The 57,671-nt window shown below is 73.2% G+C and carries 46 protein-coding genes and 2 pseudogenes (1 of these 48 running past the window's edge); 15 read left to right on the plus strand and 33 right to left on the minus strand.

Annotated features, from left to right (window positions below):
• Together ACIQMJ_RS12000 and ACIQMJ_RS12005 are read right to left on the minus strand one after the other, a co-directional pair.
• The coding region (locus ACIQMJ_RS12000; RefSeq protein WP_499760960.1) for a HAMP domain-containing protein at positions 1 to 716 on the minus strand (716 nt) is incomplete at its 3' end.
• 252 nt (positions 717 to 968) lie between these two features.
• Complete coding sequence (locus ACIQMJ_RS12005; protein ID WP_499760961.1) at positions 969 to 1,484, minus strand: DUF4396 domain-containing protein; 516 nt, start codon at positions 1,482 to 1,484, stop codon at positions 969 to 971.
• Between the two features lie 114 nt (positions 1,485 to 1,598).
• On the opposite strand from ACIQMJ_RS12005, the pseudogene ACIQMJ_RS12010 reads away from it, so the two are divergent.
• Positions 1,599 to 1,712, plus strand: a pseudogene (locus ACIQMJ_RS12010) (BlaI/MecI/CopY family transcriptional regulator); the annotation flags it as partial.
• A 90-nt stretch (positions 1,713 to 1,802) separates the two neighbouring features.
• Here ACIQMJ_RS12010 and ACIQMJ_RS12015 read toward each other — a convergent pair.
• The 6 genes from ACIQMJ_RS12015 to ACIQMJ_RS12040 all read right to left on the minus strand — a co-directional run bounded on the left by ACIQMJ_RS12015 (position 1,803) and on the right by ACIQMJ_RS12040 (position 7,218).
• Entirely contained in the window at positions 1,803 to 2,459 is a 657-nt protein-coding gene (locus ACIQMJ_RS12015) for an ABC transporter ATP-binding protein (RefSeq protein ID WP_499760962.1), read from the minus strand.
• The gene (locus tag ACIQMJ_RS12020) at positions 2,456 to 3,265 is read right to left on the minus strand and encodes an ATP-binding cassette domain-containing protein (protein WP_499760963.1); all 810 of its coding nucleotides are present in this window, start codon (positions 3,263 to 3,265) and stop codon (positions 2,456 to 2,458) included. The genes ACIQMJ_RS12015 and ACIQMJ_RS12020 overlap by 4 nt, the downstream gene beginning before the upstream one ends.
• On the minus strand, positions 3,262 to 4,110 hold the full coding sequence (locus ACIQMJ_RS12025) for an ABC transporter permease (RefSeq protein WP_499760964.1): 849 nt from the start codon (positions 4,108 to 4,110) through the stop codon (positions 3,262 to 3,264). Before ACIQMJ_RS12025 ends, ACIQMJ_RS12020 begins: the two co-directional genes overlap by 4 nt.
• Entirely contained in the window at positions 4,107 to 5,135 is a 1,029-nt protein-coding gene (locus ACIQMJ_RS12030) for an ABC transporter permease (protein ID WP_499760965.1), read from the minus strand. Before ACIQMJ_RS12030 ends, ACIQMJ_RS12025 begins: the two co-directional genes overlap by 4 nt.
• Positions 5,117 to 6,703 carry an ABC transporter substrate-binding protein gene (locus ACIQMJ_RS12035; protein ID WP_499760966.1) on the minus strand — a complete coding sequence of 529 codons (1,587 nt, stop codon included), beginning with the start codon at positions 6,701 to 6,703 and terminating at the stop codon, positions 5,117 to 5,119. Before ACIQMJ_RS12035 ends, ACIQMJ_RS12030 begins: the two co-directional genes overlap by 19 nt.
• Before the next feature lie 269 nt (positions 6,704 to 6,972).
• The gene (locus tag ACIQMJ_RS12040) at positions 6,973 to 7,218 is read right to left on the minus strand and encodes a hypothetical protein (protein WP_499760967.1); all 246 of its coding nucleotides are present in this window, start codon (positions 7,216 to 7,218) and stop codon (positions 6,973 to 6,975) included.
• A 180-nt stretch (positions 7,219 to 7,398) separates the two neighbouring features.
• On the opposite strand from ACIQMJ_RS12040, the gene ACIQMJ_RS12045 reads away from it, so the two are divergent.
• Together ACIQMJ_RS12045 and ACIQMJ_RS12050 are read left to right on the plus strand one after the other, a co-directional pair.
• Positions 7,399 to 8,529 (plus strand): hypothetical protein, encoded by a 1,131-nt coding sequence (locus ACIQMJ_RS12045; RefSeq protein WP_499760968.1) that lies wholly within the window; start codon positions 7,399 to 7,401, stop codon positions 8,527 to 8,529.
• Between the two features lie 53 nt (positions 8,530 to 8,582).
• A complete protein-coding gene (locus ACIQMJ_RS12050; RefSeq protein ID WP_499760969.1) occupies positions 8,583 to 9,869 on the plus strand; it encodes an APC family permease in 1,287 nt (428 codons plus the stop codon).
• A gap of 46 nt (positions 9,870 to 9,915) precedes the next feature.
• Here ACIQMJ_RS12050 and ACIQMJ_RS12055 read toward each other — a convergent pair whose 3' ends face one another.
• From ACIQMJ_RS12055 to ACIQMJ_RS12070, 4 genes are all read right to left on the minus strand, one after another.
• A complete protein-coding gene (locus tag ACIQMJ_RS12055; protein WP_499760970.1) occupies positions 9,916 to 10,779 on the minus strand; it encodes a GDSL-type esterase/lipase family protein in 864 nt (287 codons plus the stop codon).
• Positions 10,780 to 10,804: 25 nt separating this feature from the next.
• On the minus strand, positions 10,805 to 11,851 hold the full coding sequence (locus ACIQMJ_RS12060; RefSeq protein WP_499760971.1) for a rhamnogalacturonan acetylesterase: 1,047 nt from the start codon (positions 11,849 to 11,851) through the stop codon (positions 10,805 to 10,807).
• 106 nt (positions 11,852 to 11,957) lie between these two features.
• Positions 11,958 to 13,409, minus strand: a complete 1,452-nt coding sequence (locus ACIQMJ_RS12065; protein WP_499760972.1) for an RICIN domain-containing protein — start codon at positions 13,407 to 13,409, stop codon at positions 11,958 to 11,960.
• Between the two features lie 254 nt (positions 13,410 to 13,663).
• Positions 13,664 to 14,131: a lipase family protein gene (locus ACIQMJ_RS12070; RefSeq protein ID WP_499760973.1), complete on the minus strand. Its 468-nt coding sequence runs from the start codon at positions 14,129 to 14,131 to the stop codon at positions 13,664 to 13,666.
• Between the two features lie 72 nt (positions 14,132 to 14,203).
• On the opposite strand from ACIQMJ_RS12070, the gene ACIQMJ_RS12075 reads away from it, so the two are divergent.
• Positions 14,204 to 14,398, plus strand: coding sequence for a hypothetical protein (locus ACIQMJ_RS12075; RefSeq protein ID WP_499760974.1), 195 nt, complete (start codon positions 14,204 to 14,206; stop codon positions 14,396 to 14,398).
• Between the two features lie 231 nt (positions 14,399 to 14,629).
• Here the strand turns inward: ACIQMJ_RS12075 and ACIQMJ_RS12080 are convergent, their stop codons facing one another.
• Positions 14,630 to 14,776 carry a hypothetical protein gene (locus tag ACIQMJ_RS12080; RefSeq protein WP_499760975.1) on the minus strand — a complete coding sequence of 49 codons (147 nt, stop codon included), beginning with the start codon at positions 14,774 to 14,776 and terminating at the stop codon, positions 14,630 to 14,632.
• 45 nt (positions 14,777 to 14,821) lie between these two features.
• Positions 14,822 to 15,709: an amidohydrolase family protein gene (locus ACIQMJ_RS12085; RefSeq protein ID WP_499761069.1), complete on the minus strand. Its 888-nt coding sequence runs from the start codon at positions 15,707 to 15,709 to the stop codon at positions 14,822 to 14,824.
• A 189-nt stretch (positions 15,710 to 15,898) separates the two neighbouring features.
• Here ACIQMJ_RS12085 and ACIQMJ_RS12090 point away from each other — a divergent pair, with 189 nt between their 5' ends.
• Entirely contained in the window at positions 15,899 to 16,477 is a 579-nt protein-coding gene (locus tag ACIQMJ_RS12090) for a ricin-type beta-trefoil lectin domain protein (protein WP_499760976.1), read from the plus strand.
• A gap of 172 nt (positions 16,478 to 16,649) precedes the next feature.
• On the opposite strand, the gene ACIQMJ_RS12095 is transcribed toward ACIQMJ_RS12090, so the two are convergent.
• The gene (locus ACIQMJ_RS12095) at positions 16,650 to 19,469 is read right to left on the minus strand and encodes a TIR domain-containing protein (RefSeq protein ID WP_499760977.1); all 2,820 of its coding nucleotides are present in this window, start codon (positions 19,467 to 19,469) and stop codon (positions 16,650 to 16,652) included.
• 155 nt (positions 19,470 to 19,624) lie between these two features.
• On the minus strand, positions 19,625 to 22,807 hold the full coding sequence (locus ACIQMJ_RS12100; RefSeq protein WP_499760978.1) for a LamG-like jellyroll fold domain-containing protein: 3,183 nt from the start codon (positions 22,805 to 22,807) through the stop codon (positions 19,625 to 19,627).
• 362 nt (positions 22,808 to 23,169) lie between these two features.
• Between ACIQMJ_RS12100 and ACIQMJ_RS12105 the strand changes: the two genes are divergently transcribed.
• Positions 23,170 to 23,862 (plus strand): PIG-L deacetylase family protein, encoded by a 693-nt coding sequence (locus tag ACIQMJ_RS12105; protein ID WP_499760979.1) that lies wholly within the window; start codon positions 23,170 to 23,172, stop codon positions 23,860 to 23,862.
• Positions 23,863 to 24,003: 141 nt separating this feature from the next.
• Positions 24,004 to 24,228, plus strand: coding sequence for a hypothetical protein (locus ACIQMJ_RS12110; RefSeq protein ID WP_499760980.1), 225 nt, complete (start codon positions 24,004 to 24,006; stop codon positions 24,226 to 24,228).
• A 13-nt stretch (positions 24,229 to 24,241) separates the two neighbouring features.
• On the opposite strand, the gene ACIQMJ_RS12115 is transcribed toward ACIQMJ_RS12110, so the two are convergent.
• Positions 24,242 to 24,952: a methyltransferase domain-containing protein gene (locus tag ACIQMJ_RS12115; RefSeq protein WP_499760981.1), complete on the minus strand. Its 711-nt coding sequence runs from the start codon at positions 24,950 to 24,952 to the stop codon at positions 24,242 to 24,244.
• A 165-nt stretch (positions 24,953 to 25,117) separates the two neighbouring features.
• On the opposite strand from ACIQMJ_RS12115, the gene ACIQMJ_RS12120 reads away from it, so the two are divergent.
• On the plus strand, positions 25,118 to 25,333 hold the full coding sequence (locus ACIQMJ_RS12120; protein ID WP_499760982.1) for a hypothetical protein: 216 nt from the start codon (positions 25,118 to 25,120) through the stop codon (positions 25,331 to 25,333).
• A gap of 9 nt (positions 25,334 to 25,342) precedes the next feature.
• Here ACIQMJ_RS12120 and ACIQMJ_RS12125 read toward each other — a convergent pair whose 3' ends face one another.
• The 4 genes and pseudogenes from ACIQMJ_RS12125 to ACIQMJ_RS12140 form a co-directional block, all read right to left on the minus strand.
• Positions 25,343 to 26,017 carry a DUF8832 domain-containing protein gene (locus ACIQMJ_RS12125; protein ID WP_499760983.1) on the minus strand — a complete coding sequence of 225 codons (675 nt, stop codon included), beginning with the start codon at positions 26,015 to 26,017 and terminating at the stop codon, positions 25,343 to 25,345.
• Positions 26,018 to 26,295: 278 nt separating this feature from the next.
• Positions 26,296 to 26,712 carry a proprotein convertase P-domain-containing protein gene (locus ACIQMJ_RS12130; RefSeq protein ID WP_499761070.1) on the minus strand — a complete coding sequence of 139 codons (417 nt, stop codon included), beginning with the start codon at positions 26,710 to 26,712 and terminating at the stop codon, positions 26,296 to 26,298.
• Positions 26,713 to 26,730: 18 nt separating this feature from the next.
• Positions 26,731 to 27,821, minus strand: a pseudogene (locus ACIQMJ_RS12135) (choice-of-anchor B family protein); the annotation flags it as partial.
• Positions 27,822 to 27,938: 117 nt separating this feature from the next.
• Entirely contained in the window at positions 27,939 to 28,457 is a 519-nt protein-coding gene (locus ACIQMJ_RS12140; RefSeq protein ID WP_499760984.1) for an NAD(P)H-dependent flavin oxidoreductase, read from the minus strand.
• Positions 28,458 to 28,573: 116 nt separating this feature from the next.
• Between ACIQMJ_RS12140 and ACIQMJ_RS12145 the strand changes: the two genes are divergently transcribed.
• Complete coding sequence (locus ACIQMJ_RS12145) at positions 28,574 to 29,248, plus strand: TetR/AcrR family transcriptional regulator (RefSeq protein WP_499760985.1); 675 nt, start codon at positions 28,574 to 28,576, stop codon at positions 29,246 to 29,248.
• A gap of 323 nt (positions 29,249 to 29,571) precedes the next feature.
• Here ACIQMJ_RS12145 and ACIQMJ_RS12150 read toward each other — a convergent pair whose 3' ends face one another.
• The 10 genes from ACIQMJ_RS12150 to ACIQMJ_RS12195 form a co-directional block, all read right to left on the minus strand.
• Positions 29,572 to 30,507, minus strand: coding sequence for a hypothetical protein (locus tag ACIQMJ_RS12150; RefSeq protein ID WP_499760986.1), 936 nt, complete (start codon positions 30,505 to 30,507; stop codon positions 29,572 to 29,574).
• Positions 30,508 to 30,660: 153 nt separating this feature from the next.
• On the minus strand, positions 30,661 to 32,358 hold the full coding sequence (locus ACIQMJ_RS12155) for a ThuA domain-containing protein (RefSeq protein WP_499760987.1): 1,698 nt from the start codon (positions 32,356 to 32,358) through the stop codon (positions 30,661 to 30,663).
• Between the two features lie 28 nt (positions 32,359 to 32,386).
• Entirely contained in the window at positions 32,387 to 35,200 is a 2,814-nt protein-coding gene (locus ACIQMJ_RS12160) for a carbohydrate-binding protein (RefSeq protein ID WP_499760988.1), read from the minus strand.
• A 107-nt stretch (positions 35,201 to 35,307) separates the two neighbouring features.
• Entirely contained in the window at positions 35,308 to 37,692 is a 2,385-nt protein-coding gene (locus tag ACIQMJ_RS12165) for a ricin-type beta-trefoil lectin domain protein (protein WP_499760989.1), read from the minus strand.
• 285 nt (positions 37,693 to 37,977) lie between these two features.
• A complete protein-coding gene (locus ACIQMJ_RS12170; protein WP_499760990.1) occupies positions 37,978 to 39,387 on the minus strand; it encodes an alkaline phosphatase family protein in 1,410 nt (469 codons plus the stop codon).
• Positions 39,384 to 40,499, minus strand: a complete 1,116-nt coding sequence (gene eboE, locus ACIQMJ_RS12175) for a metabolite traffic protein EboE (RefSeq protein ID WP_499760991.1) — start codon at positions 40,497 to 40,499, stop codon at positions 39,384 to 39,386. Before eboE ends, ACIQMJ_RS12170 begins: the two co-directional genes overlap by 4 nt.
• Entirely contained in the window at positions 40,496 to 41,347 is an 852-nt protein-coding gene (locus tag ACIQMJ_RS12180; protein WP_499760992.1) for a TatD family hydrolase, read from the minus strand. Before ACIQMJ_RS12180 ends, eboE begins: the two co-directional genes overlap by 4 nt.
• Complete coding sequence (locus ACIQMJ_RS12185) at positions 41,347 to 42,759, minus strand: EboA domain-containing protein (protein WP_499760993.1); 1,413 nt, start codon at positions 42,757 to 42,759, stop codon at positions 41,347 to 41,349. Before ACIQMJ_RS12185 ends, ACIQMJ_RS12180 begins: the two co-directional genes overlap by 1 nt.
• Complete coding sequence (locus tag ACIQMJ_RS12190; protein ID WP_499760994.1) at positions 42,756 to 43,610, minus strand: SCO3242 family prenyltransferase; 855 nt, start codon at positions 43,608 to 43,610, stop codon at positions 42,756 to 42,758. Before ACIQMJ_RS12190 ends, ACIQMJ_RS12185 begins: the two co-directional genes overlap by 4 nt.
• The gene (locus ACIQMJ_RS12195) at positions 43,607 to 44,764 is read right to left on the minus strand and encodes an inositol-3-phosphate synthase (protein WP_499760995.1); all 1,158 of its coding nucleotides are present in this window, start codon (positions 44,762 to 44,764) and stop codon (positions 43,607 to 43,609) included. Before ACIQMJ_RS12195 ends, ACIQMJ_RS12190 begins: the two co-directional genes overlap by 4 nt.
• A gap of 234 nt (positions 44,765 to 44,998) precedes the next feature.
• Here ACIQMJ_RS12195 and ACIQMJ_RS12200 point away from each other — a divergent pair, with 234 nt between their 5' ends.
• A complete protein-coding gene (locus ACIQMJ_RS12200; RefSeq protein ID WP_499760996.1) occupies positions 44,999 to 46,177 on the plus strand; it encodes an ROK family transcriptional regulator in 1,179 nt (392 codons plus the stop codon).
• 52 nt (positions 46,178 to 46,229) lie between these two features.
• A complete protein-coding gene (locus ACIQMJ_RS12205) occupies positions 46,230 to 47,420 on the plus strand; it encodes a polyprenyl synthetase family protein (RefSeq protein WP_499760997.1) in 1,191 nt (396 codons plus the stop codon).
• 7 nt (positions 47,421 to 47,427) lie between these two features.
• Here ACIQMJ_RS12205 and ACIQMJ_RS12210 read toward each other — a convergent pair whose 3' ends face one another.
• Both ACIQMJ_RS12210 and ACIQMJ_RS12215 read right to left on the minus strand, forming a co-directional pair.
• Positions 47,428 to 48,345, minus strand: coding sequence for a helix-turn-helix domain-containing protein (locus ACIQMJ_RS12210; RefSeq protein WP_499760998.1), 918 nt, complete (start codon positions 48,343 to 48,345; stop codon positions 47,428 to 47,430).
• 123 nt (positions 48,346 to 48,468) lie between these two features.
• Positions 48,469 to 49,563: a chymotrypsin family serine protease gene (locus ACIQMJ_RS12215; protein WP_499760999.1), complete on the minus strand. Its 1,095-nt coding sequence runs from the start codon at positions 49,561 to 49,563 to the stop codon at positions 48,469 to 48,471.
• A gap of 731 nt (positions 49,564 to 50,294) precedes the next feature.
• On the opposite strand from ACIQMJ_RS12215, the gene ACIQMJ_RS12220 reads away from it, so the two are divergent.
• The 4 genes in view from ACIQMJ_RS12220 to ACIQMJ_RS12235 are tightly spaced (at most 37 nt apart) and all read left to right on the plus strand, a layout consistent with a single transcriptional unit that may run on beyond the window.
• Complete coding sequence (locus ACIQMJ_RS12220; RefSeq protein WP_499761000.1) at positions 50,295 to 51,341, plus strand: multicopper oxidase domain-containing protein; 1,047 nt, start codon at positions 50,295 to 50,297, stop codon at positions 51,339 to 51,341.
• 32 nt (positions 51,342 to 51,373) lie between these two features.
• Positions 51,374 to 55,354 carry a ThuA domain-containing protein gene (locus tag ACIQMJ_RS12225; protein ID WP_499761001.1) on the plus strand — a complete coding sequence of 1,327 codons (3,981 nt, stop codon included), beginning with the start codon at positions 51,374 to 51,376 and terminating at the stop codon, positions 55,352 to 55,354.
• A gap of 37 nt (positions 55,355 to 55,391) precedes the next feature.
• A complete protein-coding gene (locus ACIQMJ_RS12230; protein ID WP_499761002.1) occupies positions 55,392 to 56,918 on the plus strand; it encodes an OmpL47-type beta-barrel domain-containing protein in 1,527 nt (508 codons plus the stop codon).
• 28 nt (positions 56,919 to 56,946) lie between these two features.
• Positions 56,947 to 57,671, plus strand: the 5' portion of a protein-coding gene (locus ACIQMJ_RS12235) for a hypothetical protein (protein ID WP_499761003.1). It continues 247 nt past the right edge of the window; 725 of the gene's 972 nt are visible here — the first part of the coding sequence; the start codon lies at positions 56,947 to 56,949; its stop codon lies beyond the right edge, outside the window.

Consider the following 57,671-nt stretch of genomic DNA (forward strand, 5'->3'; position numbering starts at 1 on the left):
AGGATCTCACCGCGCGCGGTGACCGTGATCTTCTGGCTCAGGTCGCCCTGGGCGACCGCCGTGGTGACCTGCGCGATGTTGCGCACCTGATCGGTGAGGTTGCCCGCCATGAAGTTCACCGAATCGGTGAGGTCGCGCCACACGCCGCCGACCCCGGGCACCTCGGCCTGGCCGCCCAGCCGGCCCTCGCTGCCCACCTCGCGGGCCACCCGCGTCACCTCGTCGGCGAACGAGGACAGCTGGTCGACCATCGTGTTGACGGTCTCCTTCAGCTCCAGGATCTCGCCGCGCGCGTCCACGTCGATCTTCTGCGACAGGTCGCCGCGCGCCACCGCGGTCGCCACCTGGGCGATGTCGCGGACCTGGCTGGTCAGGTTGCCGGCCATGGCGTTCACCGAGTCGGTGAGGTCCGCCCACGTGCCCGACACGCCGGGGACCTGGGCCTGGCCGCCCAGCCGGCCCTCGGTGCCGACCTCGCGCGCGACCCGGGTCACCTCGGAGGTGAACAGCGACAACTGGTCGACCATGCCGTTGAAGACCGTCGCGATCTCACCCAGCAGGCCGTCGGCGTCGTCGGGCAGCCGCGTGCCGAAGTCGCCGTCGCGGACCGCCGTGAGGCCCGCCAGCAACTGCCGCAGCTCCGGTCTGTCCGCCGTGGCCACCGCCGACGACGCGGTGTCCGTGGCGTGCGAAGCCCCGGCCGCCGTTTCACCCATGTCCGCCCCGCCCCTGTTCCCGTGCCCGATGACCTGGCAGAAGGCCAACTGACGCGTGGATCGCGAACGGCAGCCGGCAGCCTCGCGACACGTTACACAAGGTCGGTTCGACCCGGTTGACGAGCGCGGGCGACGGCGCGACCGCGGAGATCGGCGCGCGGAGTGGCGACATCATCCGCCGCCGCGGTGCTCAGCGGGTGATCGGAGGCCGGGACCACCGCGAGGCGGTCCCGGCCTCCGGGCCTTCAGGGCTCAGTGGTGGTAGGCGTGCACCACGGCGTGCCCGCGACCGCGGCCGATGAGCCACCTGTTCACCGGCACGGTGACCACGAACGCGACCGCGAAGGCGAACGCCAGCGCGCCCCAGAACAACCCGCTCGACAGCCCCGCCTCCATGGCGCCCGGCACCACGAGCATCACGCCGTTGTCCACGATCTCCATGACGATGATCGACACGGTGTCCGCCGCCAGCGCCACCTTCACCGCCTGCCGGAACCCGACACCCGCCTTGAGCACACCGCGCATCGTCAACGCGTAGCCGAAGACGAACGCCAGCGCCACGGCCAGCACGATCGTCGCCACCGTGCCCCAGCCGAGCGCCGTGCCGATCACCATGCCCAGCACCTCGCCGATGGCGCAGCCGGTCAGGCAGTGCAGGGTCGCGGACGCCGCCATGCCCCAGCTGACCGTCCCGCGGCCCGCGTGGTGGTCGTGCCCCTCATGGTCGTGGTGGCCGTGGTGCTCGTGCTCGTCGTGCTCGTGCTGCATGATCGACTCCCCGTCGTGGCTTATACCCCCAGGGGGTAAGCAACCAGAGGTTAGCACGGCCCTGCGGGATGTCCACCCGCCTGTGCGGTCGACCACAAGGGACGGAACCCGCGCGCCACGGAACCGCTCAGGGTGCGTGACGTCCTCGCCGGGTCGCTCGCCTGCACCACCGTGATGGCCGTGCTCGACAACCTGCACCGCGAAGGATGGGTGGCGCGGGAGTTGCAGGGCGGAGTTGGCATGCGTGACCCAGGATCGCGCCCTGGGTCAGACGGCCGCTCACGGCTTTCGCCGGTCGCGACACCGCGCCCGAACGCGTCAGCCGGGCGTGCGCCGGGCGTGCCCGGGCCCGGTCGGGACCAGCTCCCCGAAGTCGAGGACCCGGTCCGCCACCACGTCCAGGAGCGGGCGGTCGTGCGAGACGGCCAGCACGCCGATGCCCCGGGCGTCGACGGCGGCGCCCAGCAGCCGCCAGACCTCCGCCTGGCTGATCGGGTCGAGGCTCGCGGTGATCTCGTCGGCCACGAGGAAGCGCGGGTCCGCCAGGAGCGCTCGCCCGAGGTTGACGCGCTGCGCCTCGCCGCCGCTGATCTCGTGGGGGAAGCGGTCCAGGAGCTCCGGCGGGGCCAGCGCCGGGTCCATCCCGTCGAGGACGCTGTCCGCCGCACCCGTCTCGGCCAGGCTCCTCCGGATCTTCCAGAGCGGGTCGAACGCCGGCAGGGCGTGCTGGGAGACCAGTTGCACGGGATTGGCCGTCCCCCGACCGGGACGCGGTGGCCGCCCGTCGACGGACACCTCGCCGCGGTGCGGGCGCAGCGAGCCGGACAGCAGCCGGCCGAGGGTGCTCTTGCCGGCGCCGCTGGGACCGTGCAGGCCGACCACCTCGCCCGGTTCGACCGAGAGCGACACCCCCTCCACCACCCAGGGCGACTTGCGGGAGTAGCGGAACCACACGTCATCGGCCCGCAGGGTCATGCGTCCTCCTGGCTGCGGAACCCGTTGGCGGGCAGGGCGTGCCACAGCGCCCGGGTGTACGGGTGGGTCAGGTCGTCGGCGTGGAAGTCGGCGGGGCGCGCCTCGTCGACGGTGCGGCCGTGGCGGCAGATGACGACCCGGTCGGCGACCTCCAGCGCGGCGGCCAGGTCGTGGGTGATGAGGACGACGGCGCGGTCCTGGTCGGCGATGCGCCGCAGGTCCGCGAGAGCGGCGCGAACCGCCTCGGCGGGCAGGCCGGGGGTCGGCTCGTCGGCGACGACCAGCGCGGGGTCGCCCATCAGCGCCATGGCCGTCAGGACGCGCCGGACCTGACCGCCGGACAACTGGTGCGGGTACCGCCGGTGGACCTCCGGTCCCAGCCCGCGGGCGTCGAGCGCCGTGCGGGCGACGACGTCCGGTGACGACCGCCCGGCCAGCTCGGCGGAGCGGCGGACCTGGCGGAGGACGGGCGTGACCGGGTCGAGGAAGGTCACCGACTGCGGCAGCAGCGCGATGTCGCGGCCCGCCCGGTCGCGGCGCGCCGCCGGGTCGAGGGGCACGCCGTCGAACCGCACCGTCCCGCTCTCGGTCGCGTTGGGCGGCAGCATGCCGAGCACGGCGTGGGCGAGCAGGCTCTTGCCCGCGCCGCTGGCGCCGACCAGGGCGACGAGCTCGCCCCGGTCGGCCGTGAGGTCCATGCCCGTCAGCGCGGTGACGGTGCGGCGGCGCAGGCCGCGGTCGTACTGGGTGAACGAGACGGTCAGGGAGCGGATGTCCAGCAGCGGGCGCTCCGGTGCGGTGGTCACAGGTGGTGGCTCCTCGGGTCGATCAGCGACCGCAGGTTCTCGCCGATGCCGTCCACGGCCTTGACCAGCAGCAGCAGGCACAGGCCGGGCAGCACGGCCAACCACCACGCGCCCGCCGACAGGAACCGCATGGACTCGGCCAGCAGGATGCCGGTCGACGGCTCGGCGGGGTCGACGCCCAGCCCGAGGAACGACAGCGCGGCCTCGTGCAGGATGGCGTGCGGGAACAGCAGGACCAGGCCGACCAGGAAGTGCCCGGCCAGGTGCCCGGCGACGTGCCGGCGGGCGACCCACCACCGGCCGCGCCCCAGCTGGACCGCGACGGTCGCGTAGTCCGAGTTGACCACCTGCTTGGCCTGTCCCCGCAGCACCCGGGTGAGGTGCGGCCAGTGCGTCACCGCCACCGCGATGATCACCGCGTCCGTGCCGCCGCCCAGCGCGAACGCCAGCATGAGCAGCAGCACCAGGTGCGGCAACGCCATGAACAGGTCCACCAGCCAGCCCACCACCGCGTCGACCCTCGGCCCGCCGACCGTGGCGGCGCAGGCCAGCACGAGCGCGACCGCGGCGGAGATCGCGGCGGCGGTCGTGCCGACGACCAGGCTCATGCGCAGGCCGGACAGCACGCGGGCGAGCACGTCGCGGCCCAGCCAGTCGGTGCCGAACCAGTGCCCGGCCGACGGTGCGCGGTTGCGCTCCCCCAGCGAAGTGGTCTGCGCGGCGTCCTGAGCCACCGAACCGGCCACGAGCACACCGAGCACGGCCACCGCAGACACGCCCAGCAGGATCAGGGTGCGCGTGCGGCGGTCCACCCGTCCCACCGCGGTGGGCACGACCGTCGTCATCGCTTCCCCCGCAGGTCGGTCAGCCTCGACCTCGGGTCGAGGACGGCGTGCACGCGGTCGCCGACGAGGTTGCCCGCGAACACCAGCACCGTGGTGAACAGCGCGATGCCCAGCAGCAGCGGCACGTCCTGCCCCAGGGCCGCCGTCGTGGTCGCCGCGCCGAGGCCGGGGTAGGAGAACACCTGCTCGGCCAGCACGGAGCCGCCGAACAGCTCCCCGATCGAGCCGAACTGGAGCAGCAGCGCGGGCGCGGCGGCATTGCGCACCACCCGGTGCAGCACGAGCCCGAGGCCGCGCTCGCCCTGCGCCCGCGCGAACGCCACGTGGTCCGAGCCCAGCGCGTCCACCACGGCCTGCCGCGTGTGCAGCACCACGGGCGCGATCCCGACGACGCTCAACGTGATCGCGGGCAGCGCGAGGTGCGCCAGCCGGTCGCCCAGGCCCACCTCGTCCGCCGGCACGCCGATCGGCACCGCGCAGCACACCGGCGCCCAGTTCAACGACACCGCGAACACGTAGAGCAGCAGCAGGCCGACCCAGAACGTCGGCGCGGACGCCAAGGCGTACGAGAACCAGGTGATCGCCCGGTCGGCGGCCCTACCCCGACGCGCACCGGCGACGAGCCCCAGCGCGAAGCCGAGCAGCCCGGACAGCAGCCAGGCCAGCGCCATCAGCGCCAGGCTGGCCAGGAACTTGTCGCCGATCACCTCCAGCACCGGCCGGTTGAACGTCAGCGAGAAGCCGAAGTCCCCGCCGAGCAGGTTGCCCGCCCAGCTCAGGAACCGCTCGTGCGCCGGGTCGTCCAGCCCCCACCGCGCGGCGATCAGGGCCCGTTGCTCCGGGCCCAGCGAGGCGACGTCCGCGCCCACGTAGGCCGCCACCGGGTCCACCGGCGAATTCACCATCAGGGCGAACGAAGCGACCGCGACGGCCGTCAGCAGCAGCACCAGGCGCGAGGCGCGTGCCGCGACCGCGGTCAGCGCCGGACGTGCCCGTGACCCGGAGGTCAGCACGTCCACCGCCACGTGGCGATGCCCTGCGTGATCGGCCAGCCGTGCCCGTGCGGCTCGACCTGCGGCTGCCCGAGGTCCAGGCACGCGTCGGCGTAGTAGGTGTGGTCGAGGTTGACCAACCACGCCCACGCGGCGTCGGCCCCCGGCCCGAACTGCCTCTGCGCCGCCTTCCAGTGCGCGGTGGCCTGGTGCGGGTCCGTCGCCGCCATGGCCGCGTCCAGTTCGCCGTCCACCGCGGGGTTCCGGTACAGCCCGGGGTTCCACAGCTCAACGCCCGCCCGCGCCGACGAGTACAGGTTCGCCATCTCCGTCGCGTCGTGGCTGCCCCAGCCGAACAGCACCGGGTCGGAGTGCATGCGGGTGCGGATGACGTCCCAGCTCTCGCCCTTCGGGGTCACCGCTATGCCCACCGGCTCCAGCATGTCCGCCACGGCCAGCGCCAAGCCCTGCCGCAGGGAGTCCCCGGCGGGGTACAGCAACGGGAACTCCGCCTTGGTGCCGCCGCGCTCGCGGACGCCGTCACCGTCGGAGTCGACCCAGCCGGCCGCTTCCAGCGCCCGCTTCGCCCCTTCGGGGTCGTTGTCCGGGACCGCCGCGGCCGGCTCGTGCCAGGGCAGCTCGTCGACCGGGCCGGTGGCCGGGCGGCCGAAGCCGTTGAGCACGCCGTCGACCAGCGCCTGCCGGTCCAGCGCCACGTTGACCGCCCGCCGCACGGCCTGGTCCGACGTCACGTCGTCCCCGATCGGCCGTCCCTCGGCGGTCGTGCGCCCCTCGTCGGGCAGGAAGGGGAACGCGATCCCCCGGTTGTCCACGGACTTCACCCTGGCCAACCTCATGCCGGGGATCTCGCCGGTGGCCGGCGACGGCGGCAGCGCCGCCACGTCGACCTGCCCCGACCGCGCGGCGGCCAGGCTGGCGTCCTCGCCCGTGAAGACGAACACCACCCGCTCGAACGCGGGCTTCGCGCCGTAGTAGGCGTCGTTGCGCCGCACGATGAGCTGCTGGCCCTCGTCCCACTGCTCCAGGACGAACGGACCGGAGCCCACCGGCTTGCGCGCGTAGTCCGGCCCGTGCGCGTGCTCCGGCACGATCCCGAGCGACACCAACCGATTCACGAACGTGCTCTGCGGCTCGGTCAGGCGCAGCTCCACGGTGTCCTCGTCGACCGCGACCGCCTCCCGCAGCACGGTCACGTCGGTCGCCCCGCCGCTCTTGGCCGCCGCGGTGAACGTGTACGCCACGTCCCGCGCGGTCACCGGCTCGCCGTCGCTGAACCTCGCGTCGGTGCGGATGTCGACCGTCCACACCAGACCGTCCGCGCTCACCTCGTGCCGGGTGGCCAGGTCGTTGACGACGTCGAGGTCCGCGTCCCGGGCCAGCAGCGTCGACTGGAACAACGGCGACCCGTACCGGCCCCAGCCCAACGTCGGGTCGTAGCCCTCCTCGGACTCGCCCCCGATCGCCAAACGCAGCTCGGTGGGCGTGCCGCCGGACGCGCGACGCCCTTCGCCCGAACACGACGCCAGGACGACCCCGACCGCGGCCACAGCCGTCGCGCGCAACCAAGCAGACCCGGGCACCCGCACTCCCCCTCACCGTTGTTGCCAATTACTGGTAACAACCATTTGGGGGCATTAGGTCACACCACGGTGGCGGTCACAACCGAATGTGATCTCCACATCACCCGTCGCCGCACGGCGGGGCGCACTGCGCGGCGAAGACCGGCCCCGCCCCCGCGTTCGGCTGTCGGACCTGCGCGGCGACAGCGGCGACGGCCACCTCGGCGCACCCGGTCGCCACCTCGACACGTCGGTTCCGATCACCACGCCAGGGCGGGGTCCGAACGGGCTCAGCCGAGGGTGTTGCAGCGCGCCTGGCCGAACACCAGGTAGCCGCGGTGCACGCCGGAGCTGTCGGCGCTGCCGTCGCAGTCGATGGACAGGTAGCCGTTGAACACCGTGTGCTCGGGGTCGGCGTACCACTGGTACAGGCACGCGTAGCCGCTCTTGCACACGGGGATGGCCTGGGCCGAGGCCGGCACTAGGGCGACGACACCGAGTGCCGCCGCGACGACGACCAGCAGACGACGGATCACGGTAAACCTCCTGGTTTCCGAGAGCGCGGTGCGGGACTGCGTCGAGGATGGCACCGCAACCGGAAACCACAGCACCACCGATCGGCAGAACGCTTCGGCCCGCCCGAAGCCGCGCCGCCGGCCGCGTCGCGCGGTGACGTGAACGGCCGGTGGGCGTGCGGCTGGGGCATGATCTGCCCCATGACAGCCGCACGGCTGCTGGCGCGCCGCACCGAACGGTGGTTCGTCCAGCAGGGAGCCCCGACGATGATCGAGGGCTACGGGTTCTTCACGCACGTGCTGCCGCGGATGCTGCCCGCACTCGCCACCATCGCGATCGCCGGCCTCGTCTGGCTCGTGCCGCTGGGCGCGGCCGGGTACGGGCGGTGGGTGCTGTTGGCGTTGATCCTCGCCAGCGCGCTCACGGCCTGGGTGCTGCTGTCGTCGTTCGTGCGCCGGCTGCCGCACATCACCCGCAACCGCACGATCGCGATCCTCGTCGGCTACGCGGCGGTGCCCGTGGTCGTGCCCGTCCTCCAGGACACCATCGACGACACGCCGGACAGCGACCCCGTGCAGCTGGTCGTGTTCTTCGCGGCGATCTTCGTCGCCTCCTGGCTGGCGGTCACCTACGGGTTGGTGGCGCTGCTCAAGGGCGCGATCCGGCACACCGTGCACGACCTGCGCAACAGCGTGCACCTGCTCGGGCGGGCACTGCCGCCGCTGTTGTTCGTGACGCTGTTCCTGTTCTTCACCGGTGAGCTGTGGCAGGCGATGAACCAGCTCCCCTGGCAGCGGGTGAGCCTGGTCGTGGCCCTGTTCGCGGCGATCACCGTGCTCGCCGCGGCCGCGCGCCTCAAGGACGAGATCGGCCGGGTCGAGCAGGACCTGCGCCCGGAAGTGCTCGCCGAAGCGTGCCGGGGCACACCCCTGGGCGACGAGGAGTTCGACGAGCCGCTGCGCCCGCGCAAGCTGACCGGGCGGCAGTCGCGGAACCTCCTGGTCATGCTCGCGACCCGCCAGCTCGTGCAGGCGGCGGTGGTGGGGCTCGCGCTGTTCGCGTTCTTCGTGGCCCTCGGCCTGATCGTGGTCACGCCCGCGGTCGCCGAGCAGTGGATCGGGGGGCCGCCCGAGCCCGCGAAGTGGCTGCCGGGCGTGCCGGCGGCGATGCTGCGCAACGCCACGCTGTTCGCCGCGTTCGGCAGCATGTACTTCGCGGTGGTGTCGATGAGCGACGCCGAGCAGCGCAGGCAGTTCTTCGCGCCCGTGGTCGAGCGGATCGAGCGCACGCTGGCGGTGCGCGCCGTCTACCTGGCCGTCCGCGAACGGTGACGACGGTGTCGCCGTAGGCTTCTCGGCGCTTCGACCTCGTGGAAGGACCACCGATGTCCCCTGATCCCGACCGCCCGAACGCGCCGCGGCTGGCCCGGCGGTTGGGCACCGGCAGCGCTGTGGTGATCGGGCTCGGTTCGATGATCGGCGCGGGGGTGTTCGCGGCGTTCGGGCCGGCGGCGCGGGCGGCCGGGGCGGGGCTGCTGGTCGGGTTGGCCATCGCGGCGGTGGTGGCTTACTGCAACGCGACGTCCTCCGCCCGGTTGGCGGCGCGGTACCCGGCGTCCGGTGGGACGTACGTGTACGGGCGGGAGCGGTTGGGGCCGTTCTGGGGGTACCTGGCCGGCTGGGGGTTCGTGGTCGGGAAGACGGCCTCCTGCGCGGCGATGGCCCTCACGGTCGCCGCCTACGCCCTGCCGGACGCCGGACGGGCGGCTCGGAGCGCGGTGGCGGTCGTGGCGGTGCTCGCGTTGACCGCCTTGAACTACCGGGGTGTGCAGAAGTCGGCGTGGGTCACGCGGGTCATCGTGGCGGTCGTGCTGCTCGTGCTCGGTTCGGCGGTGGTGGCGGCCTTCGCCGGGGGGACGGCCGCCGGTGCGAACTTCCAGCCGTTCCCCGGTGGCGGCGTGGGCGGCATCCTCCAGTCGGCCGGGCTGCTGTTCTTCGCCTTCGCCGGTTACGCCCGGATCGCCACGCTCGGCGAGGAGGTCCGGGACCCGCAGCGGACGATCCCCAGGGCCGTCCCGATCGCCCTGGGCCTCGCCTTGGCCGTGTACGCGCTGGTGGCGGTGGCCGTGCTCGCCGCGTTGGGGCCCGATCGGCTGGCGGCGGCGAGCGACCCGGTGGCCGCCGCGGTCGCCGCCGGTTCCTGGTCGTGGCTGACGCCGGTGGTGCGGGTCGGCGCGGCCCTCGCGGCGCTGGGCTCGCTGCTGGCGCTGGTGCTCGGGGTCTCCCGGACGACGCTGGCCATGGCCCGGGACGGCCACCTGCCGCGCGCGCTGGCCGCGGTCCACCCCCGCCACCGGGTGCCCCACCACGCCGAGGTCGCCGTCGGCCTCGCCGTCGCTGTGCTGGTCTGCGTGGTCGACCTGCGCGGGGCGATCGGCTTCTCCTCGTTCGCGGTGCTCGTCTACTACGCCGTCGCCAACGCCTCCGCCTGGACCCTGCGCCCGGACGAGGGCCGCCCGCCGCGCGCGGTGCCGGTCGTCGGTCTGGTGGGGTGCCTGGTGCTGGCCGCCACCCTGCCGACACCGTCCGTGCCGGCGGGCGTGGCGGTGTTGGGGGTCGGGGTGGCGATCTGGTTCGTCCGACGCCTCACCGGGAGGTTCACCCACCCGTGACCGGCCCGGCACGTGCGCGCCGGGCCGGTCGTCGGGGGAACGGGTGTCAGCGCAGGGACGAGGCGAGGCCGATGCCCTGCTCGCGCAACGCCCGCGCGACCACCTCGGCGATGCGGGCCGCGCCGGCCGCTTCGAAGTGGGTGTGGTCGTTGCAGAAGAACGCGCCGACCGCGCCCTGCGTGTAGTCGCCGTTGTTCGGGCACAGGCCCAGCGAGTTGTAGAGGGCGACGCTGCGCTGGTGCAGGTCGATGACCGGCACCTGGTCGGCCTGCGCCTGCGCGATGGTCTCCGACACGAACCCGCGGTTGCCCACGGCGGTGGAGCCGGAGCAGCGGATCGCCGCGACCGGCGTCACGAACACCGGCTTCACGCCGCGCGCCTTCGCTTCGCGCGCCATGGTGGACAGCAGTTGGCGGTAGCGCGTGGTGCCCACGTGGCGGGGGCAGTTGCGGTCGCCGTCGTTGATGCCGAACTGGATGATGAGCCAGTCCCCCGCCTTCATGCCGTTGGTGGACAGCATGGTCGCCCAGCGCGAGGCGTAGGTGCGGGGGCTGACCACGCACTCGCCGGTGGAGTCCATGGTGCTCTTGACGTTGGACTCGTAGAGCCAGGTCTGGATGCTGCGCCCGCCCACGGCGTTGTTGACCACCGTGACGTCGTCGTTGAACAGCCGGTCGAACTGGCTGCCCCAGCCCGCCGGGCAGCTCACGCCCGAGTTGGGGTTGGCCACGGTCGAGTCACCGGCCAGCCACACCTTGAACGGCGTGGCGGCGACCCCGGGACCGGTCCGGTCGGTGGCGGCGCAGGGCGCGGGTGCGGGCGCGGCCTGCGCCGGCGCGGTCACGACCGCCGCGGCGGCGCACACCACCGCCGCGACCGCCAGGTTCCTGGTGAGCGAAGAAGTCCTCATCGATCCTCCATGTCGTACCGGCGGGTCAGCGGACCCGGGTCGGGCTGATGACGCCGAGCCGCACGGCCTCGTCGAGCACCAGGCCCGACATCGCGGCCGCGCCGTACTCGGAGAAGTGGGTGTTGTCGCCCTTCTCCCGCGTCAGGAACAACCGCTCCGACCCGGTGACGCCGAGCTGCTGGACGAGGTTCGCGGACGACGTGGTCAGGTCGACCAGCGGTGCGCCCTGGGCGCGGGCGACGGCCTTCATCTCGGCGGGCAGGTTCACGCCCAGCTCGTTGACGTGCCAGGCGGTGCCGGTGAGCCGTCCGGCCGAGTCGAACAACCGGCGGACCGGCGGCGTCACCAGCACCGGCGCGCCGCCCGCCGCGCGCACCTCGCGGACCATGCGGGTGAGGTTGTCGCGGAACGCGGTGGCGGTGGTGCGCTTGTCGTTGTGGCCGACCTGGATCACCACGGTGTCGCCCGCGCGGGTCTGCGACCGGACGGCCGGGAACAGCGCGGCGTTGGCCAGCACCGAGCCGGAGCTCTCGCCGGAGTCGGCGTAGTTGGCCACCGACAGGCCCTCGCGCAGCCGCGCGGGCAGCAGCTGGCCCCAGCCGGTGTAGGGGGCGGTGGGCTGGTCGCACACCGTCGAGTCGCCGACCAGGAACAACGCGGGCGGCCGGACCGGGCGGACGGTGATCGCCTCGACCGCCGGGGAACGCCCGTCGAACACCAGGGTCAACCCGGGCGTGCCGGTGCCGCCCTGGCCCGTCGGCTGCCCTTCCGGCTGCCGCACGTTGACCGTGACGACCCGGTCGAGCAGTTGGCCCGCGGCGGTGTCGACGGCGGTGAGCACGCGGCGGCGGGCCTCGGCCGTGATGCCGGTGGTGGCGGTGCGGGACGGGCTGCCCAGCCGCACGGTCACGTCGTAGTGGCCGGGCGCCACGTCGTAGTGGCAGATGATCGGCGCGGTCCCGGTGCACGCGGCCGGTGCGGCGTGCGAGGGCGTGGTGCCGAGGGCGGTGAGCGCGCCGGCCGTGAGCGCCACGGCCAGCGCCGGGCGCAGGACGATGGTCCGGGAGGACATGGGTGTGCTCCTTGCTGCGGTTCGCCCGCGTGGGAGGAGGGGTGCGCGCAGACCGCTCCACGTCCGGGACAGGAGGCGAGCCCCGGACGTGGAGCGGGGCGGCGGCTCAGCCGGTGGTGAGCGCCGCGGACAGGATCGGCGCGAGCCGGTCGGCGATCTTGCGGTGCCCCTGGTCGTTCGGGTGCACGTTGTCGGTCGTGTCGGTGGACTCGACGATCCAGCCCGTGGTGTCGACGAACCGCACCTTCGGGTCGTTGACGGCCCGCACGGCCGCCTGCGTCTCCGGGATGTAGCGCTTGCGGAAGGTCTGCATCGCCAGGATGGTGGCGTTCGGGTACTTCTGCCGGGCCCGCTGGATGAGGGTGACGTAGGCGGACTGGAACTGCGCCCCGGTGACGCTGTGGCCGACGTCGTTGGTGCCGAGGTTGATCACCACGGCGTCGGCGCGGTAGCGGGAGAAGTCCCAGTTCGCGGCGTCGGCCTGCAAACCGGTGCGCAGGAACCGGTCGCTCATGCCGATGCAGCCGTCCGCCGCCGAGACCAGGCACGCACCGCCGACCGCGATCTGGGTGTGGCCCGCGCCCAGGCGCTCGCCGACCAGCCAGCCGTAGGCGGTCAGGGCCTGCTTGGACGACTGCTGGCCCACCGTGATCGAGTCGCCGACGAACTCGACGATCTTCGACGGCACGCCCGGCGCGAACGTCGTCGCGCCCGCCTCCAGCTCGACGCCGCGGAACACCGCGTCACCCCGGTAGGACCCGGCGATCGGCCGGTAGGACACCCGCAGGGTGTGGTTGCCGCTCGCCAGCGGCGTCGGGGTGAGGTCCACCGTGCCGCTGCGGTTGACGTACGAGACGTCGGGCCCGCCGTCGATGCTGACGAAGAAGTCGATCGCGTTGCGCTGCTTCAGCTTCACCGTGCGGCCGGTGAACCCGACCAGCACGTAGGCGCCCGCCCACTCCGAGACGTACGCGGTCGGGTCGGCGGTGTTCCACCGGCCGAAGTACTTCACGTTCGGGTCGGTCGGCGAGCCGTTGCCGCCGGGCGTGCCGCCGCCGAGCCGGACGAGCAGCCACTGCTGGTTGGTGCCGCCGTTGACGTCGTACTGGGACACCCGCGCGCCGTCGGCGGTCGAGCGCTCCCACACGTCCAAAGCCTTGCCGCTGTTGCGGTTGACGATCCGCACGTGCCCGGCGTCCGTGTCGACCAGGCCGAACTGCTGGTTGGCGGCGTTGGTGTCGGTCCACTGCACCACGTTCGCGCCGTTGGCCGTGGACGAGCCGGAGATGTCCACGACCTTGCCGCTGTAGCGGGACTTGAGCCGGTAGAACCCGCCGCCGGAGTCGACGAACTGGAACTGCTGCGCGGCCGAGTCCGTCCTGGTCGCCTGCACGACGGCGGCGCCGTCGGCCGTGGACTGGACCTGCATGGCCTTGCCGCTGTGCCGGGCCACGACCGCGTAGCTCGCCGAGGTGTCGACCGCGGCCGCCTGGGCGGGCGGTGCGACCGGTGCGAGCGCGACGACCGCGCCCACGGCCACCACGAGCGCCGAGCGCATGACCGCACCGCATGACGACAGTGTCATGTTCGTGCCTTTCGCCTGAGTCGGCACGGCGGCCGGGCCGCCGGACGAGAGGACGTCATCGGCGAAAGACTTGCGCCGTCTCCCCTTCGTGGTCAATGGCCGCATCTCGTATGGGCCGGTCCGTCGAACACGTTCGACGATGGCGACGTATCGCCCTTTTCGGTCGTTCGGGGACGGAAGCGGAAAGCGCTATCCGGAGTGCCGCTCCCGAGGCGCGGGCGCGCGGGTCAGGGCAGGTTCTTCTCCGGGGCGGCGACGTAGGCTTTCATGGAGTGGTCGCGGATGCCGTCACCGGCGGGGGCGAACGGGTCGGCGGTCAGGCCCTTGCCGCGGTCGAGCAGCTCGGAGACCGCGGGCACGGACTCGTGGACCTTGCCGCCGGAGTCGATGTAGCGCAACGACTTGACGTGGCGGAACACCGGCTCGGGCGGCACTTGGGCGACGACGTCGTTGTTGTTGACGACCCGGAACGTGCGGCCCCGCAAGGCTTCGTCGTAGGCCCTGGCGAGGGCGTCGTCGCACGTGCGGGGTTGGCCGAAGGTGTAGACGCCCTGCGCGGAGAGCTCGGGGTCCTCGAAGTGCAGCCAGGCGGCGGCCGGCATCGCCGGCGCGCCACCGAGGCTGTGCCCGGTGAACCAGATCGTCTGCTCCCCGTCGTGCAGTTCCTCGATGGCCGAGAGCACGGACGGGAACACCGCGCGCAGGGCCTCGGCGAAGCCGTAGTGGACCAGGCCGGTGCGCGCCGGGCCCGGCCACGGCGGGTGGTCGTGTCCGACAGCCAGTCGCGCAGCTGGACCGGCTCGGTGCCGCGGAACGCGGTGACCACCATGGTCGGGCTGCCCATGGTGTACGCCTGGGTGTCGCTGAGCGCGAACGGCGGGCTGACCGTCGAGTGGTGGTGGCGCACCCGGTCGAAGCCCCACTCGGCGGCGATCGCCTCGATCCGCTCGCGGTCCTGGTAGGCCGGCTCGGCCGCCTTGGCCATGCGGTAAGCCTGGCGGGCGTCGTACCCGGTGGCGCGGTGGTTCAGCGTCGGCGCAGACATCGGCTCGTCCTCACGGAGGCGGTCACGGCACGGGACGACCACGCCCTCCCGTGCTGTGCCTACCTGCACCGACCGGGGCCACGCCACCGCTCGCGCCCGCTGTTCACCCCACGCACCCGCCCGAACGGCTCGCCGGCGGCGGGCCGGATCAGCCGCCGCCACCACCGCCCGAGCTCTCGGGTCCGGGCTCGTCGTCGGGGTGACCGGGCGAGAAGCGGTCCCGGACGGCGAGGACGACGAGCGTCAGCAGAACCAGGGCGGTGGCGATCGCGGCCACCCACAGACCGGCATCCATACCGCCAGTGTGCCGCGCCCGCGCGCGTGGCGGTCGCGTTCCGGTTCAGCGGGTGTCGCCGAGGCGGTAGGTGCGGGTGGCGGTGCCGCCGAAAACGTGGGCGCGGTCGTCGGCGGTCAGACCGGCGGTCAGCTCCTCGGCTGCCGCCACGACCCGGTCGTAGGGGGCGGCGAGCAGGCACACCGGCCAGTCCGAGCCGAACATCAGCCGTCGCGGGCCGAAGGCGTCGAGCACCACGTCGGTGTACGGCCGCAGGTCGGCGACGGTCCAGGAGCGGTGGTCGGCTTCGGTGACCATGCCGGAGAGCTTGCACACGACGTTCGGCTCGGCGGCCAGCCCGCGGACCAGCGACGCCCAGGGTTCGCGCGCACCCGAGGCGATCGGCGGCTTGGACAGGTGGTCCAGCACGAACGCCAGCTCCGGCAGGGCCCGGACGGTGTCGATCGCGGCGGGCAACTGGCGCGGCACCGTGAGCAGGTCGTAGACCAGCCCGGCCGACGCGACCGCGCGCAGCCCCCGGCGCACGTCGGGCCGGGTGAGCCAGGCGTCGTCCGCCTCGCCCTGCACGAGGTGGCGCACGCCGACGAGCAGCTCGCCACCGGGGCCGGCGCGCAGGGCGGCCAGCGTGTCGCCCACCCGCTCGTCGGTGAGGTCCACCCACCCGACGACACCGGCGACCAGGCCGTGCGGGTCGGTCCCGGCCAGCGCCAGGAACTCCGCGGTCTCCTCGACGTCCGGCAGCACCTGGACCAGGACCGTGCGCCCGACGTCGGCGCTCGCGGCCGCGGCGGCCAGGTCGTCGAGGGTGAAGTCCCGCCGGATGGCCGTGAGCCCGGGGCCGTCCAGCCAGCCGTGCGGGCGACGCGTCGGGCCGGACGTGACGGGCGGTCCCGGCTGCGGCCGCCAGAGGTGGTGGTGCGCGTCGATCCTGATCACGCTATTCAGGATGGCACCACCAGCGAAATTTGTCACCAACAATCGAGGAAACCGAAGGCGATAAAAACGGGCGGGTGAACGACGGCTCCCGAAAGGGCGGTAAAGCCCCGTACGCCTTTTCGACGACCGGATGTCCGGACAATGCTGCAAATGTCCGATCCACCCCGACGACGAAAGGGTCGAACAATGGCGACCACCGCCGAGATCGCGCCGCAGCGCATCAGCCCCCAGGAGGCGTTGCGCGGAACCCCCGTCCACATCGACCACGCCTACACCGGCCAGCACCTGAACACCCAGGGCTTCGCCGGGGCTCCGGGAGTGTGCTTCCTCTTCGACGACCACGACGACAACAACTGGCCGGGTGAGGTCTGGATCATCGAGCAGCAGAGCGACGGGACGGTCCAGATCAAGAACGACAAGACGGGCCGGCTCCTCGCCGCGAAGTCCGTCCCGACCTACGAGCTCTTCCGGACCCCCGTGGTCCTGTCGCCCGACGACACCACCCTGCCCGCCGGGTACAAGTGGGAGACGAGGTGGGTCCTGCACCGGACCGGGATCGAGGACGCGTTCATCATCCGTCCGGCCGGTGACCAGACGCTCGCGATCTCCCCCGAGGCGGGCCAGCCGCTCGGCGTGGTCGGCAACGTCCTGCACGTCCTCAACGAAGGCCCGTACCTGAACCAGCTCTTCACGCTCACCCGCGTGTGGCCGGACCAGAAGGGCCGCGCCCACGGCGGCGGCCACCGGCCGGCCGCCCGGGACTGACCCGCACCCGCCATCCCCTCCGCTCGAGAGCCGTCCCGTCCACCGGACGTTGAATCCGAGCCGGAGGATGGGAACTCCTGGTGGAGCAGGCCCCCGACCACCGCTCCACCAGGAGTTCCGCTCTTTTTCACGCCACGAGCGGAAACGCCTCGGAATTCCGGGCGCGAATTTCTCAGCACACCGGTCCGCGACCGCCTTCCGGTTGGTGGAGCCGGCGCTGGTCCTCGTCGAGGTCGCCGAACGTGCCGCACAGGCTCCGGGCCCACGCGTCCGGGTGGACGTGCCAGGCGGCGATCGAGCCGTCCGGTCGCACGGTCAGCGCGGTGTGGTCGCCCGCGACCGCCACGTGGTAGGGCTGCTGCCCCGGCACGCGCAGCCGGATCGGCTCGGGCCACTCGCCGAGCAGGGTGCCCGTGCCGGTGTGCCACACCAGCAGCCGGTTGCGGAAGTCGTTGGCGTCGCGGTGCGGCGTCGTGTGCTGGACCAGCAGGTCGGTGCCGCCGAGGAAGCCGTACTCGGTCAGCAGCCAGGCGGCCGGACCGCTGCCGCCGCCGAGCCGGGTCCGAGCGGCGGTCGCGAGGTCGACCACCTCCGCTTCCGGCCCGGAGCCGCTGATCACCACGCGGTCGGCGGCCGGGCTCGCGGCGACGACCGCGGGTTCGGCGCGGTAGTCGAAGCCGGCCCGCTCGCGGGCGGAGCCGTCCCGGAGGTCCCACACGCGCACGCGCTGGTCGCCGTCGTGGTCCGCGACGACCGTGACGTGGCCGCGCGGTCCCTGCGTGACGGCGGCGGCGGTGACCAGCGAGCGCTCACCGCGCGGACCGACGACGACGACTTCGTTGCCCCGGTCCGCGAGGGTGCGCACGACCACGCGCTCCTCCCCCAGCACGCGGGCGAACGCCGCGGCCTGCTCCACGGGGTCCGGCGAACCGGGCTCCGAGGCGACCTCCCGCAGGGTGTCGACGTCGCGGGCCACCACCCGTCCCCCGCTCGCCACGGCGAACGTGCGGCTGTCCGCGGTGAAGGGCATCGGCGCGCCGAGCGGGCTGCGGTCGTCGTCGGCGGGGTACTCGGCGACGAGCCGGCGGTCGTCGAGCCGCCACAGCTCGGTGGCGCGGGTCCGGTGGACGAGCAACCACCGCCCGTCCGGGCTCGGCACCAGCCACTGGTCCTCGGCGCGCCCCTCCGGTCCGGTGCGGCCACCCGTGCCGGGCAGCACGTCGAACCGGCGGTCCTCGTGCGGCCGGAGCAGCAGGACGTTGCCCGCGATGTCGGAGACCGCGGCCAGCGCCCCGTCGCGGCTGACGTCGACGTAGCTGCTCGTGTTCGGCAGCCGGCCCAGCGGCCACTCGCGGGTCAGGTCGCCGTCCAGCACCACGAGCTGCCCCCGGTCGTCACCGACCACGACCGTGGTGCCGTCGTCGGACGTGTCCAACGCCGACCACCGGCCCGTGGTGCCGGAGAGCTGCCGCGAGGCGACCTCCCGGCGACCGGCCACGTCCCAGGTCTCCACGCGCGACTCGGCCGACAGCACGGTGACGCGGTGCGCGCCCGCCGCGACACCGGTCTCCACCGCGTCCGGCATGACCGCGTCGGCCGCGACCGCCTCCGGTCCCCCGACGACCTCCAGGAGCGCCCGCTCGGCGGCCGGTCCGTCCGCGATCTTCTCGAACGGCGCGTCGGCGCGGTCGGTGGCGGTGACGTGGGCGCTGACGACCACGCCGGTCAGCGCCAGTTCGAGGAAGCCGACCGCGCCGCCGTCCGCGCGGGTCAGCGTCGCCTGGTGGCCGTCCGGGGACCGGCGCGCCAGCAGCCGCCGCCGCTCGGCCACGTGCCAGACCTCGAAGCCCTCGCCCGCCGTGACGACCACCCGCTCGCCGTCCGGGCTGAACGTCGACCGCACCGACTGCCGGCTGCCGGTGCGCAGGTCCGTGCGCAGCGTCGCCGCGAGGTCGCCCGTCGCGACGTCCCACAGCCGCACCTCGCCGGTCGAGTGGCTGCCGACGGCGACGAGCCGGCCGTCGGGGCTGATCTCGACGTCGCCCGCGCGCCCGTCCGGGAAGGCGCGGCCGGCGCTGCCCGTGGTGGCCGGTTCCCGTTCGAGGAACCGCACCTCGTGGCGGTGCCGGTCGACGGCGCGCATCAGCGAGGCGAGCACCTGGGGCGAGGCGTCGAGCCGGTAGGCGGTCACGGCCAGGCGCGCGGCGAGGACCGGGTCCCGCGCCGCCAGCCCGTCCGCCTCGGCGGCGAGCGCCCGCGCCGACGCGATCCGCAGCTGGCGCTCGGCGCGGTCGCGCTCCCCGATGGCGACGGCACGCTGCCGCACCGCCACCAGGCCCAGCACGACGGCCGCCACCAGCAGCAGGCTCAACGCCGCCACCGCCGCCCGCCGCAACCGGCTCGCCACCCGGAACCGGCGCACGTCCTCGCCGTCCAGCTCGTCGGGCGGGCGGCCGTGCACGGGGGCGGCGAGCCGGCACACCGCCGCGCGGAACCCCGCGTTGCGCAGGGAGAGCCGGGTGTCGTCGGCGGACCGGTCCTGGTCGAGCGTGATCCACAGCGGTTCCTCCCGGAACCAGCCGCTGAGCTGAGGGGGCAGCGCGGTGGTGCGCTCCCAGTCGAAGTCGTCGCCCGACCACGCCACCTCGCCCGAGGTGACCACGACCAGGAACGTCGTCTGGTCGCGGTGCTCCTGCCAGTAGCGGACCTCCCGCCGCACCCAGGGTGACGCGGCGGCCTCCGGCGAGGCCATCAGCAGGAAGAACCGGGAGCCCGCCAACGCCTGCTCGATCGACGTCCACAGGTGCGGTGACGCGGACAGGCTGGTCTCGTCCCGGAACACCCGCAGGGCCCGGGGCCGGTACCACGGCCGCGCCAGCCGGTGCAGCCCCCGCTGCACCGCGACCGCGATGGCGCGGTCGCGCGCGTGGCTGTAGGAGATGAACGCGTCGTACGCCTTGCGCCCGGCGGCGCCACGCTCGGACAGGGCCACGCCCGGAGCATGCCGAAACCGGGCCGCACCGCTCCGGACTTCGCCCTGGGATCACTCGTTCGGATGAGGAATCCGCACCGCAGCTCGGACGTCCCCCGGGCAGAACGCGCGCGGGGCCGCGGGACGGTCGTCCCGCGGCCCCGCGTGCACCCGGTCTAGCGGGCGGCGTACTGCTGGGCCACCTCCGCGTCGGACAGGGCGCGGTCGACGGCGCGGACCTCGTCGACCGAGCCGTGCCAGAAGTCGCCGCGCACACCGGCGTACTTGGCGCGGCCGATGGCCAACGGCCCGGTGCTCACCTCGTCCGGCCCGATCGGGATCGCGGCCACCCGCACGCCGTCGACGTACAGGCGCGTCTCGCCCGCCGCCTCGTCGCGCACGCCGACCAGGTGGTACCAGCGGCCGAGCTCGGGGGTGGCGGCCACCGCGGCCCGCCTGCCGCCCGGCACGCTGAACGCCCACCTGCCCTGCCCGTACTGGAGGTAGAACGGGTTCTCCACGCGCCGGCCGTCCTGGCTCACCGCGGTGGCGTAGTTGCCGGGCAGCGAGTCCATCGCCACCCACGCCGACACCGAGTAGGAGCCGGTGGTGTCGAGCACCGGTCCGGCGGTCTCGGCGTGGTCGCCGTCGCCGTCGAACCTTAACGCCTGCCCGCGCACGCCGGTCGCCCACGCCGCGTCGCCCTTGAGCGACACCGGGTTCGCCGCGCCGCTCGTGTCGTCGCCGTTGCCGTCCAGCGACCACGACCCCTGGCCGTCGTAGGTGCGCTCGGCCGCCGCCGCGCCGGCCGCGATCACCCTCCGGTTGATCTCGCGCACCGGACCGGGGTCGACCTTGATCTCCCGCCGGTCGTAGGTCCACAGGCCGTTCAGCTCGGTCTCCACGTCGGTGATCTGCGTGTAGACCGAGCCGGACAGCTCCGCGCCGGCCGCGTCGAGGTAGAAGGTCTCCGTGTTCGACACGTACTTCGCGGTCAGCGCCGCCTTGTCGGCCACGCCGCTGTAGATCACGGCCGGCGCGCCGGGCCACTGGTGGCCGGGCGTGCGCAGGGTGAACCCGCCGTGCTCGCCGTCCATCGCGACGCGGGTGGCGTCCGGCCACGCCGGGTCGGTGTTGTTGTAGTCGTGGTGGTCGATCACGTCACCCTTGCCCGAGTCGCCCTTCGACGCGCAGCAGTTGACGCCGCTGTGCGCGTTGACGACCCGGGACGGGTCCGCGGCCTTGACCGACTCGGTGATCCGGCCGGTCTCCTCCCGGTTCCACTCGCCCCAGCCCTCGTTGAACACGATCCAGCCGATGACGGCGGGCGAGTCGTGCAGCTGCTCCATGGCGCGGCGGCCCTCGGTCAGGAACGCCTGCTGCCCGGTCTCGTTCGTGACGTTGACGTTCACGAAGTCCTGCCACACCAGCATGCCGAGCTTGTCGGCGTGGTAGTACCAGCGGGCGGGCTCGACCTTGATGTGCTTGCGCAGCGCGTTGAAGCCGAGGTCCTTCTGCGCCTCGATGTCCCACGCCAGCGCCTCGTCGCTGGGCGCGGTGTTCAGGCCGTCGGGCCAGAAGCCCTGGTCCAGCATGGCCAGCGAGAACACCGGCTCGCCGTTGAGGACGAGCTTCGGGAAGCCCGCGACGGTCTCCACGCCGATCGAGCGCATGCCGAAGTAGCTCTCCACCTCGTCCCGGCTGCGACCGTCCACGAGGGACACTTCCAGGTCGTACAGGTACGGGTCGTCCGGGCTCCACAGGTGCGGGTTCGGCACCGGCAGGGTGAGGTCGGCGTTGGGCTTGCCGGTGACCGTGCCGACCTTCTTGCCCCGGTGGTCCCGGGCGGTGGCGGTGACCTCGGCGTTCGGCGACGCCGTCGAGGACGACACGCGCACGGCGAGCGTGCCGCCGGTGATGTCCGGCGTGGTCTTCACGTCGTCGATCGCCTTGTCCGGCACGGGTTCCAGCCACACGGTCTGCCAGATGCCCGAGGACGGCGTGTAGACGATGCCGCCGGGGTTGCGGGACTGCTTGCCGATCGGCTGGTTGTCGCCGGTGGTGTCGGTGACGGCGACGATCAGCTCGTGGCGACCGCCGCCGCGCAGCGCGTCGGTGACGTCGGCGGTGAAGGCGGTGTAGCCGCCGGTGTGCTCGGCGACGAGCGTGCCGTCCACCCACACCCGGGCGTGGTGGTCGACCGCGCCGAAGTTGAGCTTGAGCCGCTGACCCCGGCCGACGCGCCAGTCGCGCGGCACCTCGAAGTGGCGGCGGTAGAACATGTGGTCCTCGTGGCGCTCCAGGCCGGACAGCTGGGACTCCACCGGGAACGGCACGGTGATCCGCTCGGGCAGGGCGCGGCCGAACGCGGGCTGCTGCCCCTCGGTGGCGGCCGAGAACTCCCACTGGCCGTTGAGGTTCAGCCACCGGTCGCGTTCCTGCTGCGGGCGCGGGTACTCGGGCAGCGGGTTGTTCCGGTCCAGGGCCTCGCCCCACTCGGTCTTCAGCCGCCGGGTGGAGGTGTTGGTCGCGGTGCGGATGACCTGCGGCACGGTCTCCGCGCCCACGACGAGGCCGCCGTTGCCGTCGTAGGTGACGCGGACGCGTTGCGGCTTCTGGACCGTCGCGCCGAGCTCGACGACCACCTTGGTGCGGTCGCGGCGGTCGACGGCGGCGGACCCGATCGGGAACGGCACGGTGTCGACCTCGACCTTGAGGTGCGACTTCAGGTCACCGAGCGCGGTCACCGGCTGGTCGAAGGCGGCTTCCAGGGCGCGCCCGTCCGGTGACACGGTCAGGCCGACCGGGTAGACCGGGAAGTCGGCGGGCGGGAGGAACGCGGTCTCCGGCACCGGCTGCCTGGCCAGCGTCGGGGTGGACCAGCGCAGGCGCAGGTTCGCGCCGCCCACGTCCTGGAACAGCTCCATCCGGAAGTCGTGCCGCTCGCCCGCGACCAGGTGGACCGGCGCGCTGTGCTGCTCGACGTCCCAGTCGCCGACCCAGTGGTCGATGACCGGCGCGCCGTCCAGGAACAGGCGGAAGCCGTTGTCGCCGATGGCGTGGAAGGTGTAGTCGCCGGTGGTGGGCGCGGTGAGGCTGCCGGTCCACCGGGCCGTGGTGTGCTCGGTGCGACCGGTGAGCTGGCTGAACGTCCCGGTCAGGTCGGCGAAGTCGACGTTCGGGTCCAGCGTGGCGCCGCCGAGCTGGGCGAAGTCGCGCGCGCCGGGTGCGGACATGCGGAAGTACTCGCCCTTGAGGCCGTGCGCGGGTGGCGCGGCGGCGGAGGCGGGCAGGGCGAGGACGGGGGTGAGCAGGAGTGCCAAGAGCAGGGCGGGGAGCCGTCTGGCGGCAGGGGGCATGGAACTCTCCTCGGGCTCGACTATGAGGCCCATCACAACGCCGTTCATCTATCCACAGACTTCCGCAAAACACAACAAGAAGCTCCACGCTTGGGAGCGCTCTCATACCTGGACCGCTCAACCTCGCACAAAGGTTCGGACCACCCGGCCGACCAGACCTCCGCGTCGAACGCTCAGAGCCCGCGTGCGACTCACCCGGACGAGTACCCGATCGGGAATGGGAACGGCACGGTTCACCATTCGCGCGCGCTTTTTCATCGGACATATCGCCCGATTCGGTGAGTCAGTCACACGGGGGACGAGGAGTACGGTACCTCCCGATGTCGGTGGCCACCCCGACCGGAAAGCGAGCGAAATTCCGAATGTCAGAACGTTCTCACCCGAGAGCGGCCGCACTGCCCGAGCCGCCCTCGTTCGGACCGCTGAACGTCGTCGGGGTGTCGCCGCACGCGGATGACGCCGAGTACGGCGCCGGTTGCCTGCTCGCCGCCTACGCCGCCGCCGGCCACCGGGTGACCATCGCCCTGATGACCGGCGTGGACGAGGTCCGGTCCGCCGAGGCCAAGGCGGCGGCGGTGGCGCTGGGCGGCGACCTCGTCGCCGACCCGTCCGGCCACGACGGCTGCCTGGACGTCACGCGAGCCCGCGTGCGCTGGCTGGAGGAGCACGTCGACGCGGCGGACGTCGTCCTCGCACCGCACCCCGACGACAGCCACCAGGACCACCGCGCCACGAGCGCCATCGTGCGCGCCGCGCTGCGCCGGTCGGGGGTCAGCCTGTGCTGGTACCGCACGCCGAGCAGCGGTCAGTCGTTCACGCCGACGGCGTTCCACCCGATCACCGAGCACCTGGCCCGCGTGCGGCAGCGCGCCATCGCGATGCACCGCAGCCAAGCCGACCGCCCCTACCTGCAACAGGACCACCTGGCGCTCAAGGACGCGTGGTTCGGCTGGCTGAGCGGCCACCCGGCGGTGGAACCGTTCGAGGTCGTCCGCCAACGCCTGACCGCCCCGCCGGTCGCGGCGGTGACGACCGGCGGGGCGGGACGGCCCTGAGGCGTCCGGGGCGTCGCCGCGGCCCGCCGGCGCGGTGCGCTCCTCCGCCATCGCAAGCAGGGCCGGGAGCGGGATGGCGGCGACGCGTTCCGCGAGGAGGTTCCGAGTCGATTTCGGACCCGGGCACCTCGCCGAGCGAGAATGGCCGACAAAGCCGAGTTCCGCATTGTTGCGGGCACACCGCGCGACCCTGCGTTCCGGCGCGACCAGGTCCTCCGGGTCATCACGCCGGTCGACCTTCCCACGCCGGGAGGGATGAGCGCGGGCTGCTCCGCCTGCGAGTCCTACTGCGAGGACAACGGCACCAGCCACGTGTGCCGGGCGTCGATCGCGTTCTCCTCCGCTCGCGAGCGGAACCCGGGTTGACGGGCTCCCCGCGTCACCGGCGGACGGAGGCGAGGACGCCGACGGCCGGGAGCGTGCCGGCGGCGATGCGGCGCTCCTCGGCGCGGCGGACGGCGTCGAGGACGTCGGCCACCCTGGAGGAGGGCTCGGTCCAGGTGCCGCCGCGTCCGCTGACCAGGCGCCACAGCATGGACGTCTCGACCACGGTCAGGTCCGAGCCCACGCGGTCGAGGGCGGTGAGCATGGCGGAGCCCCGGTGCAGGAAGTCGTGGCCGGCGACCCAGGAGTCGAGCAGGTCGCCGGACGGGATCTCGGCGTCGAGCAGGCCGGCGGCGACCAGCAGCGCGCCGCTGTCGTAGAGGAAGTCGGCCGCCGCCTGGTCCACGAGGTCCCAGGCGAACTCCTCGACGACGAGCTGCCCGCCCGGGGCGAGCAGCGTGCGGGCGTGGGCCAGGATGCCGTCCAGGTCGTCGGCGTGGTGCAGGGAACGGGTGAACAGCACCACGTCGTACTCGCCGGACACGTCGCGGACGTCAGCCTCGATGACGGTCACGCCGCGTTCCCGGGCCGCGGCGGCCTGGTCGGCGTCACGGTCCACCCCGGTGACGTCGTAGCCCAGCTCGGCCAGGGCGGCGGCCAGCGCGCCGCGGCCGCACCCGGCCTCCAGGACGCGGGCCGGGGGTGGCGGCAGCAACGACTCCAGGTTGGCGAGGGTGTGGGGAACGGCGAAAGTGCTCGGATCCATTCCGGCGACTGTAGGACGGGACGCGCGGGCCGGGCGACGGATTTTCCGGGCACCCGCCCGGTGTCCGGTCGACCGTCGGGTGCGTCACATCGTCAGCCAGTCGTCAGGTGGACCGGTGGGCGGTCGTCGCATCCTGGAGGGGAACCGCGGACGTGGGAGCCTGCCTTGACCACTCGACTCGACCAGCCCGACCGGCACTGCCGGGACGCGCTCTCCGCGCTGACCGCCGAGTTCGACGGCGTGCTGCCCCGGGAGGTGCTGTCCGGCACCGTGCTCGCGGCCCGCCGCGACCTCGAAGGGCAGGTGGCCCGGGACTCGCTCACCGAGATGCTGTACCACCTCGCGCACCACCGGCTCGACCGGTTGCGGATCGACGCCTGACGGCCCCGGTCACGCCACGGCGACGGTGAGGGCGGCGGTGTGCACGACACCGCCGTGCGCGAACTCCAGGAACAGCCGGTACTCGCCGCGGTCGGCGAACGCGGCCCGGAACGTCAGCTCGCCGTCGACCAGCGGCACGCCCAGCGGTTGCACGGGGTGCAGGTGCGTGGCCGACAGCAGCATGGTGTGGAAACCGGTCATGTGCCCGTGCGCGCCCAGGTGCGGTTCGAGCGCCGTGACCGGGGAGCCGTCCGGGGCGCGGATGGCGAAGCGCAGCGTCCGCGGTCGCAGCGGCGCGGGTCGGGCCGGCTCGTCCAGGCGCGTCACCGCGTACCCGGTGGGGGTCACCGCGTCGGCCGCGGGCGCGGGCACCGGCACGAGCGCGGTGTCGCCGGGCACGCTGAACGGGACGCCGAGCACCACCGGGTGGCGGGGGTCGGCGGTGTCGGGCGGGACGAACTCGGCGAACATCCGGTACGCGCCGCCGTCGTCCAGCGCGATCGTGGTGTGCCAGGTGTCGCCGACCAGCTCCGGGTGCACGTGCTGGAAGACGTGCATGTCGTCGCGGACGACGAAGAAGTGCACCTGCTTGGCCCGGTCGTCCAGGAAACGGGTCCGCGGCCGCCCGTCCGGCCCGAGGACGCGGAACGCCACCGGCACGGCCGGTCCGCGCGCGGACGGCACGGTGACCGGGTCGAACCGGTAGCCGCTCTCGGTGTCGGACAGGCCGTCGCTGTGCGCACCAGGGCGGCACGCCGGCCGGCGTGCCGCCCTGGTGCGCGGGGTGCGCGGGCGCGGGCGTGCCGCGGAACAACGTCAGGCCGCCCGCCACCACGATCGCGACCGCCACCACGATGAACACCCAGTCGGTGGGGCGCAGTCCGCGCATCGCCACTCCTCACGTCCGGCGGGAAGACCGCCCGGCGCGCGGTGGGCGGCGTCGCCCACCACGCGCGGTCGGCTCAGAACTGCAGGCTCCAGGCGTCGATGTAGCCGGTGTCTGCGCTGTAGACGTCCTGCGCCCGCAGCTTCCAGACGCCGTTGGCCACCTCCGCCGACGCGTTCACCGCGTAGGTGGTGAGCACGTTGTCTGCCGAGTCCGAGCTCGATCCCTTGAGCCGGTACGCGGTCCCGTCCGGTGCGACGAGGTCGAGAACGAGGTCACCCCGGTAGGTGTGCTTGATGTCGACGCCCACCCGCAACGCCACCGGGGCGTTGCCCGCGACACCGGTCACGGTCACGTCGGACGTCACCGCCGCGCCGTTGTCCGGGATCGCCACGTCGGCGGTGTTCTCGAACCTGCCGTCCGGCGGCGGTCCGACGTCGCCGAGCGTGGGCTTGACCACCACCAGGCCCTGCTCGATGCCGTTGACGAGCACGATGCCGCTGGCGAAGTACGGGTAGTTGCTCCAGGCCCCGTTGAACTTGGCCGCGTCACCCGCCGGGTAGATGTCGAAGTACCCGACCTCGGTCAGCCGCGCCGAGGCGACGTCGCGGACGTCGAGGATGCGCAGCCCCGCCTGGTAGTTGGCCTGGTAGGTGTGATCGCCCTTGACGTACTGGTTGTGGTCGATGGCGGTGGCCGGCGAGTGGTGGATACCGGTGTGCACGGGGGCGCGCAGGTCGGCCAGGTCCCAGATGTAGGTCTTGGTGCGCTGGTCGGTGCCGCGCGACTCGTCCAGCTCGTCGTCCAGCAGGAAGTACCGCTGGTCCCGGTCAGCCAGCCCTGGTGCGAGTACTGCGCGCCGGAGTAGGCCGAGCGCGAGATCTGCACCGGTGCGCTCTTCGTGGTCACGTCGACGATCGTCAACGTGTCCTCGTTGGCGTTGAAGCAGATCTCCCTGCCGCGGTAGGCCGCGTCCGGGCCCCGGTAGACCACGCACTGCGTGTCGTGGGTGTAGCCGTCCTGGGACACGCAGCCGGCCCGGGTCGGCGACTTCGGGGTCCGGATGTCGACGACGTGCGGTCCGCCGCTGCACGTGTTGGACCCGATCGCGTAGGCGAAACCGGTCTCCTCGTTGATGGCGATGTTGTGCGCCGGGCCGAACTCCTTGTAGAGCGCGTCGGCCGTGAACGTCTGCGGCGAGGTGACCGCGCGCAGCCGGGTCAGGTCGAACACCTGCATGCCGTGGCCGCTGATCGCGTCGGCCACGATGAACGCGTGGTCCCGGTACACCTTCATGTCGCGCCAGCTGCTGCTGCCGCCGTTGGACGGCAGGTTGCCCAGGTACCGGGGCGAGGTGGGCGTGCTGACGTCGACGAACGCGGTGCCGTTGGTGCGGCCGACGATGGCGTACTCCTTGCCGGAGGACGGGTCGGTCCAGCCCCAGATGTCGTTGCCGTTGCCGCCGCCCATGGACGCCAGGGGCAGCACGCTGAGCAGGTCCACGTTCTTGCAGGGGTAGATGTCGGCCTTGCCGTTCACGCACGGCACACCGGCCGCGGCGCCGACCACGGCGTGCCGTTCGGCGGGCAGGTGGTCGGCCATGAAGGCCCGGATCGCCGCAGCGGCCGGGGACAGGGTTTCCGTGTGCCTTCGACGGTAGGAGCAGCGGACACCCGCTTGAACCCCCCGATCGTCTGCGATGCGCGGGGAGCGGTCGGGTCAGGCCGTCAGGGTGGTGAGGCGTCCGGTGATCAGGGCCTCCGCTTCGGCCACGGTGCGCTCCACGACTTCGCGGACCGTCGGGATGTCGTCGATCAGGCCCTGCGCCAGGCCGACGCTCCAGATGCCCGCCTCCAGGTCCCCCTCCTCGAACACGCGGCGACCGCGGGAGCCCGCGACCAGGTCCCGCACGTCCGGGAACTCGCCGCCGTCGGCCAGGATTTCCACCACCTTGCGGCTCACCGAGTTGCCGGCCACCCGCGCGGTGTTGCGCAGCGGGCGGAAGATCAGCTCGGTGTCCAGCTCGCCGTTGGCCACGATCTGCTCCTTGACCCGCCGGTGCACCGGCGACTCCACCGTGCACAGGAACCGCGTCCCCATCGACACGCCCTCCGCGCCCAGCGCGAGCGCGGCGACCAGGCCCCGGCCGTCGGTGAACCCGCCGGAGGCGAGCACGGCGATGACGGTGTTCGCCTTGGGTGCCTCCGGCGCCTCTGGACTGGTGAGTGCGCTGGTCATGGTTGCGCCTTCGTCGACGGAGGTGGTGGATGACAGTTCAATCAATCACTTGACTTAGCGGGGGCCGGTGGCTTCACTGTGGGCCGACGCCGGACCGACGGGAATCGAGGTGCCGCGTGGAGCAGGAGCCGAGCGGCGCGGCAACGACCGCGGTGGACCGCAGGGCCAAGGCCGTCGACGCGACCCGCCTGCACATCCTCGCCACGGCCGAACGGCTGTTCGCCGAACGGGGGCTGTACGCGGTGTCCAACCGCCGGATCAGCGCCGCCGCCGGGCAGGGCAACAACGCCGCCGTCGGGTACCACTTCGGCACCAAGCACGACCTGGTGCGCGCGATCGTGCGCAGGCACGTCGACCACGTCGAGGCGTTGCGCCGCCGGATGGTGGCCGCCGTCGACGGGTCGGCGGACGTGCGGGACTGGGTCGACTGCCTGGTGCGCCCCGTCACCGCGCACCTCGCCTCGCTCGGCGACCCCACGTGGTTCGCCCGGTTCGCCGCGCAGGCGCTGACCGACCCCGCCTTCCGCGCCGTGATGGCCGAGGAGGCGCTGGCCACGCCGTCGCTGCGCCAGGTGCTGGACGGGATCGGCCGCTGCCTGCCCGACCTGCCCGCCGACGTCCGGGCCGAGCGCGGCGACATGGTCCGCAACCTCATGATGCACGTGTGCGCCGAGCGGGAACGCGCCCTCGCCGACCGGGTCGCCACCGTGCGCACGACGTGGGACGAGGCGGCGAACGGCCTGGTCGACGTGATCACGGCCCTCTGGCAGGCCCCGACCACACGCCCCTGAAGAGGTCACGACAGCCGCACCACGGCGCCGACGCCGTCGACCGTTGTAGTGGCCGGGGGCGCACTCGGCCTGGATCCGGTATTGGTCGGGCGCTTTCGCGCGGATCGAGGCCACCCAGGCGTCCTCGGCTTCGACGCTCGGTTCGACGTGGCACGCGCCGCGCTTGACCGCCTCGGCGACGACCTCGCCGATGTGCATCGCCTGCTCGTCCAGGACGTGCACGAAGTTCACCGAGCTCGCGTTCTGGAGCGGGCCGAGGTGGAAGCAGGGCGTGCGCGGCACCGATGGTCCGGACCCCGTCCCGCAGGCTCCGCGGTGGTCGGCTACGGCAGCCGCGTGCCGGCCCGGCGGAGGCGTTCGCGGGCCTCGTCCTCCGACAGCGAGGTGATCGGCTGCCCGGCCGCGTGCTGGTACTTGGCGTCACAGGCCCGGGTCCAGACGCCCGCCGCCCACGACCGCTCGAGCTCGTCGGCGGGGAGCTCCCGACCGCGCGCACGGTGGTAGGCGTCGAGGAACCGCTGCGTGTCCTCGACGGTGGCCAACCGGTCCGCGCTGACGGTCGAGTGCAGCGCGGCGGCGAAACCGACCAGGACGGCTTCGCTCTCCGCGATCACGCTGTCCCAGTCGTGCACCACCAGCAGCTCGTCGCCGCTCCAGCGCAGGTTGCCGGCGAGCCAGTCGCAGTGACCGATCACGGGGTCGGCCCCGCCGACGCGCAGCCGGTCACGGGCGCGGCGCCCGGCCTCGTCGATCCACTCCGCGCCGGACACCCCGTCGAGGTCGACGTCGGCGCCCTCCGGCTCCGGCCACGGCCCGTCCCCGCCGTGGTCCCAGTCGGCCCACGACGGCGCGGGGTCGAGCGCGGGCACCTCGTCCGGCCGCGGAGCCAGCCGGATCAACCACGCGAACGCCTCGGCGAAGGCCGCGGCCGCGTGCTCCGCGCCCGGGAGCTCCGCACCGCCGGGCACGTGGGCCTCCGCGGTGGCGACGTCGCCGCCCAGCGGCGCGGCGCCGGTGAGCGGCCGCGGACACGGGTAACCGGCCTCGAACAGGCGGCGCTGCACCTCCACGCACGCCGCCACGCGCGGCGAGTCCGGGCGAACCTTGACCACGACCTCACGGCCGTCGGCCAGCCGCAGCCCGATGACGGCGGACAGGAACCCGGACCTGAACAGCTCGGCCGCCGGCGGGCTGCCCAGTCGCTCCGCGCACCACTCGGCCAGCAGGCCGGGATCGACGGCACGCGCGCGAGGTGGCACCGGGGCATCCTGGCACGCGCCGGCGGTGTCCCGCACCGGGACGGCGGAACGACCCTGCGCCCCTTCCGGCTCGACGAGGTCCCCGTGCCGCCGCAACGGGCACGAGGTGGGGTGACCGACGCGCGGCCGGTCACCCCACCCGTCGAGCGCCGCCTAGGGCAGGACCCACTTCTGGTTGACGGCGGCGAGGCAGTCCCAGATGTGCAGCACCGTGCCGTCCGCGCTGCTGACGCCCGCCGCGTCCAGGCAGCGACCCGACTGCGGGTTGCGCAGCGTGCCGTCCGCCTGGGCGACCCACTGCTGCGCGCCCGTGCCGTTGCACGTCCACAGCTGCGTCACCGTGCCGTTGGCCGTGCCACCGCCCTGCACGTCCAGGCACTTGCCGAGGGCGCGGAGCGTGCCGTCACCCGGCACGGTCCACTGCTGGGCGGTCGTGCCGTTGCACGTCCACAGCTGGATCTTGGTGCCGTCCGCCGTGCCCGCGTTCGACACGTCCACGCACTTGCCGTCGATCCCGGTGATCCGGCCGGTCCGGGCGCCGGTGGTCAGCTCCTTCACCCGGATGTTGCGGAACGACGCGTCGTCACCCGTGCCGTGGTTCTGCAGGCCGATGTGGCCCTGCACCAGGCTGCGGTTCGGGTCGGTGTTGGTGAAGTCGTTCACCTTGGCCCCGTTGAGGAAGACCTGGAGCCGCTCGCCCTGCACGAGCAGTTCGAACGTGTTCCACTCGCCGGGCGGGTTGAGCGCCGCGTCGCGAGCCGCGATGTCGGCCGACCGGTAGCCGTAGACCGCGCCGGTGGTCCGGTCCGGCGTGTCGGTGGCGTCGATCTGGATCTCGTAGCCGTTGTTCACCGCCGTCCACGGGTCGCTGCTGGGCGGGAACCCGATGAACACGCCGGAGTTGTCGTCGCCGGCGAGCTTCCAGTCCAGCTTGAGCGAGTACGACCGGAACTCCTTGGCCGAGTACCACAGCAGGCCCATGCCGCCCTGCGAGGTGAGCGTGCCGTCGGCGACGGTGAAGCCGCCCGGACCGGCCTGGCTCCACCCGCTGGTGCTCGTGCCGTTGAACAGCGGCGAGTAGCCGGTCTCCGCCCGGCAGTCGGCGTCGGTCATGCCGGCCGCGTAGCGGATGCCGCCGAGCAGGTGGGCGCGGAAGCCCGGTTCGGCGAACGCCTGCTCGGTGTGCCCGCCGGCGGTGTACCAGGAACGGCCGCCCTGGTAGGTCTGGCACCACGCGATCGGGTGGTCGCCCATGTTCCCGCCCGAGTAGGTGCCCTCGTCCAGGCGGGCCAGCACGTGGACGTTCGGCCGCGGGTTGGCCTGGAAGTTGTACCACTCGTCGGTGCGCGCCCAGTCCGCGCCGAGGTGGGAGGTCGAGGCGTGCGCCCGGTCCTCCACCCGGACCGTGGCCTGCTGGATCGCCGGGTGGGAGTGGAAGTAGCCGCCGACGAGGGCGCCGTAGAACGGCCACGCGTACTCGGTGTCCGACGCGGCGTGCACGCCGACGAAACCGCCGCCCGCGCGCACGTAGGACTCGAACGCGGCCTGCTGGGTGTCGTTGAGCACGTCACCGGTGGTCGACAGGAACACCACCGCCCGGAACTGGGCCAGGTTCGCGCCGGTGAACGCCGCGGCGTCCTCGGTCGCGGTGACGGTGAAGTTGTTGGCCGCTCCGAGGTCGCGGATCGCCTGGACGCCGTTCGGGATGGACGAGTGCCGGAACCCCGCGGTCTTGGAGAAGACCAGCACCTCGTAGGAGGGATCGGCCGCGGGCGCCGGGACGGGCGCCGCGGCCAGGACCATCACCGCCGCTGCGGTGATCGCCCCCAACGCGGTTCGCAGTCGGGTCATCGGTTGCTCCTTGTCGGGTGGGTGGCGGTCAGAGCGCGGACCACTGCTGGTTGGCGGCGGCGGTGCAGTCCCAGATGTGCAGCACCGTGCCGTCGGCGCTGCTCACCCCCGCGGCGTCGAGGCAGCGGCCGGACTGGGGGTTGCGCAGCGTGCCGTCCGGGTGCGCCACCCACTGCTGGGCGCCGCTGCCGTTGCACGTCCACAGCTGCGTGACGGTGCCGTTGACCGTGCCGCCGGACTTCACGTCCAGGCACTTGCCCAGGGCGCGCAGCGTCGAGTCGGCCGACGCGGTCCACTGCTGCGCCGCGGTGCCGTTGCACGTCCACAGCTGGACCTTGGCCCCGTCGGCGGTGCTGCCCCCGCTGACGTCCACGCACTTGCCGCCGATGCCGGTGATCCGGCCCGTGCGCGCGCCGGTGGCGAAGGTGAACTCGTCGACGTCGAACAGGGAACCCGTCCCTCCCTTGAACACCAGGTACAGCGTGGTGGTCCCGGCGGGCCGGTTGGCCAACGCGGTGGTGACGTCGGTGAACGTCTCCCAGCCGCCGGTCACCGGCACGGTCGCGGTGCCGAGCAGCGTGCCGGTCGCCGACCCGGCGCGCACCTCGATCGTGCCGCCCGCACCCGCCGACGACACCCGCGCGGTGAACGACGTGGCGTCGGACAGCGCGTAGGGCTGGAACGCGATCCAGTCGCCGTTGTCGATGTGGCCGACGGTCTTGCCGCCGTGCGCCGGGCCGTGGTCCACGACCTGCGTGCCGCTGGAGGTGCCGTGGTGCTCGGCCTGCCGGGTCTTCGGCTGCGTCACGTGCTGGGTGTGCGTGGTCGCGCCGCCGTTGTCGGTGTACTCGGCGTCCCAGACGCCGAAGATGTTGGCGTTCGGGTCGTGCTCGCCGTCCTGCGGTGTCTGCACGGTGCCGGAGCACCCGGTCGCCTCGGTCAGCTTGTGGCCGTGCGAGTCGTGCCCGAGGATGTAGCTGATCTTCACCCGGGAGCAGTCGACCGCGCCGTCCTCGGGGTCGGTGACGGTGATCCGGAACGGCACCGCGTCGCCGAACGAGAACAGCTGCCCGTGCTGCGGCAGGTGGAGCGTGACGGTCGGCGCCGTGTTGCCGACCGTGATCGGCACGCTCGCGGTGGCCGTGCGCCCGGTGCTGTCGGTGACGGTGAGCGTGGCCGTGTAGCTGCCGTTGGCGGTGTAGGTGTGCTGCGGGTTGGCCGCCGTGGACGTGCCGCCGTCGCCGAACCGCCAGGCGAACGTGATCGGGTCGCCGTCCGGGTCCGACGAGCCGGCCGAGGAGAAGGCCACGGTCAGCGGCGCCTGCCCGGTGGAGCGGTCGGCCGCGGCCTTGGCGACGGGCGCGAAGCCGCCCGACACGTGCTCGATCCGGTACAGCGCCGAGTTCGCGTCGCCCGCGAACCAGCCCGTGCCGTAGTCCAGCACGTACAGCGCGCCGTCCGGGCCGAACGCCGAGTCCATCACCTGCGTGCCGGTCCACGGGAAGTCGGTGATCGCGCCGGGGCTGCCGTCGGCGTTGACCGCGACGTCCTTGATCCAGCGCCGGCCGAACTCGGTGGCGAAGAAGTGCCCGTCGTAGGACTGCGGGAACTTCACCGACGAGTTGAGGTTCGGGTTGTAGCGGTAGACCGGTCCGCCCATGGGCGACTCGCTGCCGCAGCCGAACGCGGCCAGCGAGCAGTTGTCGTACTTGAGCCACGCAGGTTTGGCGCCCTGGAGGGTGCGCTGGCCGGTGTTGCGCGGCGAGTCGTTCACCGCGCCGCCCGCGCAGGTGTACTTGGCCCCGGACACGCCGGTGGCGAAGTCGTGGTCGTTGTAGGTCTCGGCGGTGGTGTTCGACCCGGTGCAGTAGGGCCAGCCGTAGAAGCCGGGACCGGTGACGCGGTTGAACTCCACCTGCCCGGCCGGGCCGCGGGTGGTGCTCGTGGTGCCCGCGTCCGGGCCGTAGTCGCCGAGGTAGACCACGCCGGTCGCCTTGTCCACGGTGAACCGGAACGGGTTGCGGAAGCCCATGGCGTAGATCTCGGGCCGGGTGCCCGCGGTGCCGGGCGCGAACATGTTGCCCGCAGGCACGGTGTAGCCGCCGTCCGCGTTGACCTTGATCCGCAGCAGCTTGCCGCGCAGGTCGTTGCTGTTGGCGCTGGTGCGCTGCGCGTCGAAGGCCGGGTTGCGGTTGGCGCGCTCGTCCAGCGGGCTGTAGCCGTCGGAGGCGAACGGGTTGCTGTCGTCGCCGGTGCTCAGGTACAGGTTCCCGGCGGCGTCGAAGTCGATGTCACCGCCGACGTGGCAGCACATGCCCCGGCTGGTCGGCACGTCCAGGACGGCCTTCTCGCTGCCCTGGTTGAGCGTGCCGTCGGCGTTGAGGGTGAACCGGGACAGCCGGTTGACCCCGTTCCAGGCGGTGAAGTCGGTGCCGTCGGAGGGCGCGTCACCGGCCGGCGTGGACAGTGGCGGCGCGTAGTACAGGTAGACGTGCCGGTTGGCGGTGAAGTTCGGGTCGGCCGCGATGCCCTGCAAGCCCTCTTCGTCGTGCGCGTAGACGGCGAGCTTGCCGGCGACCTTGGTGTTGCCGGAGGCGTCGGTGTGGCGGACCGTGCCGTCGCGGGAGGTGTGCAGGACCGACCGGTCGGGCAGCACGGTCATGGACATGGGCTCGCCCACCTCCGCCGCGCCCTTGGCGAGGGTCACCTGTTGGAACGCCGGGGCCGCGGCCCGGGGCGGGGTGGTCTGGGCCGCGGCGGTCGGCGTGGTGGCCGTGGCGGCGGCGACCAGGAGCAAGGCGGCGGCGCCTAAGCACGTGGGCGCGCGGAGTTTTCCGATCATGACGGGTCCTTCCAGACTTCGCTGTCCGAACGGGGAGCGCGGGGGTGGCCGAACGGGGGTCCGCCGGTCGGGGGTGTGACCGGCGGACCCCCTTCGGCGCCGTCACCTCAGGGCAGGGTCCACTTCTGGTTGACGGCGGCGAGGCAGTCCCAGATGTGCAGCACGGTGCCGTCGGCGCTGCTGACGCCGGCGGCGTCCAGGCAGCGGCCGGACATCGGGTTGCGCAGCGTGCCGTCGGCCTGGGCGGTCCACTGCTGGGCGGCGGTGCCGTTGCACGTCCACAGCTGCGTCACGGTGCCGTTCGGCGTGTTGCCGCCCTGCACGTCCAGGCACTTGCCGTACGCGCGGAGCGTGCCGTCACCGGGCACGGTCCACTGCTGGGCGTTGGTGCCGTTGCACGTCCACAGCTGGATCTTCGTGCCGTCCGCCGTGCCCGCGTTGTCGACGTCGACGCACTTCGAGGCGATGCCGCGGATCTCGCCGGTGCGCGGCAGGTTGATCCCGGAGTTGAGGGTGTACCAGGCTTCGGTGCTCCACAGCGACTGCCCGGATTCGGCGGTGAACGGCTTGGGCGAGCGCAGGTGCACCACCCGCCCGGTCTGCAACCCGGACAGCTTGACCACGACCTTCTTCCGGTCGGCGGAGAGCGTCGCGGAGGTCACCGGCAGCGTCTTCTGGTCGATCTTCGGGCCGCCGTAGGCCGAGGTCGCGTGGTAGCGCCACTGCGTCGCCTGGTACTTCGCGGCGAGGTTCTGCGCGGTCGTGGCGGACAGCGGCTGGGTGTACTCCAGCTCGAAGCCGCCCTCCACGGTGCGCATGGCCAGGACGTCGAAGGCGTTGGCGCCGTTCGGGGTCAGCTTCTGCAAGCCGTGCGAGAGCTTCCCCGCCTGCCCCCAGTTGCCGCCCGCGCCGATGCCGCCGGTGTAGATCGCGCCGTCCGGACCGATGCTGATCCGGCTCACGCCCGCTTCGAGGCCCTGGGTGTGGCGGAACACCGCGCCCTGGTACTCGCCGTTGACCTTCTCCAGGTACGCCCGTTGCAGGCCGCCGTAGGTGACGTCGCCGAACAGCAGCTGCCCGGCGAACGGCCCGGTGGTGAGCTGGACGGGGTTGCTGGGCGAGTTGGCGATCTCGTTCTGCGGCAGCCACAGCACGGGCGCGGTGACGGCCCGGCTGTCGAACGGGCCGGCCGGGTTGGTGTAGTGGTTGAAGAACCGGTCCTGCTTGATGTGCAGGAGCTTGGACGACGGCAGCCAGCCGCCCTGGTTGTCGGTGACGAAGATGCCGCCCTCGGGGCCCCAGCCGATGCCGTGGGGCGTGCGCAGGCCGCCCGCGATGTAGGACACCGCGCCGGTGGCCTTGTCCACCTTGATCGTGGTGCCGCGGTTGGGCGCGGGCTGCGGGTCGGTCGTCGCGCCGCCGAGGTTGATCGCCACGGACAGGTTCAGGTAGAACGCGCCGTCGCGGTAGAGCATGCCGAACGCGAACTCGTGGAAGTTCCCGCCGAACGGCCAGGTCGCCACCGCGCGGTAGTTGTCGGTCACGCCGTCGCCGTTGGTGTCGTTGAGCTCGGTGAGCCGGTGCTTCTCCGACACGTAGAGCTTGCCGTCGACGTACTTGATGCCCATCGGCTCCCGCAACCCGGTGGCGATCCGCTGGGTGCGGACCTTCGACGGGTCGGTGGCGCCGGTGACGCCGCTGAGCAGGTGGACCTCGCCGACCGAGGTGTCGCTGCCGCCCCACGTGGTGATGGCGAGCCGGCCGTCGGGCAGCCAGTCCATGCCCGACACCTGCGGTTGGAAGCCGGTCGGGCGCAGGTTCGTCAGCGTGTAGTTCGGGTGCACGCCGGTCAGCGGCAGGCCGTCGCCCGGGGAGTCGGCACCGGTCTCGCACTCCTTGCGGCCGGGCGCGGTCACCCGGACCACGCCCGCGTCGGTGCTCAGCGCGGAGTTGGGCACGACGGTGAAGCCGGACGCGCCGGGCGGCTGCCACTCCAGGGTCAGCTGCTGGCCGCCGCCGTCGTCGAAGTGCTCGATCCGCAGCGCGTGGTAGCCCGAGGTCAGCGCGATCGAGCCGTCCTTGGCCACCGGGCCGTGCAGGCCGTCGTTCGCGACCACCACGGTGTTGTCGATGCGCAGGCGCGAGCCGTCGTCGCTGGTGAGGCGGAACGCGTAGGTGCCCGCCGCGGTGATGTTGACGTTGCCGGTGACCTCGGAGACGAAGTGGTCGGTGAGGCCGAAGTCGCCGGTGGCGGTCCAGTTGACCGTCGGCATCAGCTTGTCGACGTTGGGCGTCTGGCCGGGCTTGAGCGTGCACAGCTGGGTCAGGCTGGTCTGCATGTCGTAGACCCGGAGCGTGACCCCCGGCTCTTGGGGCGGCGGTGCCGCGTGCGCGGACGAGGTGGTGGACAGCAAGGCGGTCGCGAGCAGCGCGACCGAGGCGAGCGGCACGGTGGCCCGAGGCCACCGCGAACGCCGGGCAGGGGACGGCATGGCGGGGTTCTCCCTTGAGCTAAGCCGGTGAGCAGGGGACTCGACTCGGCAAGGGGTTCGGTGGAGCACAGGACGCTCCGGGGACCGGTGTCTGTAGCGCAGGTCACACCGGCGAGCCGACCGTAAGACCACTTTTGTACGGAGTCAACGAAAGAGTGTTCAAGAAAGACAAAAGTACGACGAACGGCGGCATCGACAGTCCACAGTGGACCAGAGAACGCGCGCACGCCGACGGGCCGACACCCGTGCGGTGCCGGCCCGTCGGGCCACCCGGTGGCCGCTACCTCACCGGGCGGCCTCCTTGTCCGACGCCGGGATCCCTTGCAGCGCCAGCAGGAGGTCGCGCACGTCGGTGGCGTCGATCCGGCCGGTGCGGTCCACCCCGTCCGGCACGTGCGGGTCCGAGCACAGCAGCACCGGGCCGTCGGCGGCGCGGTCGGGCAGCCTGCCGTGCGTGCCGCGCACGCACGACGGGTCGAGCGGCACGACGTTCATCGCGTAGCGCAGGCCCAGCTTCTTGCGCGCCAGGTTGAGCCCGGCCTTCGCCTTGGCCAGCCGGTCCGCGGGGTCGAAGAACAGCTCGGCGGGGTCGTAGCCGGGCTTGCGGTGGATCTCCACGCCGCGGGCGAAGTCGGGGGCGCGGTCGTCGTCGGTCCAGTAGTAGTAGGTGAACCACGCGTCGGGCTCGGCCACGGCGACCAGCTCGCCCGAGCGCTCGTGGTCGAGGTGGACCGCCGCCTGCGCCTCCCGGTCGAGCACCACGTCCACGCCGGGCAGTTCCGCCAGCACGGCCCTGGCGCGCGGCACGTCGGCCGGGTCGGCGACGTAGACGTGCGCGACCTGGTGGTCGGCCACCGCGAACGCGCGGGACGTCCACGGGTCCAGCAGCTCCATCCCGGCCTGCGCGTAGACCTCCAGCAGCCCGGCGGCGCGCAACGCGCGGTTGACGTCCACAGGCCGGCGCGCGGGCGTGATGCCGTACTCCGACAACGCCACGACCGTCGCACCGGCCGCGTCCGCGTCCGCGATCAGGGGTGCCAGCGCGGCGTCGACGTCCACCGCAGCGCGCACCGACTCGGGTGCGTCCGGTCCGTACCGCTGCAAGTCGTAGTCCAGGTGCGGGACGTAGACCAGCAGCAGGTCGGGTCGTTGGGCCTTCAGCACGCGCCGGGCCGCGCCCACGATCCACTCGCTGGACTTCAGGGCCGCGGTCGGACCCCAGTACTGGAACAGCGGGAACTCGCCCAGCTCGCCCACCAGCTCGTCGTGCAGCGCGGGCGGGCGCACGTACGCGTCCGGCGACTTGCGGCCGTCGGCGTGGTAGATCGGCCGCGGGGTGACGGTGACGTCGGTGGACGCGCCCATGGCGTACCACCAGCAGATGTTGGCGGCGGTGTAGCCGGGGCGGTGGCGGCGCGCGGTCTCCCACAGCTTCTCCCCCTGCACCAGGCGGTTGTGCTGCCGCCACAGGTGCACCTCGCCGAGGTCGCGGAAGTACCAGCCGTTGCCGACGATGCCGTGCTGCGCCGGGGTGAGCCCGGTCAGCAGCGTGGACTGGGCGCTGCACGTCACCGCGGGCAGCACGGTGCCCAGGTCGGCCTGCCACCCCCGCCGGCCGAGCGCGCGCAGGTTGGGCATGTGCGGCAGCAACGCGGGCGTCATGCCGACGACGTCGATGACCACCAGGGGTTTCATCCGCGGTTCCCTTCGCCGAGGTGGTCCGCCGCCCACCGCAGTTCGGCGGCGATGCCGTCCGCCAGGTCGACGGCGTCCGCGTCGGGCAGGACGGTCCACGTGTAGGTCTCGACCTCGACGTGCGGCGCGGTGTCCGCGGTGGCGCGCACCGCGTCCATCGCGGCCGTCAGCACGTCGGTGGTGGAGGTGAGCGGTGCGGCCGGTCGCGCGTGCAGCGGCACGTGGAAGTGCACCCGCCACGGGTGTTCGGCCGGCAGCGACGCCAGCGCCTCGGGCAGGTCGTCGGCCGCGAGCACGCCGTCCGGGGTGTGCTCCCGGACCTGGTGCAGGTAGCGGGGTTCGGCGAACGCGGCGATGGCGTCCCGGCCCTCCGCCGTGCCGGGTTCGGCGACCTCCAGCGCCGCGGACGCCTGCACCTTGACCACCGACAGCCCGGTGGCGTGGATCGACTTCACCGCCTCGACCGGGTCGGCGAAGGACACCGCGAGGTGGCACGTGTCCAGGCAGAGCCCGACGTGGTCGTGGTCGACCCGGTCGGCCAGCCACGCGACCGCGTCCGCCACGGTGTCCAGCACGCACCCCGGCTCGGGCTCGACGGCCAGCTTCACCGGTCGGCCGTGCCGGACCGCCTCGGCGCGCAGGAAGCCGGTCAGCTCGCCCAGCGCGGCCTGGGCCCGCGCGTCGTCGTCCTCGGTCCACGGCTCGCGCCAGGCCAGCGGCAACGTCGAGATGCTGCCGTACGACGCCGAGTCGGGCAGCAGGTCGGCCAGCACGGCGGCGCACTCCATCGTGTACGCGAGGCGTCGCGGGTCGGTCCACGTCGGCAGGTAGACCGAGTGCTTGACCACCTCGTCGTGGAAACCGCCGTACGGGAAGGCGTTGAGCGTGCTCACGGTCAGTCCCCTGGCCCGCAGCTCCCCCGCCAGGCCGCGGCGGGCGGCCGGGTCCTCGGCGAGGCCGCAGGCGACCGGTTCGGCCAGCCACAGCCCGAGGGCGAGCTCGTCCGCGCCCAGCCGCTCGCGGACCGGCACGGCGTAGCGGTCGAGCTGGGCGACGACGCCCGCGAGGTCTTCGGCCGGGTGCACGTTGGTGCAGTAGGCGATCGGCGTCATGCGCGCTCGCCCCGCAGCACGGAGTTGCCGGCGAACGTGTCCGCGGGCGCGGTGTCGTCCAGCATCAGCCGGCCGCTCTGCCCGTAGAACTCGACCGGGTTGTGCCACAGCACGCGGTCCACGTCGGCCTCGTCGAACCCGGCCGCCAGCATGGCCAGCCCGGTCTTGTGGGTCTTGAGCGGGTCGGAGCGGCCCCAGTCGGCGGCGGAGTTGACCAGCACCCGGTCCAGGCCGTACTCGCGCAGCAGGGCCACCATCCGGGTCTCGTCCATCTTCGTGTCCGGGTAAATGGAGAAGCCCATCCAGCACCCGGAATCGGCCACGGCGCGGACGGTCGTCTCGTTCAGGTGGTCCACGAGCACGCGTTCCGGTGCCAGCCCGGACTCGCGGACGAGGTCGAGCGTGCGGGCCGTGCCGGCGGCCTTGTCCCGGTGCGGTGTGTGCACCAGGGCGGGCAGCTCGTGCTCCACGGCCAGCTCCAACTGCCGGGCGAACGCCTCGTCCTCCTCCGGCGTCATCGAGTCGAACCCGATCTCGCCCACCGCCACCACGCCGTCCTTGGCCAGGTAGCGCGGCAGCACGTCCAGGACGGGCGTGCAGCGGGGGTCGTTGGCCTCCTTGGGGTTCAGCGCGACCGTGCAGTGGTGGCGGATGCCGAACTGCGCCGCCCGGAACCTCTCCCAGCCGATCAGGGCGTCGAAGTAGTCGGTGAACGACCCGACGTTCGTGCGCGGCTGGCCCAGCCAGAACGCGGGCTCGACCACCGCGCGCACACCGGCGGCGTGCATCGCCTCGTAGTCGTCCGTGGTGCGGGAGGTCATGTGGATGTGCGGGTCGAAGATGCGCATCAGCTCTCGCTCCTCAGCAGTTCGAGCGCGTCGTCGGGCACGGCGCGTCCGGCGGCCCGCCGTTCGTCGGCGTACGCGCGGACCATGCGCAGCAGTTCCGCGTCCGCGCGCCGGTCGAGCCCGGCCACGGCGTCGAGGGGGATCCCCAGGAACAGGCACTTGAGCACACCGTGCCGCCAGGCGTGCGCGTCGAGGTGGTCCGCGGCGAACGGTCCCAGCGCCGCCGCGACGAGCCTGGTGTCGTTGCTGCGCAACGCGTCCTTGACCAGGTCGACGCCGGTCTCGGGCACCGCGGCCCCGACCTCGGCGAGGGCGCGCAGGACGCCGCGCCGCTCGGCGTCGTCGCCGTGGCGGTAGAGCGCGGTCAGCTCCTCGGCCAACGCCCCCGGCTCGACGACCGCGGCGAACGCCGCCAGCAGCCGGGCGCGGGCCCGGTCGTCCACGGTGCCGTGCACCACGCCGAGCGGGTCGGCCTCGGCGCGCACCGGCGTGCGGCCGACGGAACGGCCGACCGCGGGGAACAGGGTGCGGATGGCCGCCGGATCGGACCGCACGGACCGCACGGCCCCGGCCAGCCACGGGTGGGGTGAGGCCGCGCGCAGCGCGCTCATCGCCCGGCGCGCCACATCGGGTGCGGCGTGGCTGTGCCGGGGCAGCTCCACGGCGGCGAGACCGGTGTAGCCGATCTCGTCCAGCGCGGCGAGCGTGGCGGGCAGGTCGAGGTCGCCCTCGCCGAACTCCAGGTGCTCGTGCACGCCGGGCAACATGTCGTCCAGCTGCACGTTCAGCAGCAGGTCGCCCGCGCGGCGGATGCACGACGCCGCGTCCACCGGCTCCACCGCGACGCAGTGGCCCACGTCCAGCGTGACGCCGAGGAGGGCGGGCGACCCGAGCTCGTCGCGCAGCCGCAGCGCCTGGTCGAGCCGCTCCACGAGCATGCCGGGCTCGGGTTCCAGCGCGACCGGCACGCCGTGCCGGTCCGCGCCGTCCAGGACCGCCGTGACGCCGGACCGCATCCGCTGCCACGCCTCGTCGTCGCCGACCCCGGGCGGCACGATGCCGGACCAGAACGAGACGCAGTCGGCACCGAGGCCGGCCGCGATCTCCAGCGCCCGCACCAGGAAGTCGACCCGGACCGGCTGGTCGTCGCTGACCAGCGTCGGGTGGTGCTTGTGGCGGGAGTCGAGCAGGTACCGCGCCCCCGTCTCGACCACGGCGCTCAACCCGAGGTCGGCCAGCCGCGCGGCGACCCGGTCGACCTGCCGCCCGACGTCGGGGGCGAACGGGTCCAGGTGGTGGTGGTCGAGCGTGAGCGCCACCCCCGTGTAGCCGAGGTCGGCGATGGCGGCGAGCGCGTCGTCGAGCCGGTGGTTGGCGAAGCCGTTGGTGCCGTACCCGAGGCGGAACGTCATGTCGGACCCACTTTCCGGCTCAGCGCGCGGGCGAGGGGCAGGACGAGCGCGACGGCGACCGCGGCGGGCAGGGCACCGCTCCGGGCCAGCAGCGCGGACTGCAACGGCACCATGCCGTGGATGCCGGCCTTGGTGGCCGAGCGCACCGCGCCCGCGCCGGGATCGCGCACGGCGGCGAGCTGCGCGCGTCCCACCGTGCCGGCGTACGCGGCGGCCCCGGCGAGCGCGCCCAGCCGGTGCCGCCAGGTCGGGACCGGGCGGGCGATCGTGGCCGCGGTGGTCGCCACCGTGCCGCCGAGCACGGCCTTGGCGGTGCCGGGTGACGCGCCGTGCACCTCGCCGCGCGACAGCACCGTGACACCGGCGGTGTGCGCGGCCATCGCGGCGGCGGCGGGCAGGGCGGTGCGGGCCCGTTCCCGTCCCGCGCCCATGAGCACGTCGAGCGCGCGGCACACCGCCATCGCGAGCGGTCCGGCCGGGGTGTCCTTCAGGACGGTGTCGTAGGACCACACCGCGACGGCCAGGGGCGCGGCGACGGCGAGCGCGTCACGCCCGCCGGCGGCCGCGGCGAGGCCGAGGCCGGTCGCGCTGAGGGCGGCGGCGGTGGTCAGCGCGGCACGGGGGCTGATCCGGCCGGACGGTATCGGGCGCTCGGGGCGTTCCACCGCGTCCAGCGCGCGGTCGGCCCAGTCGTTGAGCGCCATGCCCGACCAGTACAGGGCGACCGATGCCAGCGGCAGCAGCAAGCGCTTGCCCCGCAGGGGTGCGCCGGCCGCGGCGGCGCCGACGAGGGTGTCACCGAGCACGGTCAGCGCCGCCGGCGCGCGGACCAGCTCCGCGTACGCCCTCACGCCAGCTCCTGGGCCCAGCGGTACAGCTCCCGGGTCTGCTCGGCGAACCGGTGCTCGTCGCTGCCCAGCGGGTCCTTGAAGAAGAACGCCAGCGCTCCGAGCGGTCCGGTCCGGCCGGCCGCGTGGGCGGCGGCGACGAGCCGGGTCAGGTCGAGCACCAGCGGCGCGGCGAGCGCGGAGTCGATGCCCGTCCAGGTGAGCTGCAACGACATCGGCACGCCCAGGAAGCCCTCGAAGGACACGTGGTCCCAGGCCGTCTTGCGCTCACCCAGGTCCGGCACGTTGTCGATGTGCAGCGGGGCGGTGACGTCCTTGCCCAGCAGCGCGGCCAGGCCGCGCGCCTTCGACGCGATCTTGCTCTCCGCGTGCGCCGGGTCCTCCAGCGTCGCGCCGTCGCCACCGCCGAGCAGGTTGGTCCCCGACCACGACCGCACCCGCAGCGCCCGCGCGCCGAACATCGGCGCGAGCACGGTCCGCAGCAGGGTCTCCCCGGTCTTGCCGTCCCGGCCCGCGTAGGGCAGCCGTTCCCGGCGCGCGAGCTCGTCCAGCGCGGGCAGCGCGATGCCGGTGGACGGGGTGAAGTCGACGAACGGGCAGCCCGCGCGCAGCGCCGCGTACGCGGCCACCGAGCTGGGCGGCAGCACCGCGCGCGTCGGGTCGGCCAGCGCCGCCTCCAGCGCCGCGAGGTCGTCGTGCTCGGGCGCGTCCGGCACCGGGGGTTCGGTCGAGGACACGTTGACCACGACGACCCGCGCCAGGCCGTGCCGCTCGCGGAACCCGGCGATGTCGGCGGCCAGCCGCCGGGCCGCGTCCGCCTGGCTGCCCCGGTGCGTGACGGGGTGGTAGCCCGCGCGGACCTCGCGGTCGGCCGCGCGCAGCCCGACCGCGACGGCCTCGACCAGGCGGTGCGGCAGCACGCCGCTGTCGGCCAACCGCTCGGCGCGCTCGGGCAGCGCCGTGCCGACCACGTCGTGCCCGCCGACGACCAGGTCGTCCCAGCCGGGCAGCGGCACGCCGGCCAGCTCCGGCAGTTCGGTGACGCACCCGGTCGGTGGCGCCAAGCCCCGTTGCAGCGCGAGCAACCCGGTGATGGCCGTCGTCGCGACCGATCCGCGTGCGCCGATCAGCCACAGCCCGGTGGGTCCGTCCGCCATTGGCCGCCCTCCTCAACCCGCTCAGTCGGTGGTGGCCGCGGGCGCGGAACGGCCGTGGCCGGCTCGATCACCTCGGGTGGCCGCGGCACGGGAACACCTCGTCACCGAGGGTGTTAGGCGCGTCACAGCCATGTGGCGAACGCTAAGGGGGCTAATGGCGGGTGTCAATCAAAAGTCCGCAGGGTTTCGGCGGACGACAGCCAGATGTCGGGCATCCTCTGGTTCAATTGACCGGTGAACGCTGACGTCCCGCTCCTGGGCTCGGCTTCGGCCGGGGACCTCCTGCGGTTGCTGCGCGACGGCGTGCCCCGCACGCGCAACGAGCTCACCGCGGTGACGGGCCTGGCCCGCTCGACGGTGCGGGCGAGGCTGGACACCCTGCTGGACGCGGGCCTGGTCAGCGACGGCGGCAACGAGGCGTCGACCGGCGGACGGCCGGCCGGGAGGTTCGTGTTCAACGCCCGCGCCAGGGTCGTGCTGGCCGCCGAGGTCGGCGCCACCCACGCCACGGTCGCCGTGACCGACCTGACGGGCGCGCCGCTGGCCGTGCGCCGGCTGGAGCAGGACATCGCCGACGGCCCGGACGCCGTGCTGGCCGGGCTGGTCACCACCTGGCGGTCGTTGCTCACCGAAGCCGAACTCGACTCGGTGCGGCCCGCGGGCGTCGGCATCGGCCTGCCGGGCCCGGTCGAGCACTCGACCGGGCGGCCCAACAACCCGCCGATCATGCCCGGCTGGGACGGCTACGACGTGCCCGCGCGCGTCGGCGCGGAGTTCGGCGTGCCGGTCCTGGTCGACAACGAGGTCAACCTGATGGCGCTCGGCGAGCACCGGACGTGCTTCCCCGACGCCGAGCACCTCATCGTGGTCAAGGTCGCCACCGGCATCGGTTCGGGCTTCATCAGCAACGGGATGCTGCACCGCGGCGCGGTGGGCGCGGCCGGCGACCTCGGCCACATCCTGGCCCCGAACGCGGGCGACGTGCCGTGCCGCTGCGGCAACACCGGCTGCCTGGAGGCGGTCGCCGGCGGGCCGGCCATCGCGGCGACCCTGCGCGCCGGCGGGATCGAGGCGCACACGAGCGCGGACGTCGTCGCGCTGGTCCGGGCGGGCAACCCCGAGGCGGGCAAGGCGGTGCGGGAGGCGGGCCGCACCATCGGCGAGGTGCTCGCCACGTGCGTGAGCATGTTCAACCCGTCGCTGATCGTCGTGGGCGGCACGGTCGCGCTCGCCGGCGAGATGCTGCTCGCCGGTGTGCGGGAGGCGATCTACCGGCGTTCCCTGCCGCTGGCGACCGGGAAGCTGCGCATCGTGCCGTCCCAGGCGGGCGACGACGCCGGCGTCCTCGGCGCGGCGGCGATGGTGGTCGAGCACGTCCTGTCCCCGGCCGTGGTGGACCGGGACCTGGCCTGACCTCCGGCGGTCCCCGCCCGCGCACGACCCACCGAGCTGGAGGTGCCGAGGCATGGTGTCACCCGACGCGGTCGACCGCGCCCGACCGGTGCGCGACGTGGTGGCGTGGAGCCGCGACCTGGTCGAACCCGCGCTGCGCGAGGCGGTCGACGCGCTGCCCGCTCCCCTGCGGCTCGTCGCCGGGTACCACCGGGGGTGGTGGGACGAGCACGGCCGGCGGACCGACGCGGCGGGCGGCAAGGCGATCCGCCCGGCGCTCACCCTCCTGGCCGCCGAGGCGGTCGGGGGCACGGCGAGCGCCGCCGTCCCGGCCGCGGCGGCGGTGGAACTGGTGCACGACTTCACCCTGCTGCACGACGACGTCCTGGACGGCGACCGGACCCGGCGGCACCGCGCGTCGGCGTGGCACGTCTTCGGCCTGGACGCGGCGGTCCTGGCGGGTGACGCCCTGCTGGCGGCGGCGTTCGACGTGCTGGCCGCGAGCGGGCACCCGGCCGCGCTGGTCGGTGTGCGGGTGCTGAACGCGGCGGTGCGGGACCTCGTGGAGGGCGAGCAGGCCGACCTCGCGTTCGAGAGCCGGCAGGACGTCGGTGTGGCCGAGTGCGTGGCGATGGTGGAGCGCAAGACGGGCGGCCTGTTGGCGGGCGCGTGCGCGCTGGGCGCGTTGTTCGGCGGCGCGGAAGCCGTGGCGGTGGCGGGGTTGCGGGACTTCGGCCTCCGGCTGGGCGTCGCGTTCCAGCACGTCGACGACCTGCTGGGGATCTGGGGCGAGCCCGGTCGGACCGGCAAGCCGGTGCACGCGGACCTGCGCGCCCGCAAGAAGTCGCTGCCCGTGGTGGCCGCGCTGACCTCCGACACCCCGGCCGGGCGCGAACTGGCCGAGCTGTACCGGGAACCGGTTCCCGCCGACGCCACCCGCGCCGCCGACGCCGCTGACCCCGCCCAGCCGCGCCGGAACGACCCGGCCATCCCCGATCCCACCCGCGCGACCGACCTGGCGCGGCCGAACCGGCTCGCCTCCGCCTCCTCCCCCGCGGCCGGGCAGCACCGGCGGGACCCGGACTCCGATGCGGCGCGCGCGGCCGAGCTCGTGGAGCGGGCCGGTGGCCGGGCGTGGAGCGAGCGGCAGGCCGAGCTGCTCCTGGCCGCGTCCCTGCGCCACCTGCGCTCGGTCGATCCCGTGCCGCGGGCCGCCGCCGAGCTGACCGCCCTGGCCCACGCGATCGTCCACCGCGACCACTGACCGCGGGCTAGGGCCACTCCCACCGGATGCCGAGCACGCCCGAGCTGACCGCCGAGGCGACCAGGTGCACGGTGCCGTGCGCGCTGATCATCAACTCCCCGGTGGGGTGGCGCTCGTCGGCCAGGTCGAGCTGCGCGAAGGAGTGGCACGACCTCGGCCGCGCGCCCGGGTGGAACCGCACCTCCAGCACGTACTGCTCAGCCGGGTAACGGAAGCCGCACGCGAACTCCGTGGACACCCCCGCCGCCGGGTCGACCAGCTCGGTCTCGAACACCCACGTCTCGCCGGCCCGCAGGACGTGGTCGAACAGCAGCTCGTACACCAGCACCGGCGCGCCGGCGTGCGGGACGAACCGGCCCAACCGGCAGTTGCCCAACGGGCGCGGGCGCACCGCGGCCGGCACGCACGACGGGTTGCCGTAGTACCGGGCGACGTACCGATCCACCCCGTCGCGCAGGGCGCGCACCGCGCAGCGGGTCCACAGCGACTCCGTGCGCCGGGCCCCGTCGATGACGACCTTGTGCTGCACGCTGACCAGCTCCACGTCGTGGTCGTGCGCGCCCGGCACGGTGTCGAGCAGTTCCGCGACGGGGGTGAGGTCGTGGATCGGCGCGCGGTGGGTGTGCACCGGCCGGCCGCCGTGCGCCAGGAGCCGCACCAGCGAGCGCGGCGGCAGGTCGAGGACGTCCTCCAGCGCCCGCACCGCGCGCAGCGAACCGGCCGTCTCCGGCCTGCTGTGGCCGTTCTGCCAGTTGCTCAGGCTGGACAGGCCGACCCGGACGCCGCGGCGGGCGAGGTGGAAGCGCAGCCGTTCCAGCGTCAGCCCCCGCTGCCGGATCGCCGTGCGGAGCGCCACGTGGAACGGCTCGGTGCACAGCCGGGCGTCGACGTACCGGCCCGCTCCCTCGTCCCCGGATCGCGTCATACCACCACCCGCACCGACCGTCCCCCGTCCGAGGGAATCGTAGCCCGGCAGGCAACCGTTCCATCCACTGTGGACAAGGGACGTCGGCCGGTGGTCGCGGGACCACCGGCCGGCGTCCCGCGCTCACGGGATGGTGACGCCGAAGTCGCGGTTCGCGGTGGCGAAGTCCTGGAACCCGATCCGCGCCCCGCCGGCCCTGGTCACGGTGCCGTTGGCGACCACACCGCCCGACCCCGCGGAGTACACCGACCCGCCGCTGTCGCCGGGCCGCGCGGAGGTCAGCCCCTGCACCTGCTCGGCCTCCACGAGGTCCTCGCGGTCCTGCCAGAAGAAGATGACCTTGAGGTCGCACACCGGTCCCCCGGTCTGCTCCGCGCTGGTGACGCCGGACTGGCACAGGTGCTGGCCGACGAACACGTGACCCCAGCCGACCACCTTGACGCCGCTGTTGCTGTCGCCACCGCCGACGTACACGTAGTCCTCGCTGGACGTCGGGATGAGCGCGATGTCGTGGTCGTCGTGCCCCTGGCTCACCGTGCCGATGTACTCGCCGGTGCGGTCGGCGATGCGGTGGCCGGGTTGCCCGCAGTGCTCGGCGGTGAGCAGGTACCGCCGGTTCGAGCCGTCCCGCACGCCGAAACCGGACGTGCACAGGGAACTCGCCGTCTGGTTCCACGTCCGCGCGCCGCCCCACCACGGCGGTGAGTCGTTCTGGCGGGAGACCTCGCGCAGCGGCTCCTCGTGGCGGACCGCGAGCGGCACGTCGACCCGCTCGCCCAGCATCGCGAGCCCCGTGGCGGTCGCAGCGCCGACCCCCGGGTGGGCGGCCAGCACCAGACCGCTGCCGTCGCCGGGGCTCTTGACCCCGTGGAACCCGCTGTCCGGGTGGGTGTCCAGCCACTGCCGGACCTCCGCCGCGGCGGCCGACAGCTCCGCCTCCGAGTGCGCGGCCCGCTCGACGCGCACCGCGGCCTTCCGGGACGCCCGGCCCACGGCCGCCGTGATCGCGGCGGGCACGTCCCCCTTCCACCACACGGTCACGTCGTGCTCGCCCAGGACGATGCCGGCGTACCCGGCGTTCGCGCCCCGCTCCACTTCGGCCCGGACGGTCTCGGCCGCCTCGACCAGTGGCCGCTGCGCCTGCGCCCGGTCCCACCCGGCGGTGGCCGGCGGCACGACCTCCGCGCGGGCGGGCACGGCGGTCGGCGCGACGATCACCCCCGCCACCGCCAACGCGGCGGCCAGCAGGACATTCGCCCGACTATTCCTTCTCCTCGATGAATTCACGGTCCGACTCCTTGTCGACGGGGGACGAGGGGTGCCGCGGCCCGCACGGTCGTGCGGATAGCCGAATGCGGTCGGCGACCATCGGGGGAACCCGCATTCACCACGGTCGGGAAGCCCGCCGGCGCACGGCCTCCCGATCCGGATACCACCCGATCACCCACCTCCCGGGCAATGCGGTGACCCGCTGCCGTCGGCCCCGAAATTTCGACCTCCGCGCAACCCGGAACATTTCCGCAGGTAGAAGCAACGCGCCGAGCAGCATCCGAGCGGAAACGGCACCCGATCCGAGCCCGTGCGGTTGCCCGGGGCGCACGAGTCCGGTACGCGCGCACGCCCGCGACGGAACCGTTCCAGGAGCGCCGGGATCGCCGTCGGAACCTGACAAGGACTGTCCGGTCCGTTAGGCCGATCGGCCCTTCACTTTTGTCGAAACCATGCATAAGTTGCAGATGGATGATGCGAAAGACTGCCGAACTTCGCTGATCCGCCGACCTGCCGACAACGACCTCCGACACCGTCCGCGCACTTGCGCGACCGACGGTCCATCAAACGCGGGGAAATGGCGTCCGGCCATTCCCGAATACGCACGCGCCCTTTTCCACGCCCCAGTGGCACCGGCGCGCCCGTGCCGGACAGCCGCCGCCGACCCCGGATGGAGAACGATGGACGAGCACGCCCGACCCGGCTGGTTCACCCGGCTCGTGTCCCGCCGCACCGTGCTGGCCACCGGCACGGCGGGCTTGGCCGTGCCGGCCGCGCTCGCGCTCGGTCCGGTGGCACCGCAGCGCACCGCCGCCGCGCAGTCGGGCGTGGTCAAGAAGATCACCCTGTACGCGGAAGCCCTGCCCGGCAACGAGTACGGCTACGGCCTGGCACCCGGCCGGGCCACGATCCCCGGCCCGACGCTGGAGATCTACGAGGGCGACACGCTGGAGATCACGCTCGTCAACAACACCGACCGGCGGATGTCGATCCACCCGCACGGGGTGGACTACAGCGTCGACTCCGACGGCAGCCCCCTCAACGCCTCCTTCAACAACCCGGGCGAGACGCGCACGTACACCTGGCGCTCGCGGGAGGCGGTCGCCACCGAGGGCAGGCGGCTGATGCCCGGCAACGCCGGCTACTGGCACTACCACGACCACGCCATGGGCACCGACCACGGCTCGCTGGGCATCGCGCGCGGGCTCTACGGCGCGCTGGTCGTGCGCCGGCGCGGCGACATCCTGCCGGACAAGCAGTTCACCGTGGTGTTCAACGAGATGAGCGTCAACAACCGGGTCGCGCCGAACACGCCGATGTTCGAGGCGAACCTCGGCCAGCGGGTCGAGTGGATCGCGATCGGGCACGGCAACCAGCTCCACACCTTCCACCTGCACGCGCACCGGTGGGCCGACAACCGCACCGGGATGCTCGAAGGGCTGACCGACCCGAGCCGGGTGGTCGACAACAAGGACCTCAACCCCGGCAGCTCGTTCGGCTTCCAGGTGCTGGCGGGCGACGGCGTCGGTCCGGGCGCGTGGATGTACCACTGCCACGTGCAGAGCCACTCGGAGACCGGGATGTCCGGGATCTTCCTGGTGCGCAACGCCGACGGGAGCATGCCGCCCGGTGCGCAGGAGGCGATCGACCGGTTCCGCGGGCACGACCACGGCGCGGCGGCCCAGGCCGAGGCCCACGCGCCGCACCAGCACCCGCCGACGCGATGACCTCGCGACCGGCGACGACGAAGGAGTCAGGGATGGGGTCAAGGATGTCTCCCGGCGGGATCCGCTCCAGAACGGCCCGGAAGGCGTCGACCGCGCTGGTCGCCGCGCTGGTCGTGCTCGGCGGCTCGCTCACCGCCGCCACCGCCGCCCCGGCGACGCCGGTCCGCGCGCCCGCCGGAACCACCGCCGCCGCGCCGGTGTCGGTGCTGGTCTTCCACGGCCCGGCCGCCGAGCAGCAGGACCCGGTCGCCCGCGCCGCGCAGGCGTTCCGCGAGATCGGCGCGGCCAACGGCATCGGCGTCGACTCCTCGTCCGACCCGGCCTCGTTCACCGCGGACAACCTGGCGAAGTACCGCGGCGTCGTGTTCCTGTCCGCGGCGGGCGCGCCGCTGAGCCGGGACCAGGAAGCGGCGCTGCGCGACTACGTCAAGGGAGGCGGCGGGTTCCTCGGCGTGGCCGACGCGGCGAAGGCGCAGCCCGAGTCCTCCTGGTTCACCGGACTCATCGGCACCCGCCCGGTCGGCACCACCGCCACCCCCGAGACGGTGAGCGCGGTGACGGCGAGCGCGGAGAACCCGCCGAACGAGACCAAGGAGATGCTGGCCGACGGCAAGCCCGAGACCAAGTGGCTGGTCCGCAGCACGACCGCGTGGGCGGCCTTCAAGCTGCCCGCCGCCGCCGCGGTGAACCGCTACGCGCTCACCTCGGCCAACGACGCGCCCGGCCGCGACCCCAAGGACTGGACGTTGCAGGGCTCCGCGGACGGCACGACGTGGACCGACCTGGACCGCCGAACCGGCCAGGCGTTCGCGGAGCGCTTCCAGAGCCGCACGTTCACCATCGCCGAGCCGCGGTCGTTCCAGCACTACCGCCTCTCCGTCACGGCCAACTCGGGCGAACCGCTGATCCAGCTGGCCGACCTGCGGCTGTACGCGAGCGACCCCACGCCGATCCCGGACCCGCAACCGCACCGGTCGGTGGTGAACGTGCTGGACCGGCAGCACCCGGCGAACGCGGGCCTGCCGCTCAACCTCACCCGCACGGACCGCTGGTACAACTGGGAACCCAACCCGGTCGGCACCGTGCACGCGGTCGCGCAGGTGGAGGAGCGGCACTACGACCCGGGACCGGGCGCGAACGGACCGTTCCACCCGGTGTCCTGGTGCCGTGACTACGAAGGCGGCCGGTCCTTCTACACCGGCATGGGCCACACCGAGGACGGCTACGGCGAACCGGCCCTGCGCAGCCACCTGACCGGCGCCCTCCGGTGGACGACCGGCCTGGTGCGCGCCGACTGCCAGGCCACCATCGCGGCGAACTACAAGGTCGAACGGCTCACCGCGGCCAACCAGACCGGTCAGCTCGACCAGATCGGCGAGCCGCACGGCCTGACCGTCGCCCCGGACGGCACGGTGTTCTACGTCGGCAAGGCGGCCTGCCCGACCGGCCCGGTGGTCGAGTGGACCAACCCGAACGTCGGCCTGGGCTGCGGCACCATCCACCAGTTCGACCCGGCCACCAAGCAGGTGAAGCTGCTGGCGACGCTGCCGGTCATGGGCAACCGCGGCAGCGGCACCGAGCTGGTCAAGAACGAGGAGGGCCTGCTCGGCATCGTGCCCGACCCGGCGTTCGCCGACAACGGCCGGCTCTACGTCTACTGGATGCCGCACGACACCGTCGACCGGGAGAAGCGGACCGGCAAGCGGACCGTGTCGCGGCTGACCTACGACAAGGCCACCCGGACGATCGACCTGGGCACCCGCAAGGACCTCCTCCAGTGGGAGGTGCAGCAGCACAGCTGCTGCCACGCGGGCGGCGGCATGGCGTTCGACGCCAAGGGCAACCTCTACATCGGCTCCGGCGACAGCAACTCCTCACTCGGCTCGCAGGGCTACTCCGGCAACAACTGGACCGCCGACTGGGAAGGACTGTCCTTCCAGGACGCCCGCCGCACCGCGGGCAACACCAACGACCTCAACGGCAAGATCATCCGCATCCACCCGGAGCCGGACGGGACCTACACCATCCCGCCGGGCAACCTGTTCCCGCCGGGCACCGAGAAGACCCGCCCGGAGATCTACGTGATGGGCGTGCGCAACATCTCGCGCCTCCAGGTCGACCCCGTCACGCAGTGGCTGACCGCCGCGTGGGTCGGCCCGGACGCGACCCAGCCGAGCCCGGAGCTCGGCCCGGCCAAGTACGAAACGGCGACGATCATCACCGAGGCGGGCAACCACGGCTGGCCCTACTGCATGGGCAACAAGCAGCCCTACCGCGACCGCAGCAGCACCGACGCGACCGTGCTGACCGGCTGGTACGACTGCGACGCGCCGAAGAACCACTCGCCGCGCAACACCGGGCTGGTCGACCTGCCGCCGGTGAAGAACAACATGATCTGGTACGCGCCGGGCGGTGGCGGCCCGGTCTTCCCGGCCCGCCCGGACGGCAGCGGCATCCCCACCTACAAGCCGGCCGATGCCACCTACACGCAGCCGTACCTGCGCGGCGGCGGCCAGGCGGTCATGACGGGCCCGACCTACCACCGGGAGCTGGTCGACACCGCCAGTGGCGTCGCGTGGCCGGAGTACTGGGACGACAAGTGGTTCATCGGCGACCAGTCCAACTCGGCCAACCGGGTCGCGGTGACCGTCGACCCGGCCGGCGTGCCGACGGCCGCTCCCCCGGCGTTCGCCGAGAGCCTGCGCGCGATCATCCCCGGCGGCCTGGGCAACGACCGGGTGCAGAGCTGGATGGACGCGAAGTTCGGCCGGGACGGCGCGCTGTACCTGCTCGACTACGGCGGCGGGTTCTTCAGCCTGCACGCCAACCAGAAGCTCATCCGGATCACCTACCAGGGCGGCGCGAAGACGCCGAAGCCGGCCGCCACGTCGGTCGCGGTGCAGGGCAAGCCGCTGACCGTCGCGTTCACCGGCTCGAAGTCCGGTGGCGCGTCGCACCGCTGGGAGTTCGGCGACGGGACGTCGTCCACCGAGGCCGACCCGCGCCACACCTACGACCGCGTCGGCCGGTACCGGGCCGAGCTCACCGTCACCTACGCCGACGGCGAGACGCAGGTCGTGCCGCTCACCGTGGACGTCGGCTGCGCCGTTCCCGACGACCGGGAGACGGTGTGGCTCGGCGACACCGACTCGGGCGTGCCCAACGAGCAGGTCGGCGGCGGCTGCACGGTCAACGACCTGGTCGACGACGAGAGCCCGTGGGTCGACCACGGCACGTTCGTCCGGCACGTCACCGAGGTCGCCGACCGGTTGCAGCGCGACGGCGTGCTCACCGCCCGCGAGAGCACCGCGCTGGCGCGAGCGGCGGCGGGCTCCGACATCGGCACGGCGGGCAACACCGGGTACGAGCCGATCTTCGACGGCACCGCGGAATCGCTGCGGGGCTGGGTCCAGGCCCCGTCCGGGTCGTTCTCGGTCCAGCCGGACGGCGCGCTGCGCTCGTCGGGTGGCCTGGGCATGCTGTGGTACGCGCGCGAGCAGTTCGCCGACTTCTCGGTGAAGCTCCAGTTCCGCGACGCGTCACCGGACGGCGTGCGCGCCAACAGCGGCGTGTTCACCCGGTTCCCCGATCCGCGCACACCCGTGGACCAGCGCCCGCCGGGCAGCTGCGGGACGGTCGGCTCGGCCAGGACGTCGGCGGCGTGGGTGGCCATCTACTGCGGGCACGAGATCCAGATCTACGACGGCGAGACGGGCGAGCCGCAGAAGACCGGATCGGTCTACAACTTCGACCCGGTCGGCCTGCCGCCGTCCGGCGCGCCCGCCAAGGACGGCTGGCACGACTACGAGGTCCGGGTCGTGGGGCAGCGCTACACGATCCTGCGCGACGGCGTGGTGATCAACCAGTTCGACAACGCCCCGGGCAAGCAGTCGTCCCGGGCGGGTGACCCGCCGACCGACCTGCGCCAGTTCGCCGAGGGCTTCCTCGGCCTCCAGAACCACGGCGCGTCCGACGTGATCGATTTCCGCAACATCCGAGTGCGGTCGCTCTAGCCGCGTCCGGTCGGCCCGCGCTCAGGGAAGGTGCACCATGTTCCGACGTTCGACCGCCGCGGTGGCCGCCGCCTTGCTGTGGGCGGCCGCGACCGCGGCCATCCCGGCCACCGCGGCGCCCACCGCTCCCGTCCAGGCCCAGGAGCAGGTGCTGACCTGGACCGCGGACAACGACATCACCCGCTACAAGTCCGCGCCGACCACCGCGGCGCCCGGCCCGACGAAGATCGTCTTCGAGAACAGCGAGGCCACCGGCAACACGACCGGCATGCCGCACACGCTCACCTTCGACACCTCCACGCCCGGCTACAACCACGACGTGGACCTGAACGTCCTGGCCAACCCGTTCGACGCGCAGAACGGCAGGCACGAGGCCGCGGTGACGCTCACCCCGGGCAAGTACCGCTACTTCTGCACGATCCCCGGCCACGGCACGATGTCCGGCGAGCTCACCGTGACCGAGGGCGGCGAGGACACCACGCCGCCCACCGCGGCGGGCGAGGTCACCGGCGCCAAGAACACCGCCGGCGACTACCTCGGCAGCGCCACGGTGACCGTGACCGCCTCGGACGCGGGCTCCGGGGTGGCGTCGGTCGAGTACCGGCTGGACGACGCCGCGTTCGCCCCCTACACCGAACCGGTCCGCGTCACGGCGGTCGGCGACCACACCGTCCGGTTCCGGGCGACCGACCGGGCGGGCAACGCCTCCGAGGTCGGCTCGGTGTCGTTCCGGGTGGTCGAGCCGCCGTCCGACACGACACCGCCCGAGGTGGCCGCCGACGTCGCCGGCACCAAGGACGCCCAGGGCAACTACGTGGACAAGGCGACCGTCACCATCACCGCGACCGACGCGGGCTCCGGCGTCCGCAGCCGGGAGTACCAGCTGCACTCCGGGCCGTGGACCGCCTACACCGCACCGGTCGAGGTCACCGCGCCCGGATCGCACATGGTCCACTTCCGCGCCACGGACAACGCGGGCAACACCTCGCCGGAGGGCATGGTCGCCTTCACCGTCGTCGCCACCCCGGTCGACACCGAGCCGCCCACCACCTCCGCCGCGGTGTCCGGGGCCAAGAACCCCGATGGCGCCTACCTGGACAACGCGACCGTGACGATCACCGCGACGGACGCGCAGTCGGGCGTCGACCGGGTCGAGTACGCGCTCGACAGCGGCGCCTGGACCGCGTACTCGGCGGCGGTCGTGGTCGGCACGGCGGGCAGCCACACGGTGCGGTACCGGGCCACCGACAAGGCCGGCAACGCGGCCGAGGCGAAGTCGGTGTCCTTCACCGTGGTCAAGCCCGGCGCGGACGCCTGCCCCGATTCCGACACGCGCCCGACGGTCGTCATCGGGGCCGAGGACACCCGGGTCGCCAACGTCGACACCGGCGACGGCTGCACCGTCAGCGACCTCATCGACCAGCACGGCGAGCACCCCGACCACGGCGCGTTCGTCCGGCACGTCGACCTCGTCACCACCGACCTGGTGGCCAGGGGCGTGCTGACCCCGCGGGAGCAGGCCGTCCTCGTGCGCGCGGCCTCGCGATCCGACATCGGCGAGTAGTTCCTTCACAGCAGCAGGGAGAACCGCAATGGCCAGACGGACCGCACCCGCGCTCGCGACCTTGAGCGCCGTCGTCACCGCGTCGGTGCTGTGCACCGCCCAGAACGCGCACGCCGACCTGGTGATGTACTGCGTCGGCAGCGGCGGTGCCGTCACGGTGCCCAGCGACCTGTACGTGCCGCCGGGCGAGTCGTGCGCGCTGACCGGCACCACCGTCACCGGCAACGTGCGCGTCGCCGCCGGCGCGAACCTCGTGATCACCGGCGGCACGGTGAACGGGGAGGTCCGGGTCGCCGCCGACGGCTACCTCGACTCGACCGGCACCAGGGTGGACGGCAGCGTCACGCTGGCGTCCGGCGGCTTCGGGCTCTACCTGAGCGACACCGACGTCGGCGGCGTGGTCGTCGAGCCGAAGGGCTCGGCCGCGATCGAGGGCTTCCTGTTCGTCGAGCGGGGCTCGACGGTCGACGGCGACCTCACCGCGGGTGTCGGCGAGGTCAGCGTGACCGGCAGCGAGGTCACCGGCGACGTCAGCACCACCGCCACCTACTTCACCGACCTGCACGACAGCTTCGTGGACGGCACGCTGTCGGTGCTGAACAACCCGACCGGCAGCGTCGTGTGCGGCACCGCGGTCGGCGGCCGGGCCACGTTCGCCGGCAACCTCGGCGGCGTGCAGCTCGGCCCGAACGGCGGCCTCGACAGCTGCGCCTCGGGCGGCTACTTCGCCCGGGACGTCGGCATCTCGAACAC

Origin of the sequence: Actinosynnema sp. NPDC091369, from assembly GCF_044757065.1 — a bacterium.
Taxonomy (GTDB): domain Bacteria; phylum Actinomycetota; class Actinomycetes; order Mycobacteriales; family Pseudonocardiaceae; genus Actinosynnema.

Coding starts and splice junctions, on each gene's coding strand:
- ACIQMJ_RS12005 (WP_499760961.1), bottom strand. CDS start 1,484: ATGCAGCACGAGCACGACGAGCACGAGCACCACGGCCACCACGACCAT.
- ACIQMJ_RS12015 (WP_499760962.1), bottom strand. CDS start 2,459: ATGACCCTGCGGGCCGATGACGTGTGGTTCCGCTACTCCCGCAAGTCG.
- ACIQMJ_RS12025 (WP_499760964.1), bottom strand. CDS start 4,110: ATGACGACGGTCGTGCCCACCGCGGTGGGACGGGTGGACCGCCGCACG.
- ACIQMJ_RS12045 (WP_499760968.1), top strand. CDS start 7,399: ATGACAGCCGCACGGCTGCTGGCGCGCCGCACCGAACGGTGGTTCGTC.
- ACIQMJ_RS12050 (WP_499760969.1), top strand. CDS start 8,583: ATGTCCCCTGATCCCGACCGCCCGAACGCGCCGCGGCTGGCCCGGCGG.
- ACIQMJ_RS12055 (WP_499760970.1), bottom strand. CDS start 10,779: ATGAGGACTTCTTCGCTCACCAGGAACCTGGCGGTCGCGGCGGTGGTG.
- ACIQMJ_RS12060 (WP_499760971.1), bottom strand. CDS start 11,851: ATGTCCTCCCGGACCATCGTCCTGCGCCCGGCGCTGGCCGTGGCGCTC.
- ACIQMJ_RS12065 (WP_499760972.1), bottom strand. CDS start 13,409: ATGCGCTCGGCGCTCGTGGTGGCCGTGGGCGCGGTCGTCGCGCTCGCA.
- ACIQMJ_RS12080 (WP_499760975.1), bottom strand. CDS start 14,776: ATGGATGCCGGTCTGTGGGTGGCCGCGATCGCCACCGCCCTGGTTCTG.
- ACIQMJ_RS12090 (WP_499760976.1), top strand. CDS start 15,899: ATGGCGACCACCGCCGAGATCGCGCCGCAGCGCATCAGCCCCCAGGAG.
- ACIQMJ_RS12100 (WP_499760978.1), bottom strand. CDS start 22,807: ATGCCCCCTGCCGCCAGACGGCTCCCCGCCCTGCTCTTGGCACTCCTG.
- ACIQMJ_RS12105 (WP_499760979.1), top strand. CDS start 23,170: ATGTCAGAACGTTCTCACCCGAGAGCGGCCGCACTGCCCGAGCCGCCC.
- ACIQMJ_RS12110 (WP_499760980.1), top strand. CDS start 24,004: ATGGCCGACAAAGCCGAGTTCCGCATTGTTGCGGGCACACCGCGCGAC.
- ACIQMJ_RS12115 (WP_499760981.1), bottom strand. CDS start 24,952: ATGGATCCGAGCACTTTCGCCGTTCCCCACACCCTCGCCAACCTGGAG.
- ACIQMJ_RS12140 (WP_499760984.1), bottom strand. CDS start 28,457: ATGACCAGCGCACTCACCAGTCCAGAGGCGCCGGAGGCACCCAAGGCG.
- ACIQMJ_RS12155 (WP_499760987.1), bottom strand. CDS start 32,358: ATGACCCGACTGCGAACCGCGTTGGGGGCGATCACCGCAGCGGCGGTG.
- ACIQMJ_RS12160 (WP_499760988.1), bottom strand. CDS start 35,200: ATGATCGGAAAACTCCGCGCGCCCACGTGCTTAGGCGCCGCCGCCTTG.
- ACIQMJ_RS12165 (WP_499760989.1), bottom strand. CDS start 37,692: ATGCCGTCCCCTGCCCGGCGTTCGCGGTGGCCTCGGGCCACCGTGCCG.
- ACIQMJ_RS12170 (WP_499760990.1), bottom strand. CDS start 39,387: ATGAAACCCCTGGTGGTCATCGACGTCGTCGGCATGACGCCCGCGTTG.
- eboE (WP_499760991.1), bottom strand. CDS start 40,499: ATGACGCCGATCGCCTACTGCACCAACGTGCACCCGGCCGAAGACCTC.
- ACIQMJ_RS12180 (WP_499760992.1), bottom strand. CDS start 41,347: ATGCGCATCTTCGACCCGCACATCCACATGACCTCCCGCACCACGGAC.
- ACIQMJ_RS12185 (WP_499760993.1), bottom strand. CDS start 42,759: ATGACGTTCCGCCTCGGGTACGGCACCAACGGCTTCGCCAACCACCGG.
- ACIQMJ_RS12195 (WP_499760995.1), bottom strand. CDS start 44,764: ATGGCGGACGGACCCACCGGGCTGTGGCTGATCGGCGCACGCGGATCG.
- ACIQMJ_RS12205 (WP_499760997.1), top strand. CDS start 46,230: ATGGTGTCACCCGACGCGGTCGACCGCGCCCGACCGGTGCGCGACGTG.
- ACIQMJ_RS12210 (WP_499760998.1), bottom strand. CDS start 48,345: ATGACGCGATCCGGGGACGAGGGAGCGGGCCGGTACGTCGACGCCCGG.
- ACIQMJ_RS12220 (WP_499761000.1), top strand. CDS start 50,295: ATGGACGAGCACGCCCGACCCGGCTGGTTCACCCGGCTCGTGTCCCGC.
- ACIQMJ_RS12225 (WP_499761001.1), top strand. CDS start 51,374: ATGGGGTCAAGGATGTCTCCCGGCGGGATCCGCTCCAGAACGGCCCGG.
- ACIQMJ_RS12230 (WP_499761002.1), top strand. CDS start 55,392: ATGTTCCGACGTTCGACCGCCGCGGTGGCCGCCGCCTTGCTGTGGGCG.